Below are 57,114 nucleotides of genomic sequence, written 5' to 3' on the forward strand. Positions count from 1 at the left end.
CCCCGACCGGGGTCGCGCTCCTCGAGGGCGCCCTCCGGCCCGGGCTCGCTCTCGAGGCCGGGCTCCAGGGCGTCCCCTCGGGGGTCGGCGCGAGCAGGTCGGAGAACGACGGGAGGGAGTCCTCCGGCGCCGTCTGCGGCGTGCGCACACCACGGCGCGACCGGGTCGCCCCGGGCAACTGGGTGGCACGCCGACCGTGAGCTTCCGACGGCGTCAGGAGACTGCTCACGGCGCGAACAGTACCGCCGGGGCCAGGGCGTCAGAAGGGCCTTCACAGAATCAGCCCGACCGCCACTTGACCGTGCGGCCCGGGACGCGCCAGATTCTGTCGCGTGACTTCCACGACGACTGGCCTGTGGGTCGACCCTGCGGAAGACCCCCGAGCCACCGGCCCCGAGCCGGTAGGCGAGAAGGAGACCGTCTGGGAGTACCTGTGCCGTTACCGCATGACCCTCGTGATGAAGTGCGAGGGTCTCGACGCCGAGCAGCTCGCGCGCCGCTCCGTGCCGCCCTCGACGCTGTCGCTCCTGGGCATCGTCCGCCACCTGGCCAACGCCGAGCACCACTGGTTCCAGCGGGTGCTGCGCGGGAAGTCCTCCGCAGGTCCGTTCGAGCTGCCGGGCGTCACCGACCACGACTTCGACGGCGCCGTGCCCACGGACGCGTGCGTGACCGAGGCGTGGGCGGAGTGGCACCAGGCCGTGGAGGCCGCCGACGAGTGGTTCTGGGCGGAGGAGATGGACCGTGAGGTGCCCTTCGGCGACGGCACCGTCGAGGCCCGCGACGTCATGATCCACATGGTCGAGGAGTACGCGCGGCACATGGGTCACGTGGACCTGCTGCGCGAGTGCATCGACGGGCGCACCGGCCTCTGACCCCGGGAGCGGCGACCCGCCGCGCGCCACGTGCGCGCAGTGCGGGACAGACGCCGATACGCACGTCACAATCTCTCCGGGAACCCCTGCGGCACCTGCCGCGTTGACTCCCCTGCGCGACGCGTCCCCTCAGGGCGCGTCGCGCGACCGTGCACGCCGACCTTGGAAGGACCATGGACCCCAGCAGTAGTCCCAGCACCCGGATCACCGGACCCCGCTCCCCCGAGGGGAGGTGGAACCGATGACCTGGGTGCTCTCCCTGCTGCTCGGCCTCGTGGTGATCCTGCTCATCACCGCCGCGACGGGCTACTTCGTGGCCCAGGAGTTCGCCTACATGGCGGTGGACCGCTCGCGCCTGGCCGCCCGCGCCGAGGCCGGCGACCGCCCTGCCCGAGCCGCTCTCGCCGTCACCCGGCGCACCTCGTTCATGCTGTCGGGCGCCCAGCTCGGCATCACCATCACCGGCCTGCTCGTCGGGTACGTGGCCGAGCCCCTCGTGGGCCGCGCGCTGGGCGAGGCCCTCGGCGGGGTGGGGGTGCCCACCGGCGTGGGCGTCGCCGTCGGCACCGTGGCCGCCCTGCTCGTCTCGACGGTGATCCAGATGCTCTTCGGCGAGCTGTTCCCCAAGAACCTCGCCATCGCGCGCCCCGAGCCGGTGGCCCGGGCGCTCGCCCGCTCCACCCAGCTCTACCTGGCCGCGCTCGGCTGGCTCATCACCGTGTTCGACGCCGCGTCCAACGCCCTGCTGCGGCTGCTGCGCATCGAGCCGGTGCACGACGTCGAGCACTCGGCCACGGCGCGGGACCTCGAGCACATCGTGGCCGACTCGCGCGCGAGCGGCGACCTGCCGGACGACCTCTCCGACCTGCTGGACCGCCTCCTCGACTTCCCCCGCCGGGACGCCGAGCACGCCATGGTGCCCCGCACCCACGTGGACGTCGTGCGAGACGACGCCACGGTGGGCGACGTGCGCGCCCTCATGGCGGCCGGCCACTCGCGCTACCCCGTGGTGGACGAGCGGGGCGACGTGGTGGGCGTGGTCCACCTGCAGGACCTGCTGACCGGCCCCGTCGACGACGACGCCCCCGTGACGTCGCTGCAGCGCGAGCCGCTCGTGCTGCCCACCGCCATGGCGCTGCCCGACGCGCTGCGCGAGCTGTCCGCCACGCGCAACCAGATGGCGTGCGTCGTGGACGAGTACGGCGGGTTCGCCGGCGTGCTGACGGTCGAGGACCTGGCCGAGGAGGTCGTCGGCGAGATCACCGACGAGCACGACGTGGCAGAGCCGGACCCGGTGCTGGCCGACGACGTCGGCGTGTGGGTGATGGAGGGTGACGTGCACGTCGACGAGGTGGAGCGTGCCGTGGGGCACGACCTGCCCGAGGGCGACTACGAGACGATCGCTGGGCTGGTGATCGCCGCCCACGGCTCCCTGCCGGACGAGGGGGACGTGGTACAGGTGCAGCTCCCGGACGACCCGGCCGACCTGGCCCTGCCCGAGCCTCCGCCCTCGCGAGCGCTGCGCGTGGAGGTCATGTCGGTGGAGCGGCACGTGCCCGCCGTGGTGCGCGTCCGCCTGGTCGAGGGAGAGGCCCGATGAGCCCGTGGGTCGTGGCCGTGGCCACCGTCGCCATCATCGCGCTCAGCGCGTTCTTCGTGGCCGTGGAGTTCGCGCTCCTGGCCGCACGCCGGCACCGCCTGGAGGACGCGGCGGCCACGAGCCGCTCGGCCCGGGCGGCGCTGCGCAGCTCGACCGAGCTGACGGTGCTGCTCGCCGGCTCCCAGCTCGGCATCACGGCGTGCACGCTCGCGCTGGGCGCCATCACCAAGCCGGCCGTGCACCACTGGCTCACCCCCCTGTTCGCGGGGTGGGGCGCCCCCTACTGGGTGGCCGACGTGGTGGGCTTCGTGCTCGCCCTCGTCATCGTCACGTTCCTGCACCTGGTGGTGGGCGAGATGGCGCCCAAGTCGTGGGCCATCGCGCACCCGGAGAAGTCCGCCACGATGCTGGCCCTGCCGATGCGGGCCTTCATGGTGGTCACCCGGCCGGTGCTGGTGGCGCTCAACGAGGCGGCGAACTGGTGCCTGCGCCGCGTGGGTGTGGAGCCCACCGGCCAGGTGGCCTCGGGCCGCAGCCCTGACGACCTGCGTCACCTGGTGGAGCACTCCGCGAGCGTCGGCGCGCTGGACACCACGTACTCGGCCTCGCTGGCCGGGGCGCTGGACCTGCGCCGGCTGACGGTCTCGGACCTGCTCCGCGAGGGCGTGACCCCGGTGTCCGTGGGGCACGACGCCACGGCTGGCGACGTGCGTGCGGCGGCGGAGGCGTCCGGGCACCTGCGCATCCTGGTGCGGGCGCCGGGCTCGATGCTGCCGTCCGACGTCGTGCACGTGCGCGACACGCTGCTGCTGGAGGACGACGCGCCGATCGACGGGCTGCGCCGGCCCGCGCTGGTGCTGGACGCGACCACGCCCCTGCACCAGACCCTGGCCCGGATGCGTGAGACCAGCAGCCACCTCGCGCTGGTGCACCGGGAGGGGCCGACGGCGGCGGGCGCCGTCGGCGTCGTGACGCTGGCCGACGTGCTGGCGCGGATCTTCCCGCGCACGACGGCGGAGGCGGAGGCAGCGGCGGGCGCCGCCCCGGCCGGCGCAGGTCCCGCCGGCGCAGGTCCCGCCGGGGCTGGTCGCTCCGGCACGGGCACCGACGCCGTCACCGCCTGACGCGAGACGCCGACGGCCGGCCCCCGGGGAGACCGGGGGCCGGCCGTCGGCGTCCGTGCTCCGGGGGAGGCTCAGCCCGCCGCCCAGAAGATCGCCTGCGCCGCCTGGCTCAGCCCACCCTTGGGGTGCGTGCGGAACACCACCGAGGTGCCGAGCACCACGGCTCGCGCCCCCGAGGCCGCCTCGCCCGAGACCACCGACGCCTGGCCAGCCGCGCTGGCGGGGCCGTTGGCGCCGGAAGAGCTGGGGCGCCAGTGGCCGGCCAGGAGCGGGTCGGCTGCGTACGTCTGCTCGACCTTGGTGCCCTCTCCCAGGTTCGTGAACCACGTGGCGGGGTAGACGAACGCCGAGTCCTGCGCGTGGTTGGCGAGGAGCGACCCGGCCGGGGTGTCGACGTCGACGATGCCGTTGCCGGCGCTCGTGCCGGTCACGGCGGTGCCGGAGACCAGCCCGTAGGTGGAGGCGACGGTGAACGCCGAGGACCCACGGCCCACGATCGCACCGCCCGCGTCGACCCACCGCTGCACGGCGGCGCGCCCGGCCGAGCCGGCCGGCAGGTTGAGCGCCGCGCCGACCCACAGCACGTCGGCCCCCTCCAGCCCGGTGGACCCGGTGCCGGCGCCCGCCTGGATGCCGGCCGCCGTGACGGGAACCAGGTCGTCGAACCCGAGCTCGGTCAGCGAGAGCAGGTCGTCCTGGTTGCCCACGTAGGCGATGGTGAGGTCGCTCAGCGGCTCGGTGCCCGCGACCGCGCGCTCGTCGGCCTTGGACGCGGTGGTGAAGGCGATGTCGTGCTCGTCGGCCGCGGCCTGGGCCGCCGCCTTGCCCTCCGGGCCGACGACGGCACGACCGTCGTCGAGCAGCCACACCGGCGCACCGGCGTCGAGCAGCGCGTTGAGCGCCCGGTAGTCCCGCACGCCGGCCACGTCGAACGTCAGCCACAGCTGGCGGCCCTTGCCGTGCGCGCCCGGCGGCAGCCCGCCGTCCGACGGCGCTGCGTCCAGCGGCGTGGCGGTGAACGGCCAGCGGTCGGTCGTCGAGCCCACCTTGTCCACGGTGGCGCCCCACGTGTACGCCAGGCTCCACGCGGAGATGTCGTACATCGACGGCACCTTCTGCGAGATGTCCGTGCCGAGGTCCAGGAGGGCGTTGGCCAGGCCGCGCAGCGGCTGGTGCATGTCGACGACGTACGAGCCGCGCGGGTAGGCGGCGCCGGCGACGCGGGCGTCCTTGGTCAGGGTGGACATCTGCACGCCGTGGCGCTGCAGGTGCTCGACCAGCACCTCGGCGTCCGACACCGACCGCTGACCGGCTCCCACGGGGATCACGTAGGCGCGGGGCAGGTCGACCGGGTCCTGGTCGTCGGCCACGTCCCACAGCGGCTTCCACTCGTCCGGGCCGGGCACCGCCGCCACGTTCGCCGTGGTGAGCTGCTCCTTGGGACCGCCGGCCACGCCGCGCCGGAACATCTCGATCTGGTTGGCCAGCATCTCGTCGCTGTGCGCCGCCACGTACGCCACCATCGAGTCCATCGTCTGCTTGGCGACGGCGGTGTTGATGATCGCGTTCTCCGGCGTTGTCGTGGTCCCGGTGCGTCCCTTCGGCAGCTCCACCGTGCTGGTCACGGCGCCGTGGAAGGCCGCGTACTGGGCGGTGAACACCGGCGGGTAGTCGTCCCAGCCCGAGGGGGTGTCGCGGTAGGGGATCTTGATGTGCTCGGTCTCCGGGCCGGTCACCCGGTCCACCACGCGGCCCGTGGACACGTCGTAGTAGGTGTTGCCCGGGATCTGCGCCGCCACGACGTCCTCCTCGACGGCGCGCGCCACGGCGTAGCCGTGCGGGATGAACAGGTCGTACTCGTAGTTCTGCCCGTGCGGCGGGCCGCACGGCTCCACCTGGAGCACGCTCGTGTAGCCGTGGAAGTCGGCGGCGTACAGCGGCTGCAGCGTCTGCGCCGTGGCTACGAACGAGCGCGACTCGGGCGTGGTGCCCGTGATCATGTCGCGGTTGGCGTCGAGGTTCAGCGCCGTGGCCCGCGTGGCGTCCGTGCGCCCGTCCGGGTTGAGCGACAGCGAGAAGTAGAGGCGGTGTCCGGCGAGCAGCCCGGTGGTGGCCGGGTCGGTCGCGGTGGCGAGCTCCTCGATGAGCTGCACCGCCGCGTCGGTGCCCTCCCACTCGTTGCCGTGGATGTTGGCGCTGATCCAGATCGGCGTCTTGTAGCCCGCCCGGAGCGCACCGTCCCGGGCCGCCCTGGCGGGGTCGGTCTTGATGAGCTCCCGCCACCGGGTCTGCTGGGCGGTCTCGGCCGGCCGCTCCGGCGCGGTCACCGTGACCAGGTACAGGTCGCGTCCGCCCGTGGACTGCCCCACCACCTGGGTGGAGACCCGGTCGCTGGCCGCCATGAGCTCCTGCAGGCGCGGCGCGAGGTCCGCGTGGCTGATCGTGCCGTTGCGCTCCGTGGCGTCGGCCGCGTTCGGGGGGAACACCCGCAGCCGCGGCTGGTGCGGGTACGACGCCGGCATCTCGATCGCCGTCGCCTGGCCTCCTGGCGCGCCGGGCTTGCCCGGACCCTTGCCGTTGCCGTTCCCGTGGCCCTGGGCAGCGCGCAGCAGCTCGGCCGCCGAGCCGGGGCGGTCCTGCTCGGCCCCGCGGCCTTCTCCCGCCTGTGGTGCGACGTGCGACGGCGGTGCGGCCGGGGTCTGCGCGGCCGCGACGCCCGTGAGCGTCGAGGCGGCGAGGGTCACGCCGGCGAGGCCGGCGAGCGTACGTCTGAGCAGCATGGCTCCCTCTCGGTGGTTCGTCCCCTGAAGCGCCCAGCATGGCGGGTGAAGGCGGGGCCGGCCCGGTCGGAAACGAGAAGTTCACGTAGGGTCCCGCAGCCTGGGACGCCGGCCGCCTGCTCCGGCGTCAGCGCTCGGCGCCGACGGCCTCACGCTCGGCCGTCTCCTGGTCCACCCGGGCCGCCCGGAGCCGGGACAGGATCACGGCCCCGAACGCGATCGCCGCGGCCACCACGGCGATGCCGATGCGCAGGGCGTGGTTGGCGTCGGCGGGCACGCTCATGGCCACCACGGCCGGGGCGATGAGCACGGAGACCAGGTTCATCACCTTGATGAGCGGGTTGATCGCGGGCCCAGCGGTGTCCTTGAAAGGGTCTCCTACGGTGTCGCCGATGACGGTGGCGGCGTGGGCCTCGGAGCCCTTGCCGCCGTGGGCGCCGTCCTCCACGATCTTCTTCGCGTTGTCCCAGGCACCGCCGGAGTTGGCGAGGAAGATCGCCATGAGGACGCCGGCGGCGATGGCGCCGGCGAGGAACCCGGCCAGCGGGCCGACACCGAGACCGAACCCGACGGCGATGGGCGCGAAGGCGGCCAGCAGGCCGGGGGTGGCGAGCTCGCGCAGGGAGTCGCGGGTGCAGATGTCCACGACCCTGCCGTACTCGGGGCGCTCCTGGAAGGTCATGATCCCGGGGTGCTCGCGGAACTGGCGGCGCACCTCGAGCACGATGGCGCCGGCGGCGCGGGTGACGGCGTCGACGGCCAGCCCGGAGAAGAGGAACACGGTGGCGGCGCCGAGGATGACGCCCACGAGGGTCACCGGGGAGACGATCTCGAAGCTCAGCATGGCGCCGACCAGCCCGGTGCCCGCCTCGCTGACCTGGGACAGGGCGTGGGCGACGGCGTCGGCGTAGGAGCCGAACAGGGCCGTCGCCGCCAGCACGGCGGTGGCGATGGCGATGCCCTTGGTGATGGCCTTGGTGGTGTTGCCGACGGCGTCGAGGTCCGTGAGGGTCTGGGCGCCCGCCTCGTCGACGTCTCCCGACATCTCGGCGATGCCCTGGGCGTTGTCGCTGACGGGGCCGAACGTGTCCATCGCGACGATGACGCCCACCGTGGTGAGCAGCCCGCAGCCGGCGAGCGCCACGAGGAAGAGGGAGAGCCACACGGAGCCGCCTGCCAGGAGGAACACGGCGCAGATCGCGGCGGCGATGATCCCGGCGGTGTAGACGGCGGACTCGAACCCGACGCCGATCCCGGAGAGCACCACGGTGGCGGCACCGGTGCGGGAGGTGGCGGCGACGTGGAGCGTGGGCTTCGACGTCGTCCCGGTGAAGTAGCCCGTGATCCACAGGATCACGCCGGCGAGCAGGACGCCGACGGCGACGGCGAGCGAGGCGACGACCCGGGGGTCGGCGGAGATGCCGGTGAGGGTGCCGAGCTGGGCGGTGCCGCCGAGGCCCTCGAACGAGGAGGGCAGGTAGGCGAACGCGGCGACGGCCGCGAGGACGACGCCGACCACGGCGGACAGGTAGAACCCGCGGTTGATGGCGGCGAGCCCGCTCTCGGAGCCGCGCACCCGGGTGGCGAGCACGCCGAGGAGGGCGACGAGCGCGCCGACGGCGGTGACGATCAGGGGGAAGACGAGACCCTGCTCCCCCATGACGGCCCGGCCGAGGATGAGCGCGGCGACGAGGGTGACGGCGTAGGACTCGAAGAGGTCGGCCGCCATGCCGGCGCAGTCGCCCACGTTGTCGCCGACGTTGTCGGCGATGGTGGCGGCGTTGCGCGGGTCGTCCTCGGGGATGCCCTGTTCGACCTTGCCGACGAGGTCGGCGCCGACGTCGGCCGCCTTGGTGAAGATGCCGCCGCCCACGCGCATGAACATGGCGAGCAGGGCGGCACCGAAGCCGAAGCCTTCGAGGACGGCGGGGGCGTCGGCGCGGTAGACGAGCACCACGAGGGCGGCACCCAGCAGCCCGAGGCCCACCACGCACATGCCGACGACGCCGCCGGTGCGGAAGGCCAGCCGGGCACCGACGGCGCGGCCGTCGGGCCGGGTGGCCGCGGCGGCGACGCGCACGTTGGCGCGCACGGCCAGCCACATGCCGAGGTAGCCGATGGCGGCGGAGAACGCGGCGCCGAAGAGGAAGGCGATCGAGCGGCCGAGGCGCACGCCGCCGTCGCCGGGCAGCAGGAACAGCAGGGCGAAGACGACGACGGCGAACAGCGCCAGCGTCCGGAACTGCCGGTTGAGGTAGGCGGACGCCCCCTCCTGCACCGCGCGGGCGATCTCCCGCATCGAGGCGGTGCCCTCGTCGGCGGCGAGGACCTGCCGCCGCAGCACCAGCGCGCACGCCAGGGCGCCGAGAGCGACGAGGGCGATCGTCGTGACGATCACGATGCTGCCTGTTCCTAGCGTGAGCATCCGTCCTCCTTGACGAAGCCTCCACGTGCGCGGGCACGTGCTGCTGAAGGCCCCGCCGGCGCCGTTGACGGCGGGATGCGCGCGAGTCTACTCATATGTGATCCGCGTCACGAGACGGCGCAGGTCAGGGGTGGTTCCGCCCGACTCGCCGGCACCGCGAGCCCTTGCCGATGTGACCTGCGCCACTGTTAAGGTCTGCGCACTGCTGTGGACCGTGTCAACGACGACCAGACCGGAGCCGACCGTGAACTCGCTCGTCCTCGCCCTCGTCGGCATCGCGATGGTGCTGGCCGGGTACTTCCTCTACTCGAAGTACCTCGCCACCCGCATCTACCGCCTCGACCCCGCGTACGCCACGCCCGCGCACGCCCAGCGCGACGGCGTCGACTACGTGCCCACCAACAGGTTCGTGCTCTGGGGGCACCACTTCACCTCCGTGGCCGGCGCCGCCCCCATCGTGGGCCCGGCCGTCGCCGTCATCTGGGGCTGGCTGCCCGCGTTCCTCTGGGTCACCCTCGGCACCGTCTTCTTCGCCGGCATGCACGACATGGGCGCCCTGTGGGCCTCGGTCCGCAACAAGGGCCAGTCCATCGGCACCCTCTCGGGCCGCTACATCGGCGCCCGCGGGCGCAACCTGTTCCTCGTCGTCGTGTTCCTGCTGCTGCTGATGGTCGTGGCCGCGTTCGCCACCGTCATCAAGAACCTGCTGGTCTCCACGCCGTCGGCCGTCATCCCCGTGTGGGGCGCCATCGCCGTCGCCCTCGTGATCGGGCAGATGATCTACCGCTGGAAGGTCAGCCTCCTGCTGACCACCGTGCTCGGCGTCGTCGCCCTGTACTCCCTGATCCTGCTGGGCGACCGGTACCCCGTGGTGCTGCCCGAGTCCGTGCTCGGCATGTCGCCCTCCACCTTCTGGATCGTGGCGCTCTTCCTCTACGCCGGGATCGCGTCGCTGCTGCCCGTGTGGGTGCTGCTCCAGCCGCGCGACTACATCAACGGCGTCCAGCTCTTCATCGGGCTCGGCATCCTCTACGTGGCCGTGCTGCTCGCCACGCCCACCGTCGTGGCCCCGGCGGTCAACGCGAACGTGCCCGAGGGCACCCCCAGCCTGGTGCCGCTCCTGTTCGTCACCATCGCCTGCGGCGCCATCTCGGGCTTCCACGGCACCGTGGCCTCGGGCACCACGTCCAAGCAGCTCGACAACGAGACCGACACCCGGTTCGTCGGCTACTTCGGCGCCGTGGGCGAAGGGCTCCTGGCGCTCGGCGCGATCATCGCCGCCACCGCCGGGTACCAGACGCTCGCCGACTGGGAGGCCGTGTACACCGCGTTCAACGCCGGCGGGGTCGCGGCGTTCGTCGAGGGCGGCGGCGCCATCGTCAACGCCGGCCTGGGCATCCCGCCGTCGCTCAGCGCCACCATCCTCGCCACCATGGCCGTGCTGTTCGCCGCCACCACCATGGACACCGGGGTGCGCCTGCAGCGGTTCGTGGTGCAGGAGGCCGCCGAGCTGGCCGGCCTGCGGGTCGGCAAGGTGCTCGGCACCGTGATCGTGCTCGCCGTGGCCATGACGCTGACGTTCAGCGCGGGCGGCGACGGCGAGGGCGGCATGCTCATCTGGCCGCTGTTCGGCACCACCAACCAGCTCCTCGCCTCGCTCACCCTCGCGATCGTGGCCGTGATGCTGCTGCGCAAGCGACGCAACCCCGTGCTCGTGCTGGTGCCCCTGGTGTTCGTGCTCGCCATGTCCGTGCTGGCCCTCGTGGTGCAGCTCGGCACCTTCTACGACGCCGGGAACTGGCTGCTGCTGGTGCTCGACGCCGTCATCCTCGTGGCCTCCCTGTGGGTTGCGGTCGAGGCGGCCGCCGCCATGAACCGGGCACGGCGCGGCGTGGGTGCCGAGGACGAGGACCGGGACGAGCTCACCCCGGCGCGATGACCGCACCAGGGCGGGTCGCGGGCTGGTGGAAGGCGCTCGACGCCGGCCTCACGGACCTGTACCAGGGCCCTTACCGCCGCACGTTCGCCCGGGCGCAGCGCGACGAGGACGACCTGTTCCTCATGATCGTGCTCGCCGAGTCGTTGGGAGTGCCCAACCCGGCGTCGTACTACACCGTCGAGCTGCTGCCGGTGATGTACGAGCGCCTGCACGACTGGCACACCCGCGCGGGCATGGACCGCTCGCCGCTGGAGGGTATGTCGTGCTGCTGAGCCTGGCCGCGCGGGTACGTGTGCTGTTCGTGGGCGGCAAGGGCGGCGTCGGCAAGACGTCGACGGCCTCGGCCGTGGCGCTCGCCGCCGCCCGGGAAGGACGCCGCGTGCTCGTGGCGTCCACGGACCCCGCCCACAACCTCGGGCACCTGTGGGACCGGCCCGTCGGGGACGACGTCGTGCGCCTCGCGGGGCCGTTCCCCGTGGGGCAGGACGGCGGTGCGGCAGGCACCGGCGTCGGCCACCTGGACGGGATCGAGATCGACCCGGAGCGCACCGCCGAACGCCACCTCGACCAGGTGCGCGGCACGCTGCACCGGCTCATGCCCGAGCACCTGCGCGGCGAGGTGGACCGGCACCTGGACCTGGCCCGGCACGCCCCTGGCGCCCACGAGGCCGCGCTACTGGAGCGGGTGGCCGAGACCGTCGAGCTCGGCCTGGCGGAGTACGACCTGGTCGTGTTCGACACCGCGCCGTCCGGGCACACCGCACGGCTCATGGCGCTGCCGGAGGCGATGTCGGCGTGGACCGACGGCCTGCTGCGCGGGCGCGACCGCTCGGCCCGGTTCGGGGACGCCGCCCGACGGCTGGGCCACACCGACGACGACGGTGCCGGCGTGCTCGGCACGGGCTCACGCGCCCGGGACCGGCGCGAGCGCCGCGACCAGGAGATCCGGGCGGTGCTGGAGCGCCGTCGCCGCCGGTTCGCGGGCCTGCGTGAGGTGCTCACCGACCACGGGCGCACCGCGTTCGTCATCGTGCTGGCGGCCGAGCGGATGCCGGTGCTGGAGGCGCTGGAGCTGCACCGGCAGCTCGAGGCGACCGGGGTGGGGGTGCGTGCCCTGGTGGTGAACAAGCGGTCCCCGCACGACGGCGGCGACCTGCTGGCCGCGCGGCACGCGCAGGAGGAGCGGCACCTCGCCGTCGTGCGCGACGCCCTGCCGCGGGTCCCGCTCCTGGAGGTGCCGCTGCTGCCGGGCGACCTGGCGGGCGAGGCGGCTCTGACCCGCCTGGGCGAGCTGCTGCGCTGAGAGCAGCCGCCCTGGCGGCACGGCCCGGCGGGCCCGTGGGAGACTGCGAGCCATGCCTGCACCGGTCAACGCCGCCACCGTCCCCGCCGAGGCCCGCACCCACACCGAGGACCTGGGCGCCTTCGTCACCGCCTCGCCGTCGTCGTTCCACGCCGCCGCCGAGATCGCGCGGCGGGCCGAGGCCGCCGGTTTCGTGCGGCTGACGGAGACGGACGGATGGGACGTGACGCCGGGCGGCCGGTACGTGGTGGTGCGCGACGGCGCGGCGATCGCGTTCGTGGTGCCGCCCGCGGCCGGCCCGACGACGCCGTTCACCATCCTCGGCACGCACACCGACTCCCCCGGGTTCAAGCTCAAGCCGCGCCCCACCACCGGCGGCCACGGCTTCTGGCAGGCGGGGGTGGAGGTGTACGGCGGCCCGCTGCTGGCCTCCTGGCTCGACCGCGAGCTGGAGCTGGCCGGACGCGTGGTGACCGCCGACGGCACCGAGCACCTGGTGCGCACCGGGCCGCTGCTGCGCATCCCGCACCTGGCGATCCACCTGGACCGTTCCGTCAACGAGGGCCTGACGCTCGACAAGCAGCGGCACACCCAGCCCGTGTGGGGCCTCGGGGACGTGAGCCAGGCCGACGTGCTGGCCGTGCTCGCCGCCTCGGCCGACGACGGCGCGGGCGTGGACCCGGCCACGATCGGCGGCTACGACGTCGTCGTCGCCGACACCCAGGAGCCCCGCGCGTTCGGCGCCGGCGGGACCCTGTGGGCCTCCGGCCGCCTGGACAACCTGCTCTCCACGCACGCCGCGATCACGGCACTGCTCGACGCGGCGGCCACGCCCGCCGCCGTCGCGGACATCGCCGGTATCGCCGTCGTCGCCGCGTTCGACCACGAGGAGATCGGGTCGGAGTCCCGCTCCGGCGCGGCCGGCCCCTTCCTCGAGGACGTGCTCGGCCGCGTCTCCGACGCGCTCGGCGCCACCGCGCAGGACCGCGCGCGGGCGTTCGCCGCCTCGTTCCACGTCTCCTCCGACGTCGGGCACGCCGTCCACCCCAACCACCCCGAGCGCCACGACCCGGCCAACCACCCGGTGGCCGGCGGCGGCCCGATCCTCAAGATCAACGCCAACCAGCGCTACTCCACCGACGCGCACGGAGCCGCCCGCTGGCAGGCCGCCTGCGCCGCCGCCGGGGTGCCCACCCAGGAGTTCGTGTCCAACAACGCCATCCCGTGCGGCTCCACCATCGGCCCCATCACCGCCACGCGCCTGGGCATCCGCACCGTCGACGTGGGCGTGCCCATCTTGTCCATGCACTCCGCGCGCGAGCTCACCGCCGTCGTCGACCCCTGGTACCTGAGCCGGGCGATGGGCGCGGTGCTGCGAGGCTGAGCGCCGCCGCCCGGCTCCCCGCGAGCAGCGGGTGGGAAGATGACCCCCGTGCCTGACAACCCAGGGCCCGCACGGGCCCCCGCCACCGGGTCCCCGGACCCGCAGGGCGAGCAGGCTCCCCACCCGCTGCTCGACGTGCTGCTCGCCGGCGGCGCCCGGGCCGACCGGCTCACGTACACCCGCACGCTCCCTGCCCGCGAGGGACGCACCGCCGACTGGCCGGGGTGGGCCGACCCCGCGCTCGTCGGCGGCTACCGGGCCCTCGGCGTCGACCGCCCCTGGGAGCACCAGGCACAGGCCGCCGACGCCGCCTGGGAGGGCCGGCACGTCGCGCTGGCCACCTCCACCGGCTCGGGCAAGTCGCTCGCGTTCTGGCTGCCCGCGCTCACCGCCGTCGGGCGCACCCTCCCCGCCCAGCGGCGCGGCGCCGTGCTGTACCTCTCCCCCACCAAGGCGCTCGCCGCCGACCAGCTCCACTCCCTGGAGCGCGTGCTCGGCGCGATGCCCGACGGCGCGGGGCGGGACCTGCGGGTCGGCACCTGCGACGGCGACACCCCTACCGAGGAGCGTCGGTGGGTCCAGGACCACGCCGACGTCGTCCTCACCAACCCCGACTTCCTGCACTTCTCCCTGCTGCCGAACCACCGCCGGTGGGCGCGGTACCTGCGCGCGCTGCGCTACGTCGTCGTCGACGAGGGCCACGCCTACCGCGGGGTGTTCGGCGCGCACGTGTCGCTGGTGCTGCGCCGGCTGGCGAGGCTCGTGGACCACTACCGCCCGCTGGCCGAGCCTGCGCGCGGGGTCTCACGCCCGCGCTCCGGCACGCTGACGTTCGTGGTGGCGAGCGCGACGTCGGCCGAGCCCGCCGCGAGCGCCGCGCGCCTGGTGGGGGCGGCGCCCGACGACGTGACCGCCGTGGTGGACGACGCCTCCCCGTCGGGGCGGCGCACGGTGGTCCTGTGGCAGCCGCCGGAGGTGGAGTCGTTCACGTTCCTGCGCTCGGGGCCCGGCGACGCCCCGACGGCGGACGACCCGTGGGCGCTGCCCGACCCGCTCGACCCGGGGCACACCGAGGGCGAGCAGGAGACGGTGGTCACCGAGGACGGCGCGGCCGAGCACCCGCGGCGGTCGGCCACGGCGGAGGTGGCTGACCTGCTGGCCGACCTCGCGGCGCACGGGGCGCGGACGCTCGCGTTCACGCGCTCGCGCCGCGGGGCGGAGTCGGTGGCGCAGGCGGCGCGCGACCACCTGCGGCCGGTGTCCACCGACCTGTCGCGGCGGGTCGCCGCGTACCGGGGCGGCTACCTGCCCGAGGAGCGGCGGGAGCTGGAGCAGGCGATCCGCACCGGGGCGCTGCTGGGGCTGGCCACCACCAACGCGCTGGAGCTCGGGGTGGACATCTCGGGGCTCGACGCCGTGCTGATCGCCGGCTGGCCAGGCACCCGCATGTCGCTGTGGCAGCAGGCCGGGCGGGCAGGTCGCGCCGGTGCGGACGGGCTGGTCGCGTTCGTGGCCCGCGAGGACCCGCTCGACACCTACCTCGTGACCCACCCGGAGGCCGTGTTCGACGCCCCGCTCGAGGCCACCGTGTTCGACCCGGCGAACCCGTACGTGCTGGCCCCGCAGCTGTGCGCCGCCGCGCAGGAGGTGCCCCTGCGCAGCGACGACCTGCCGGCGTTCGGGGACGCCGACCACGTGCGCTCGGTGCTCGACGAGCTCGTGACCCGCGGGGCGCTGCGCCGCCGCCCCTCCGGCTGGTACTGGACCCACGCCCAGCCCGCGGCCGGCATGGCCGACCTGCGCGGTGCCGGCGGGCAGCCGATCCGGGTGGTCGAGGCGCCCACAGGGAGGCTGCTGGGCACCGTCGACGCCGCCTCGGCCGACGGCCAGGTGCACGACGGCGCCGTGTACGTCCACCAGGGCGTCACCTTCGTGGTCGACCACCTCGACCTCACCGACCGCGTCGCCCTGGTGGTCCGGCGCGACGTCGACCACGGCACCTGGTCGCGCGAGGTCATGACCATCGCGATCGACCCGGAGCACCAGCCTGCGGCACCGGGGGCGGCAGAGGGCGAGCCGGGCGGGGCGTCCGACGACGCCGGGGCGCCGGGCCGGGTCGAGCAGCGCTCGTGGGGACCGGTCACCTGGGGCCTGGGGCCCGTCGAGGTGTCCAGCCAGGTGGTCAGCTTCGAGCGACGCCGCATCCCCGACATGCAGGTGCTCGGCACCCAGGCCCTCGACCTGCCCGAACGGGCGCTCGTCACCACCGCCGTGTGGTGGTCCGTGCCCGAGGACGAGCTGCGGGCCGCCGGGCTCGACCCCGAGGTGGTGCCCGGTGCGCTGCACGCCGCCGAGCACGCCTCCATCGGGCTGCTGCCGCTGCTCGCCACCTGCGACCGCTGGGACCTGGGCGGCGTGTCCACCGACCTGCACCCCGACACGGGCGAGGCCACCGTGTTCGTGTACGACGCCTACCCCGGCGGTGCCGGGTTCGCCGAGCGCGGCTACCAGCTCGGCGCCACCTGGCTGCGCGCCACCCGTGACGCCATCGTGGCCTGCCCGTGCGACCACGGGTGCCCCGCCTGCGTGCAGTCCCCCAAGTGCGGCAGCTACAACTCGCCCCTCGACAAGGCCGCGGCCGTGACGTTGTTGGACCTGGTGCTCGGTCACGCCCCCGCCGCCCCGTAGAGTCCATCAGGTGAGCCTCGACACCGCCCTCGACGAACAGCGCAGGACCCGTGAGGCGACGCGCGTCGCCCCCGCCCACTCGCGCTCCTGGCTGCTGCTGAACGCGCTGAAGGACGACGTCTTCGACGCCGCCCAGCTCTCGCGCGCCGACCAGGTGATCCTCGACTGCGAGGACGCGGTCGACGACCGCCTCAAGGACACCGCGCGCGCCAAGGTGCTCGACTGGTTCGCCGGTGGCGGCCGCGCATGGGTGCGCGTCAACGAGCGCTCGTCCCAGGCGTGGGCGGACGACATGAAGGCGTTCCGCGACGCCCCCGGCCTGCAGGGCGTCATGCTCGCCAAGACGGAGAGCCCGGACCAGGTGGTCGACACCGTGCAGCGGCTCGGCGGGCACCTGCCCGTCATCGCCCTCGTGGAGTCGGCTCTGGGCATCGAGGACGCCGTGTCCATCGCCCGCGCGCCGGGCGTGTTCCGCCTCGCGTTCGGCTCGGGCGACTACCGCCGCGACACCGGCGCTGCGAACGAGCCGCTGGCCATGGCGTACCCGCGCTCGCGCCTCGTCCTCGCCTCCCGCATCGGCGGGCTCACCGGCCCGATCGACGGCCCCACCGTGGGCACCAGCCACCCGTTGCTGCGCGAGCAGTCGAGCGACGCCGTCGACCTGGGCATGACGGGCAAGCTCTGCCTCGACCTGGACCAGCCGGCCGTGGTCAACGAGTCGTTCAGCCCCTCGCCCGCCGACGTCGCGTGGGCCGTCGACTTCCTCGCCGACTTCGAGGCCTCGGGCGGTGTCATCCGCGACGGCTCCGACAAGCCGCGCCTGGGCCGTGCGCGGCTCATCCAGGAGCGCGCCGCCCTGTTCGGGGTCAACCCGAGCTGACCTTGCGGACCCCTCGGTGGCCCGTCGGAGCAGACGCTCCGACGGGCCACCGGCGCGTCAGGGCTCGTGTGCAGCGGCTCCGCGCGCGCCGGGCCCCGTTCAGACCAGAGCCGCTAGCAGCGCCTCACGCTCGTCGCGGGCCACCAGCGCCCGGGCCGCGAGCAGGTGGTCGGCTGCGGCGATGACGCGGGCGTCGTCGTCGGGCTGCACCGGGGCGTCCAGGTGCTCGCGCGCCCACGCCGCGACCGCCGTCCACGAGTAGAGCGCCGCGCCGTCACCGGAGACGGGCACCGGGAAGCCGCCAGGGCCCCGCTTGCCGGCCGCCAGCAGCCGCACGGACTCGTAGGTGCGGCCCAGCCGCCTGGCCACGGTGCTCAGCGCCACCAGGTCCGTCTCCGGTCCCAGCACGCGCACCACCTCCAGGCCCGCGGCACGCACCTGAGTCACCGCCGAAGCGACTGCGTCGGTCAGGGTGGCCGCCTGGCGCCCCACCGCGAGCATGCCGTGCCCGTTCTCCGTCAGCGGCGCGGCGTCCTCCAGGCCCTCCGAGCGCAGCCGCTCCTCGTCGGCCGGCTCCAGGGGGCGGTCCAGGACGAGCAGGAACTCACGGGTCGGCAGGTCGGTCGAGGCGGCGTCAGGCACCCCGGAAGCCTACGTGACCAGCGCTGACGCCACCCCGCTCACGGGGCCCACGCCTGCGGCCTCGGGCCCGCACGGGCCTCGGCCCGGGCCTCGCCGCCGGCCCAGCCCGGGACACCTGCGACGGGTCGTGTCACGGCCACGCTCACCACCCCGCCGGCCTCCTGCTCGCACCCGACGACGGTGGCCTGGTTGCGCACCACCGCCTCCGCCGCCGCCCCGCACGGGTCCAGCCCGCCGCGCAGCGCCGTCGCCGCCGCGAGCGCCCCCAGGTCCGCGGCCGCCTGCGCCGCGCCGCGTGCCCGTTGCGACGCGCCCAGGGCGGCCAGAGCCACGAAGAGCAGCACGACGACGGCGGCGACACCGAGCAGGAGCACGGTGCCCGAGCCGCGTTCGTGCGCCCGGACGGCGCGGCTCATTCCGGGCCCCCGATCATGGCTCCAGCCACGCGGTGGCCTCCCCGCCGGCGCGCAGCGGCACGTGGGCGAGCCAGCCCGCGGCCACGGGGCGTGACACGTGCACCGTCACCCAGGGCCCGTCGTGGAGGAGGCCCAGCTCGGCACCGGGGCCGGCCAGGCGGGTCACCACCTCGCGCACCTGCGCCTCGTCCTCCCCCACGGCGAGGGCGCGGGCTCCCGCCCGGGCCGCGTCCAGCGCACGCATCTGTGCGCTGGACGCGGCCGCGAGGGTGAGCACCGCGACGAGCAGCAGGACGACGACGGGCATGCCGACGGCAAGCTCCGCCGTGACGGCCCCGCGCTCGGTGTCCGTGGGCCTGCGGGAGCAGAGGGCTCCGCGTCTCGTCGCGCTGGTCATGGCGGCCTCACACCGACAGCGCGGAGGTGATGATCTGCTCCAGCGCGCCGCGCACCGTCTCGCTCTTGAGGATGACGATGAGCAGCCCCGCGAACCCGACGGCGCCGATGGTGGCGACGGCGTACTCGGCGGTGGCCAGGCCGGCCTCGGGGTCGGGCGCAGCGGTGCGGTCCGGGGCACAGGCAGCGTCGGTGGTGGTCAGGTCGTGGTGCGTCATGGGGGTTCCTCTCTTCGTCGGTCGCCTCGGCGGTCGCCGGGGCGTTCGCCCACCGCTGGTGGGACGTCAGGGGGCCGGGGTCAGCTGGCCAGCACGTCGATGCCCAGGCCCAGCAGCACGGGCACGAGCCCCACCAGCACGAACGCGGGCAGGAAGCAGGCGCCGAGGGGCAGCACGAGCTGCACGGCCAGCCGCCCGGCGGCGGTGCGGGCGGCGTCCCTGCGGGTCCGCAGCGCCTCGTCCCCGGCCGCTCGGAGGGCCTCGCCGGGGGCGGCGCCCTCGACCCAGGCAGGTCGCAGCGCCCGCCCGACGACGGCGAGCCGATCGGGGGCGTCACGCCAGGCGTCGTCCCAGGCGGCGCCCATCCGCAGGGCTGCCGCCGTGGCGGCGAGCGCTGCGCCCTCCTCGCCGCCGGTCGCCGTCGCCACGGCCTGCAGGGCGCGGGGCACGCCTGCGCCGGAGCGCAGCGCCGCGGCCAGCAGCTCGAGCACCACGGGCACGTCGACGCTGGGCGGGACGGGGCCGGCTCTGCCCGCAGCGGGTGCGGGTGACGCGAGCCCGGCACACCGGCGCCGCACGGCACGGGCCCGCACCATCCAGGGCAGCACGGCCAGGCCGGCGCAGGCGGTCGCGACGACGAAGGTCGCGTACGGGCTCACGGCGCTCCTCCTGTGCGGACTCTCGCGGTCTCTTCCCGGGGTGCGCTCATGACGCCTCCCCGGCCTGCCTGGCCGCGGTGACGAGCCGGCCGGTCCACCAGCGCCCGACGGCGAGGAGCACGAGGCCGAGCCCGACGGCTGCCGTGCCCGCGCCACCGTCAGCCGCGCGTGCGAGCGGGTCGGCACCGAGCGTCCCGCCGAGCAGCGCTCCGGCGGCGGGCAGCCACAGGAGCACGCGAGCCGTGGTGCGGGGGCCGGACAGGGCGGCCTCGCGCTCCGACCGTGCCTCCGCCTGGGCCACGAGGGTGTCCGAGACCGACTCGAGGACGCGTCCCAGCGGGGCACCGACCTCGACGGCGAGCCGGGTGGCTGCGGTGACGGACCGGGCGGCCTCGGGGCCCACGACGGCGGCGAGGGCGCGCTCGTCGGGCACACCCACCTCGTCGACGTCGACTCCCGCCGCGCGGGTCCAGGCCGCGCCGGGCGGCGCTCCGGCCCGGAGCAGCGCCGAGACCTGCGCGACCACCACGCGCACGCGAGCGCCGTCGTCACCGTGCGGGCCGCTGGCCAGCCGTGCCCGCGCGGTGCCGAGCATCGTGAACCAGGGGCGGTCTCGTGGGTCCCCTCCACCGCCGAGCGCGACGACGGCGGTGCGGCCTCCGGGGCGCAGCGCCAGCCAGACCCCGAGGCCGACGGCGGCCCCCACCAGCCCGGCGGCTCCCGTGCCGCTCATGCGGCCCACCGGCCCAGGAGCGCCTCCCAGGTGGCCATGTCGGCGACGTGGGCCGTGGGCGCTGTCCCGTCCCAGCGGGCCGCAGCCCGGACCACGAGCTCCCCGCCGGCCCCCTGCTCGTCCGAGCGGCCGACGACGCCCACCGCGGCGACGAACCGCCGGCCTCGCCGGCGCCGCACGTGCAGCACGACGTCCACGGCGGCCGATGCCTGGGCGGCGACGGCGTCACGCGGCATCCCGGCCAGGGCTGCCAGCGCCTCCAGGCGCGCGGGCACGTGCTCGACGGCGTTGGCGTGCAGGGTGGCCAGGCCGCCGTCGTGCCCGGTGTTCATGGCCAGGAGCACCTCGCGCACCTCGCCGCCGCGGCACTCGCCCACCACGAGCCGGTCCGGGCGCATGCGCAGCGCGGCGCGCACCAGGTCGGACAGGCTCACCGCGCCGGCACCCTCGACGTTGGCCCGCCGGGTCGCCAGGGGCACCACGTGCGGGTGGCCGGGCGCCAGCTCCCGCGCCTCCTCCACGGTGACCACCCGCTCGTCGGCCGGGACGAGCCCCAGGAGCGCGGCCAGGAGGGTCGTCTTGCCCGTCCCGGTGCCGCCCGAGACGAGCACGTTGGCCCGTCGTGCCACGAGGCCGCGCAGGAGCCGCTCCCAGCCGGGCGGCACCGCTCCTGCGGCCACGAGGGCGTCCAGGGTGAGCCCGGCCTGGCGCAGCACGCGCAACGAGATCACGGCCCCGGCGGCTGCGACGGGCTCCACCACGGCGTGCAGGCGGGTGCCGTCGGGCAGCCGCCCGTCCACCACGGGCGCAGCGTCGTCCAGCCGCTGGCCGGCGAGCCCGGCGAGCCGGACCGCGAGCGCCCGGACGTCGGCGGGAGCACCGAGGTCCAGGCCGGCCGGCTCGAGGCCGTCACCCCTGTCGATCCACACCTCCTGCGGGCCGTTGACGAGGACGTCGGTGACGCCGGGCAGCTCCAGGAGCGGCTGGAGGGGGCCGGCTCCGGCGAGCTCGGCGCGGGCGGCGCGGGCGAGGTCGCGCAGGGCGTCGCTGCCGAGCACGCGGCCGCTGGCCGCCAGCGCTGCGCGGACGGCGTCGTCGTCGGGCTCACCGGCGCCGGCACCCAGCCTGGTGCGGACGTCTCCGAGGAGCCCGGCGTCGATCTCGGAGGCTGCCGGTCGCAGGGGGCGCGTCATCGGGGGCCTCCCACGAGCGCGGCGAGCTGGGTGCCCACGCGCCTGAGGCGTGCACCTCGACCCACGGGCGGGCCGTCGCCGCGCTCGACGGCGCCGGCCAGGGCGCGGTCCTCGCGCACCTCCGCTGCCACGTCGAGCCCGGTCAGCGCGGAGAGGTCGTCCGCGTCCACCCGGCCGGGTGCCGGGCGGCGGACCACGAGCCGCACCCGCGGGTCGTGCTCGCCGCTGCGGGCGACGTCGTCCGCGCGGGCCTGGGCGACCGCCCCGGCCACGGCCACGGCGCCCGCGGCCCCGGGCAGGGTCAGGGGCGCCACGAGCAGCACGTCGTCGGCACCGGCGACCACGGCCCGCGCTGCGGCGGTCCAGGCTCCGGGCCTGGGCAGGTCCACGACCACGGGTTCGCCGGCGCGGACCAGGCCGGCGCACACGTCCAGCACGACGTCGTCGGCGGGGGCCTCCGGTCGCAGCCGGGACGCGGAGAGCACGGGGACCGATCCCCACCTCGGGAGGGCGGCGACCAGCCCGCGCCCGTCCACCTCGCCCCGGGCGGCGCGCAGCTCGGGCCACCGGGCACCGGGCTCGTCCTCGATGCCGAGGGTCACCTCGATCCCGGCCGCGGCGGTCTCCAGGTCGACGAGCACGCCCCGCCCCCAGGCGCGACGCAGGCCGTGGGCGACGGCGGCCGCCACCGTGCTGGTGCCGGCGCCGCCGCAGGCGCCGACCACGGCGGCCAGGGGTGGGGTGGGTGTCGTCCTCATGGCCCCGGAGCCTGGCGGGCCTCGCGAAGGCACCGCGGCGCGCGAGCGCGGTGCTGTGCACGGCCAGCACCGTCCACGGGGCTGGGGGCACGCTCTGCCGCTACGGGGCCACGACCGCGCCCGGCAGGCTCCCGGCACCCCCGGCCCGGTCCGTCAGGTCAGGGCCTGCGGCCGCCCTACAGGCGCACCGCGACCTCCCCGGCGGCCCGCAGCTCCTTCTCTCGGCGCAGGGCAGGCAGGAAGCACAGCGCTCCCAGCACGCTGAACCCGCCCCCGGCCACCATCGCCGCCGGCGTCGAGAGCACCCCGGCCGTCCACCCGAGCAGCGGGGCGGCCGCCGCGGCCGAGAGGAAGCCGACCATCGACGCCATGGAGAGCACGGTGGCGCGGTTGTGCGCCGCCGCCTCGCGGTGCAGCAGCGCGTTGTACACGGGGCCGCCCGAGCCGTGGAGCCCGTACGTCACCAGGTAGGCGGCCACGAGGGCCGCCGGCCCGGCCACCAGCCCCGTCCACACCGCTCCCAGCCCGTTGAGCACGCGGGCGGCCATGGCCGTGCGTGCCGCGCCGAACCGCGCGGAGGCGAGACCCGCCAGGCCGGCCCCCGCGGCGAAGACCGCCCACCCCACGGCAGCCACCGGGCCCATGAGCGCGCCCGCGCGGGCCTCGCTGCCCACCAGCTCCGCCATGCGCAGCGGCACGAGCGACTCGAACACCACCATGGCCGTCATCCAGAACACCTCGACCAGCAGCAGCGCGAGGAGCACCCGGTTGCCGCGCACCAGGCGCAGCCCGCCGGCGACCGTCGCGGGGGCCCGCCGTGCCGAGGCCACAGCGCGGGAGGCTCGCGCCCGCCACGGCGGGCGCACCTCGCCGTCGCCCTCGGTCAGCAGCAGCGCCACGGCTGCCAGGTGCGCGACGGCGAGGACGGCGTACACCACGTACGGCAGGGTGAGCGCGGACCACGCGTTCACCGGGTCCCACCAGACCAGCCCGCCGGAGACCAGCGCGCCGAGCGCGATCGACACGCCCAGCACGGTGCCCTGGTGCGCGAGGGTGCGGTCGACGTCGGCCCCGGGGAGCGTGGCGTGGACGGAGTCGACGAACCAGGCCTCCAGGGGCCCGGAGTCGAGCGCACGGAACACGCCCGTGGCCACCGCCGCGACGGCGAAGCCCGCGAGAGTCTGTGCCGTGGCGAAGGCGACGGCAGCGAGGACCTGCACGACGGCGGCGGTCACCAGCACCGGGCGCCGGCCCAGGGAGTCCGCGAACCCCGCGGTGGGCAGCTCCAGCACGAAGACCACCAGGCCCGTCACCGACAGGAGGGTGAGGGTCTGGGCGACGCTCAGGCCCCGCTCGACGGGCAGCAGGGTGGTGGCGGTGACCACGAGGCCCACGGGGAACCAGCGGGTGGCGGTCAGCAGCAGGAAGACGCGCCGCGCGGCCGCCGGCGTCGGCACGCTCACGACGCCGCTCCCGGGACGTCCGGGGCCTGCGGCCCTTCGTCGACGGGCTCGTCGTCCACCGCCCCGCCGTCCGCGTCCAGCGGGAAGACGTACCGGTACAGGTGCACGCGCCGCGCCCGCGGGTCTCCCTCGCCCGCGCGCCGGTACCGATCCACCACCTGGTCGATCTCGGCGCTCATCGCAGCCACCTGCTCGGGGGTCGCCTCGATCCACCCGTCGCTCGACCCGAAGGCGTCCTGCCAGGCGGCGGGCCAGGCGTCGGCGACGTCGAGCCAGTGCCCGTAGGACTGCGTGAAGTGCCGCAGGTAGTCACGCTCGAGCCAGCCGAGGGCGGTGCGGGTGTCCTCGTCGTCGGCGAAGGCGCTGCCCCGCCACCCGTGGCTCTCGGTGGTGGCCTGCCAGAGGCGTTCCTTGCCGCGGCCCTCGCCGGTGTCGGCGACGAGGCCGACGCTCTCCAGACGCCGCAGGTGGTAGCTCGTGGCTCCGGAGTTGGTGCGGAGCCGGGCCGCGAGGGCCGTGGCCGAGGCGGGGCCGTGCTGGCGCAGTGCGGACAGGAGCCGCGAGCGCAGCGGGTGGGCGAGCACCTTGGCGGACTCGGCGGTGAGGTCCACATGGCTGTACGGGCGCTGGTGGTGCTCCTGAGGGTCGGCCATGGGAGCACGATAAGTGTGCACACTTGTTGTGCACAAGACTTGTGCATGGTGCGTCGGCTCCGGACGGCAGGGCTCCCCGGACCCGGGGGACCGCCCCGCTAGGCTCGGCCCGTGACCGAGCCGCCCACCGAACGGGACCGCGTCGCGGCGTTCTTCGACCTCGACAAGACGATCATCGCCACGAGCGCCTCGGCCGCGTTCTCCCGCCCGTTCTTCCAGGGCGGCCTCGTCTCGCGCAGCGACGTGCTGCGCACCGCCTACGCGCACTTCCTGTTCGCGCTCGGCAGCGCCGACGCGGACCAGACGGAACGGATGCGCCGGCACCTGTCGGAGCTGGCGACCGGCTGGGACGTCAGCAAGGTGCAGCAGATCGTCGCCGAGACGGTGCACGAGCTCATCGACCCGTACGTCTACGCCGAGGCCGTGGACCTCATCGCCGAGCACCACGAGCTGGGGCACGACGTCGTCATCGTCTCGGCCTCGGGAGCCGAGCTGGTCGAGCCGATCGCCACCGTGCTGGGCGCCGACCACGTCGTGGCCACCCGGATGCGGGTGGCGGACGGGCGGTACACCGGCGAGATCGACTTCTACGCCTACGGCGAGAACAAGGCGGTCGCCGTCCGCGACCTCGCGGAAAGGCACGGGTACGACCTGGACCGCTGCTACGCCTACACCGACTCCATCACCGACGCACCCATGCTGGACGCCGTCGGGCACGCGTTCGCCGTCAACCCGGACCGGGCGATGCGGCGCACGGCGGCCGAGCGCGGGTGGAAGGTGCTGACCTTCGCGCGCCCGGTGGCGCTGCGGGTGGTGGCCCGGCCGCCGACACCGGTGCTGACGGCGGCGGGCGCGCTGGCCGCCGCGGCGGTGGCCGCGCTGGTGTGGCGTGCGGTGCGCCGTCGCCGCGGGGGGCACTGAGCCGCCCACCGGGCTTCACCCGGACGGCGGCCGATCACCTCGCGCCACGGGGCCGGAGCGCTGTTGCGCCCCGGCCCCGGCGGGGTTTCCATGGAGGTACCAACAAGACGGCAGAGCACGGGACCCACGCACAGGAAGTCCACGTCGAGGACACTCCGGCGGGCCTGGCCCCGTGGCGGAGCGGACAGCACGCGCCTGCTACCCGTGCTCACCCGGCGGTGCGGCACCCGGTCTCCCGGGTGCCGCACTCGTGCGTGGTGATGCAGCGCCGGCTCAGCACCGGCGGCTCACCAGCTCAGCGCCAGGCGCCGCGCTCGTACTGCGGCGGCCAGGCCACGCCCTCGCCGGGCGCCTGGCGCAGCTCGTGGGCGGCGCGCAGCGGCCAGTGCGGGTCGCGCAGCGCGACGCGGCCGAGCATGACGGCGTCGGCGGCGCCGTCGACCAGGAGCTGCTCGGCCTGCTCGGGGGCGGTGATGAGGCCGACGGCCGTGGTGGGCAGGCCCGAGACCTCGCGGACGCGGCGGGCGGCGGGCACCTGGTAGCCGGCGCCGACGCTGATGGGGGCGGGCAGCAGGCCGCCGGTGGAGACGTCGACCAGATCGACGCCGTGCCCGGCGAGCTCCTTGGCCACCGTGGCGACGTCGTCGACCTGCAGGCCGTCCTCGAGCCAGTCGGTGGCCGAGACGCGCACGAGCACCGGCTTCTCGTCGGGCCAGGCGGCGCGGACGGCGTCGGCGGTCTCCACGAGGAGGCGTGCGCGGTTCTCGGGCGTGCCGCCGTACTCGTCGGTGCGGTGGTTGGACAGCGGCGAGAGGAACTCGTGCAGCAGGTAGCCGTGCGCGGCGTGGATCTCGACGGCGTCGAAGCCGGCGGCGTGGGCGCGGCGGGCCGCGTCGGCGAACCGGGCGGGGACGTCGGCCACCTGCTGCGCCGTCATCGCGGCGGGGGCGGCGTAGCCGGGGAACGCGTCGTCCGAGGGGGCGAGGGTGGGCCAGCCGCCCTCCTCGGCGGGCACGGTGCCCTGCACGGGCGACCACGGTCGGTAGGTGGAGGCCTTGCGCCCGGCGTGCGCGAGCTGCACACCGATCGCGGCGCCCTGCCCGTGGACGAACTCGACCACGCGGGCCCAGGCGTCCCGCTGGGCGTCGTTCCACAGCCCGGCGTCCTGCGGGGTGATGCGCCCCTCGGGCACGACGGCGGTGGCCTCGGTGAGCAGCAGGCCGAACCCGCCCTGGGCGCGGGCGCCCAGGTGGACGAGCTGCCAGTCGTCGGGCATGCCGTCCGTGGACGAGTACTGGCACATGGGGGCCAGCCAGGCACGGTTCTTGACGGTCAGGTCGCGCAGCCGCAGCGGCTCGAAGAGGAGGCTCACGTCCGGTGCCAACGAGGCTGACGTGCGATCGTGTTCCCACCGGGGTGTGACCCATCTGTGTGAGCCCGCTCACGGGCGCCGCTACACTCGCGGCAGGCACCCCTACGACGCGGTGCCGGTCTGCCCGCGACGACGCGCTGGAGGTTACGACGTTGACCACTCCCACCGGATCCCCGCAGCCCGCAGGACTCGAGAACCTGCTGCACGAGAACCGCTCCTTCCCTCCCAGCCCCGAGTTCGCCGCCCAGGCCAACGCGCAGCCGTCGCTGTACGAGGAGGCCGCCGCCGACCGCCTCGGGTTCTGGGCCGAGCAGGCCCGCGAGCTCGTCACGTGGCAGACGCCGTTCACCCAGACGCTCGACTGGTCGGACGCCCCGGTGGCCCGCTGGTTCGCCGACGGCACCCTCAACGCCGCCTACAACGCCGTGGACCGTCACGTCGAGGCCGGGCACGGCGACCGCGTCGCGCTGCACTTCGAGGGCGAGCCGGGCGACACCCGCACCGTGACGTACGCGGACCTGCAGCGCGAGGTCTCGCGCGCCGCCAACGCCCTCGCCGCCCTGGGCGTGCAGAAGGGCGACCGGGTGGTCATCTACCTGCCGATGCTGGTCGAGTCCGTCGTGGCGATGCTCGCCTGCGCCCGCGTGGGAGCGGCGCACTCCGTCGTCTTCGGCGGGTTCTCCGCCGACGCCCTGCGCAGCCGCATCGCCGACGCCGAGGCCACCCTCGTCATCACGGCCGACGGCGGCTACCGGCGCGGGGCACCCAGCGCCCTCAAGCCCGCCGTGGACGAGGCCCTGGCCGGCGAGGGCACCGAGTCGGTCAAGCACGTGCTCGTGGTGCGCCGCACCGAGCAGGACACCGCCTGGACCGAGGGCCGCGACGTCTGGTGGCACGAGGCGCTCGAGGCTGCCGACACCTACCACGAGCCCGTGTGGGTCGACGCCGAGCACCCGCTGTTCATCCTGTACACCTCCGGCACCACCGGGAAGCCCAAGGGCATCCTGCACACCACCGGCGGCTACCTCACCCAGACCGCCTACACGCACCGCAACGTCTTCGACCTCAAGCCCGAGAGCGACGTCTACTGGTGCACCGCGGACATCGGCTGGATCACCGGGCACTCCTACGTCGTCTACGGACCGCTGGTCAACGGCGCCACCCAGGTCATCTACGAGGGCACCCCCGACACCCCGCACCGCGGCCGCTGGTGGGAGCTGGTGCAGAAGTACAAGGTGACGATCCTCTACACCGCCCCCACCGCCATCCGCACGTGCATGAAGTGGGGCGCGGACATCCCCGGCGAGTTCGACCTGTCCTCGCTGCGCGTGCTCGGCTCCGTGGGCGAGCCCATCAACCCCGAGGCGTGGATGTGGTACCGCCGCGTCATCGGCGGCGACCGCACCCCCATCGTCGACACCTGGTGGCAGACGGAGACGGGCGCCATCATGATCAGCCCCCTGCCCGGCGTCACCGCCGCCAAGCCCGGCTCCGCCCAGGTGCCGCTGCCCGGCATCGTCGCCGACGTCGTCGACGACGAGGCCAAGCCCGTGCCCGACGGCGGTGGTGGCTACCTCGTGCTCAGCGAGCCGTGGCCCTCCATGCTCCGTGGCATCTGGGGGGACCTGCAGCGGTACAAGGACACCTACTGGTCACGCTTCCCCGGCCTGTACTTCGCCGGCGACGGAGCCAAGAAGGACGACGACGGCGACATCTGGCTCCTCGGGCGCGTGGACGACGTCATGAACGTCTCCGGCCACCGCCTGTCCACCACCGAGATCGAGTCCGCCCTCGTCTCCCACGACATCGTGGCCGAGGCCGCCGTCGTGGGTGCCAACGACGAGACCACCGGTCAGGCCGTGGTCGCGTTCGTCATCCTGCGCGGGGAGCACGCCGACCGCGCCTCCACCCCCGAGGGCGCCGCCGAGGTGCAGGCCGAGCTGCGCAACCACGTGGGCAAGGAGATCGGCCCGATCGCCAAGCCCAAGAAGGTGCTCGTGGTGCCCGAGCTGCCCAAGACGCGCTCCGGCAAGATCATGCGCCGCCTGCTGCGCGACGTCGCCGAGAACCGCACCGTCGGCGACGCCACCACGCTGGCGGACTCCTCCGTCATGGAGCTCATCTCGGCCGGCCTGGCGACCACCAAGAGCTCGGACGACTGACGCCCGAGCCCTGAGACACCGGGGAGGGCCGGCGCCGTGCAGACGCACGGCACCGGCCCTCGTGGCGTCTCCCGCACCCGACCCCGTAGGTGCACGTGCGCCGTGGCGGGCAGGATAGGGACGTGCGTATCGCTGCCCCTCTCGCCATCGGACCGCTCGACGACACCGCACAGGACGGTGTGCGCGCGCTCGCGGCGGCCGCGCAGGCTGCCGACGGCGTCGCCCCCGTGTCCGAGCAGCCGCTGCTGCGGCTCGGCGCCGACGAACCCTGGCTGACCCACGCCGTCGCGCACAGCAAGCACGGCACGGTGATCGGGTACGTGCAGGTGGACCGCGGCGGGCAGGACGCGAGCGCCGAGCTCGTCGTCCACCCGGAGCACCGCCGTCAGGGCGTCGGCCGGCTCCTGCTGCGCACCGCCGAGCGCGACGCGCGCCTGCCGCAGTACTCCGGCACGCCCGGCCAGCGTGGCAAGGCCCTGCGCGTGTGGGCGCACGGCGACACCGCTGCGGCGCAGGGCTTCGCGGCCGCGGCCGGGTACGTCGTCGTGCGCGAGCTGCTGTTCCTCGCCCGCCCGCTCACGGCCGACGACGCCGGTGCACGGCCGGCGCTCCCCGACGGCTACCGGGTGCGCACCTTCGTGCCGGGCGACGACGACGAGGCGTGGGTGGCGCTCAACGCCCGCGCGTTCGCCTCCCACCCCGAGCAGGGCCGCCTCACCGCGGCGGACCTGCGCGACCGGCAGGGCGAGCCCTGGTTCGACGCCGCCGGGTTCTTCCTGCTGGAGGCCCCGGACGGGAGCCTCGCCGGCTCCCTGTGGACGAAGGTCGAGCCGGGGCAGCCGGCCGGCGGGCGCGACGGCGAGGTCTACGCCGTCGGCATCGACCCCGACCACCAGAGCCGCGGGCTCGGGCAGGCGCTGACCGCCGTCGGGCTCGCGCACCTGGCCACCGTCGCCGACCGTGCCGTGCTCTACGTCGACGGCGACAACACGGCCGCCGTCCGCACCTACGAGCGCGCCGGGTTCGAGCGTGCCGCCGTCGACGTCCAGTACGCCCAGGCATGAATCGCCGTTCGGTCATACACCGTTCACCCAACGGTGCCACGATGGGCCCATGAACTCACCCCATCACCTCGCTCGCTGCGCTCCCGAGCTGACGGGGACCCCGAGATGAGCACGCAGGACGCCCGCGCCCGCGACGACCGCGGCCGGTACGCCCGGGGCGTCGACCCCGAGCTCGCGGCCCACATCGCCGAGCACATCGCGGAGGAGCCCTCCCCGGACGGCACGCACGCCGAGCCCTCGGAGCACGCCCCCGACCCTCTGCCGGCCGACCGGTTTGCCGACCGCGAGCTGTCGTGGCTGGCGTTCAACGAGCGCGTGCTCGAGCTCGCCGAGGACCGCGACCTGCCGCTGCTGGAGCGTGTGCGGTTCCTGGCGATCTTCGCGTCCAACCTGGACGAGTTCTTCATGGTGCGGGTGGCCGGCCTCAAGCGCCGCATCGCCACCGGCATCGCCGTCACCGCGGCGTCCGGCCTGTCCCCGCTCGAGGTGCTCTCTGGCATCAGCAAGGGCGCGCACCGCCTCATGGCCCGCCACGCGCGGGTCTTCGCGGACGACGTGCAGCCGGCGCTGGCCGCCGAGGGCATCACCATCGTGCACTGGCAGGACCTGGAGCAGCGCGAGCAGGAACGCCTGCACAAGTTCTTCCGCCGCCAGATCTTCCCGGTGCTCACGCCGCTGGCCGTCGACCCGGCCCACCCGTTCCCCTACATCTCCGGGCTCTCGCTCAACCTCGCCGTCGTGGTGCGCAACCCGCTCACCGGCAAGGAGCACTTCGCCCGCGTCAAGGTGCCGCCGCTGCTGCCCCGCTTCATCGCGGTGGACGACCGCGGCCGCCCCTCCGACCCCACCACGGGCGGCGCCACGCAGAGCGGCACCCCCACGTCGTTCGTGCCGCTCGAGGAGGTCATCGGCCAGCACCTGGACCATCTCTTCCCGGGCATGGAGGTGGTGGAGTCCCACACCTTCCGCGTCACCCGCAACGAGGACGTCGAGGTCGAGGAGGACGACGCCGAGAACCTCCTGCAGGCGATGGAGAAGGAGCTGCTGCGCCGCAAGTTCGGCCCGCCGGTGCGGCTGGAGCTCGCCGCCGGCATCAGCTCCCGCATCCGGGAGCTGCTGGTGCGCGAGCTCGGTGTCTCCGACGACGAGGTGTACGAGCTGCCGGCACCGCTGGACCTCACCGGCCTCAACATCATCGCGGACATCGAGCGGCCCCAGCTGCACTACCCGCGGTTCGTGCCCACCACGCACCGCCAGCTCGCCGAGGTGGAGTCGGCCACGCCCACGGACGTGTTCGCCGCGATCCGCAACCGCGACGTGCTGCTGCACCACCCGTACGACTCGTTCTCGACGTCGGTGCAGACGTTCCTGGAGCAGGCCGCGGCCGACCCGCGCGTGCTCGCCATCAAGCAGACCCTGTACCGCACCTCGGGCGACTCCCCCATCGTGGACGCCCTGATCGACGCGGCCGAGGCCGGCAAGCAGGTGCTGGCCCTGGTGGAGATCAAGGCCCGGTTCGACGAGCAGGCCAACATCTCCTGGGCCCGCAAGCTCGAGCAGGCCGGCGTCCACGTCGTCTACGGCATCGTGGGCCTCAAGACGCACGCCAAGCTGTCCCTCGTGGTGCGCCAGGAGCGCGACGGCCTGCGCCGGTACTGCCACGTGGGCACCGGCAACTACCACCCCAAGACGGCGCGGCTGTACACCGACCACGGGCTGCTGACCTGCGACCCCGACGTCGGGCAGGACCTCACGCGCCTGTTCAACCAGCTCTCCGGGTACGCCCCGCAGTCCCGCTTCCACCGCCTGCTCGTGGCCCCCCGCTCCGTGCGGGCCGGGCTCATCGAGCGGATCGACCGGGAGGCCGCCGCCGCGCGGGCCGGGCACGAGGCGTGGGTCAAGATCAAGGTGAACTCCGCCGTCGACGAGGACACCATCGACGCCCTCTACCGCGCGTCGCAGGCCGGGGTGAAGGTGGACCTCGTGGTGCGCGGCATCTGCGCGCTGCGCCCCGGCGTGCCCGGTCTGAGCGAGACGGTGCGGGTGCGGTCCCTGCTGGGCCGATTCCTGGAGCACTCGCGCATCTACGCGTTCGCGAACTCGGCCGGCCCCGCCATCGGCGAGGGCCCGGACGAGGGTCCCGAGGTGTTCATCGGGTCGGCCGACCTGATGCACCGCAACCTGGACCGCCGTGTCGAGGCCCTGGTGCGCATCACCGACGCCGGGCACGTCGCCGACCTGCTCGAGCTGATGGACCGGTCCATGGCCGACACGACCGCCTCCTGGCACCTGCTCCCGGACGGGACGTGGGAGCGGCACGCCAAGGCGGAGGACGGCTCGCCGCTGGACGACCTGCAGGACGTGCTCGTGCGCCGCCACCGCCGCCGCCCGGAGTCGGCCCGTTGAGCGACGACCCTTCCGCCGTCCCCACCGCGGGCGGTCTGGTGTGGCGTGCACGCGAGGGCAGGCTGCAGGTGCGCATGGTGCACCGGCCCCGCTACGACGACTGGTCGTGGCCCAAGGGAAAGCTCGAACCCGGTGAGAACCCGCAGGTCGCGGGCGTGCGTGAGGTGGCCGAGGAGACGGGCAAGCCCGTGGTGCTGGGCGTGCCCCTGCCCGGCGTGCGCTACCGCATGCCCGACGGGCGCTGGAAGACGGTCAGCTACTGGGCGGCGCGGCGGGCCAAGCCCGACCCGTACCAGCCGGCGCTCTCGGCCCGCCCTCCGCTGCCCCCGGCGAACCCGGACGAGGTCGACAAGGTGCGGTGGGTCGACGCGGCCGACGCCGCCGAGAAGCTGACCCGCCCCACCGACCAGCGCCCGCTCCAGGCCCTGGTCGAGGAGTTCGAGCGCGGGCGGCTGGAGACCCACGCCGTCGTCATCGCCCGGCACGGGCGGGCCCTGCCGCGCACCGCGTGGCACGGCGCGGAGCCCGAGCGACCGCTGACGCCGACGGGCCACGCGCACGCGGCCGCGCTGGTGCCGCTGCTGTCCGCCTACGGCGTGACGAGCGTGGTCAGCTCCCGCTGGGAGCGGTGCGCGACGACGATGGACCCGTACGTGCGGGCCGCGCACCTGCGCCCGTGGTACAGCGAGAACCTCACCGAGGCCGACCACGAGCGCTCCCCCGCCCGGGTGGCCGCGACCGTGCGGGAGATGCTGGAGTCCCAGCGATCCACCGTGCTGTGCACCCACCGGCCGGTGCTGCCGACGATCCTCGACGTGCTGGGCCAGCACTCGAGCCGTTCGGTGGCCGACGCGCTGCCGGGCAAGGACCCGTACCTGGAGCCGGGCGAGATGCTGGTGGCGCACGTGGCGCTGACGGCGAAGGGGCCGCGCGTGGTGGCCGCGGAGCACGTGACCCCGCTCGTGTCCTGACCTGTGCCGGGAGCAGCGCGGCGGAGGCCTGGCGCTGCTCCCGGGTACCGGGGGTCAGGCCAGGACGGGGTGCAGCGCCCAGGTGGCGAGGGCGCCCACGAGCGCCGCCGCCGGGATGGTCAGCACCCAGGCCACGCCGATGTTCTTCGCCACGCCCCAGCGCACGGCCGAGAGCCGCCGGGTGGCGCCGACGCCCATGATCGCCGAGGTGATGGTGTGGGTGGTCGAGACGGGCGCGTGCAGCACGAACGCGTTGACGTACAGGACGGTCGCGGACACGCTCTCGGCGACGAACCCGCGCGCCGGGTCGAGCTCGATGATGCGGCGTCCGAGGGTGCGCATGATCCGCCAGCCACCGGAGTAGGTGCCGAGCGAGATGGCGCCGGCGGCGGCGAGCTTGACCCACAGCGGGATGCCGTCCTCGGGCTGCGCCCACCCGACGGCGAGCAGCGCCAGGAAGATGACGCCCATCGTCTTCTGCGCGTCCTGGAGGCCGTGGCCGAGCGCCATGGCGGCGGCGGAGGCGGTCTGCGCGAGGCGGAACCGGCGGTGGGTGCGGGCCGGGGCCGCGTTCCGGAAGACCCACAGGAGGGCGACCATCACGAGGTAGGCGAGCACGAACCCCACCACCGGGGAGATCACCATCGGCAGCACGACCTTGTCGACGATGGCGCTCCAGAAGATGGGCAGCCCGCCCGCCAGGCCGGCACCGACGAGCCCGCCGATGAGCGAGTGCGTGGAGGACGAGGGCAGCCCGAACCACCAGGTGACGAGGTTCCAGACGATGGCCCCTGCCAGTGCGCAGAGCACGACGGTGAGCTCGGTGCGGGTCGCGGCCTCGCCGAGGTTCACGATCGACGTCGCGATGGTCTCGGCCACCTCGGTGCCCAGCAGGGCGCCGACGAAGTTCATGACGGCGGCCATGAGCAGGGCGACGCGGGGCGTCAGAGCACGGGTGGAGACGGAGGTCGCGATGGCGTTCGCGGCGTCGTGGAACCCGTTGGTGTAGTCGAACCCGAGGGCCAGGGCCACCACGAGGACGACGAGCGCTGCCTCCACGCCTCAGGACTCCTTGAGCGCGACGGTCTCGACCATGTTGGCCACGCGCTCGAAGGCGTCGCAGGCGTCCTCCAGGACGTCGACGATCTCCTTGAGCTTGATGAGCTGGATCGCGTCGGTGGTCTCGTCGAACAGCTCGGCCACGAGCTTGCGGTGCAGCTTGTCGCCCTGGTTCTCGAGGCGGTTGATCTCGACCCAGTAGTCGGCGAGCTTCTCCATGGAGCGCAGGCGCGGCATGGCGTCGGCGGTGAGCTCGGCGCAGCGCTGGAGCACCTGGACGACCTCGGAGACACGGGCAGGGAGGGCGTCGACCTTGTAGAGGACGATGAGGTCGGCGGCCTCCTCCATCGAGTCCATGCAGTCGTCGAGCGCGGAGGCGAGCCCGTAGATGTCGTCCCGGTCGAACGGGGTGACGAAGGTCTGGTTGAGGCGCCTCATGATCGCGTGCGTGGCGTCGTCGGCCTCGTGCTCGACCTCGACGAAGCGCTCGGCGATGGACCTGCGCTCGGCCTTGTCGGCGCCGAGCAGCTCGGCGAGCAGGCCCGCCCCGGTGACGTTGTGCTGCGCGAGCGCCGCGAACAGGTCGTAGTAGGTGGTGTCGCGCGGTGTCAGGCGCAGGCGCACGTCGATCTCCAGTTCTGGGAGGACTGATCCTCGTCAGGCTAGATCCTTGTAGCGCCGGGCAACCACATCCTCTGGTGTGGGCTGCGCGACGCAGTGGCGCGCGAGGGCGCGCGGGGTCCGCCGGAGGGAAGGTGAACGACGCCGGGCTGGGAGCGCCTCTCGGCGCGTGGCCGCTCGTAGCGGCTGAAGATGGAGCCCGGGGCTACCGCAGCCCGGCGCCGTCGACCCATCGTAACCACGGGCCGCGGGGCCGCATTCCGCGGGCGTCCTGTGACCGTCGCGACTGTGACGGTACCGACAGCGGCGTCAGTCGAGCTTGTCGGTGCGCCAGAGGGCGGCGGAGCGCTCGAGCTCGTCGGCGGTGCGCTGGAGGTCGGCGGCACCTCGGGTCATGCGGTCGGCGCCGAGGGGGTCGGCGACCTCGCGGGCGTCGGCGTCGAACGCGGCCCCGGTGGCGAGGATCCGGCAGAACGAGGCGGCGCGCTCGAGGGCGACGGCGAGGTCTCCGGCGTAGACGCCGGAGAGGACGGCGTCGGCCAGCTCGCGGATGTCGGTGGGCTCGGGCGGGCGTGGCACGCCGGCGACGGCCTCGTGGACGGGGGCGGCGTCGACGCCGAGCCGGTAGCGGAGGGTGACGGTCTGGGGGTCGCGGCGCACCCACTCGCGCAGCACGTACAGGCGCCACAGCGCGCCGGGGAGGGTGACGGGGGCGGCGTCGGCCCACAGGCCGGCGACGACGTCGAGCCCTTCGGTCTCGACGAGGCGCACGAGGCGGGCCACGACCTCCGGGTCCTCGGCGGCACGGGCGCGGTGCACGACGGCGCGGGCGGTGGTGTGCGCGACCTCGTCGCGCAGGGCGGGGTCGACGGAGCCGGGGACCTGCTCGGCCTCGCGCGGGTCGAGCATGGCCGGGCGGCGCGGGCGGCGTGGCTGCTCCTCGGTCATCTCTCCAGTGTCCCCCGACCGATCACCGCGCGCCTGACACTTGCTTGCTGCAAGCACCAGTCATATAGTTGCGTGCAGCAACCAAGGAGTGACCGTGCAGACCCTCTCACCATCCTCCGCCTCCCCCGTCGACACCCTCTTCGCCTCCCTGGAGGAGCTGAGCCGTGCCCAGCGGGAGGCAGGAGTCCGGCTCGCCCGCGAGCTGGACTGGCCCCGAGCCGGGCTCGGCGTCATCCGCATGCTCGCCACGTGCGGGCAGGTGCAGCTCACCGACATCGCCACCAAGCTGCGCGTCGACGCCTCCGTGGCCAGCCGGCAGGTCAGCCAGCTCGTCGACGCCGGCTACGTGCGCCGCACCGTCGACGCCGACGACCGCCGGGTGCGCCTGCTGGAGCTGACCGAGTCGGGCCACGAGCTCTCCGAGCACGTCTCGGCACGCTTCGCCGAGCTGCTCTCCACCGTCTTCCACGACTGGTCCGAGCAGGACCTCGCGGAAGCCACCCACCACATCCGCAGAGTCGCGGCTGCCATCACGACCATCCACGACGAAGAAGGCACGCACTGATGTCCACGACCACGACAGACGCGCCGGGCACCCGCCCGGCGATGACGCACCGAGAGGTCCTCGAAGCCCTCTCGGGCATCATCCTCGGCATGTTCGTCGCCCTCCTGGCGGCGACCATCACCTCCACCTCGATGCCCCGCATCGTCAGCGACCTCGGCGGGTCGCAGCACTCCTACACCTGGGTGGTCACCGCGACGCTGCTCACCCAGACCGTCAGCACCCCGCTGTGGGGCAAGTTCGCCGACCTCGTCAACCGCAAGACGCTCATCCAGATCGCGCTGGTCATCACGGTGCTCTCGGCCGCCGCGGCAGGGTTCTCCCACAACATCGGCACCCTCATCGGCTTCCGCGCGGTACAGGGCATCGGCGCCGGTGGCCTCATGGCCCTGGCCACCGTGCTCGTCTCCGACATCGTCTCCCCGCGCGAGCGCGGCCGGTACATGGGCCTCATGGGCGGCGTCATGGCCGTGTCCCAGGTGGGCGGCCCGCTCCTGGGCGGCGTCATCACCGACAGCTTCCTCGGCTGGCGCTGGAACTTCTTCGTCGGCATCCCGTTCGCCGTCGCGGCCATCGTGGTGCTCCAGCGCACCCTGCACCTGCCGGCCCGGCCCCGCCGCACCGTGAAGATCGACTACTGGGGCGCCGGGCTGATCTCCGTCGGCGTCTCGCTCCTGCTCCTGTGGGTCACCTTCGCGGGCAACGACTTCGCCTGGGGCTCGTGGCAGACGTACGCGATGGTCGGCGGCGCCGTCGTCGCCCTGGTCGCCGCCGTGCTCGTCGAGCGCGCGGTGGACGAGCCGATCATCCCGCTGCACCTGTTCCGCAACCGCACGTTCGTGCTGGCCGTGATCGGCTCGATCGCCGTGGGCGTGGCCATGTTCGGCACCGCCGTGTTCCTCTCGCAGTACCTGCAGCTCTCGCGCGGCAAGACGCCCACCGAGTCCGGCCTGCTGACCATCCCCATGGTGGTGGGCACCATGCTCGCCGGTGTGGTGCTCGGCCGGATCATCTCCAAGACCGGCCGCTACAAGGCGATCATGGTGGGCGGCGGCGTCGTGCTCATCGCCTCGCTGCTCGGCATGTCCACCATCGACTCGCACACGAGCTTCTGGCTCATCGGCACCTACCTGTTCGGCCTCGGCCTGTCGGTCGGTGCGCTCATGCAGAACCTGGTGCTCGCCACGCAGAACACGCTCGACGTCCAGGAGATGGGCGCCGGCACCTCGGCGGTCGCGTTCTTCCGCTCGCTCGGCGGCGCCATCGGCGTCTCCGCGCTGGGGGCCGTGCTCGCCAACCGCGTCAAGACCGACATCACTGACGGCCTGAGCCGGCTCGGGGTCCCCGCTGACGCGCTCGGCGGCTCCGGCGCCAGCGCCGTCCCCGACCTGTCCCAGGTGCCCACACCCGTCCGCACGGTCATCGAGGACGCCTACGCCCACGGCATCGCGGAGATCTTCCTCATCGCCGTGCCGATGGCCGTCATCGCCCTGGTCGCCGTGGTCTTCCTCAAGGAGATCCCGCTGGGCCAGCGCTCCGGCGTCGAGCAGATGCTCGAGCAGGAGGCGCGCCAGCGCGCCGAGACGGCCGTCGCCGCCGGCGCCGACACGGTGGGCGGCCAGATCGAGGCCGTCCGCAGCGCCGAGGAGGAGAGCACCGAGGAGAGCGCGGACGACGCCGACGCCGCAGAGGCGGCCGAGGAGCCGGCCGCCCGCCGCTGAGCCTCCCTCTCCCCGACGACGCCGGGGCGCCCCGCACCGGAGCGCCCCGGCGTCGTCGCATCCCCACGCCGCCGCCTGCCCGCACACCGGCCCGCGCGAGCCCGCACGCCACGGGCGAACGCCCGAAACCGGCGTCGGCGCACCAGGAGGGGCCAGGACACGCCATGATGGGGCCATGGTTCCGCCCACCGACACGCCCCAGTCGCCGCCCGACCCCTCGAGCGACCCCTTCGGCGCCCTCGAACGCGAGCTCCGGCTGCTCGTGCGTCGAGCACAGTCGGCGGCGGCGCAGACCGCCAGGCGGGTGCACCCCGAGCTCGAGGCGAGCGCCTACCCGCTCCTGGCGCACATCGACTCCAACCCCGGCACGCGCGGGTCCGACCTCGCCGCCCACTTCGGCGTCGGCCGGGCCACCGTCTCCCGCCAGCTCTCCCGGCTGGAGCAGCTCGGCCTGATCCAGCGCGAGGTGGACCCGGACGACACCCGGGGCCAGCTCATCACGCTCACCCAGGAGGGGCAGAACCGGTTCGCCGAGGCCCGCGACGGGCGCGTCGAGGCGTTCCGGCACGCGCTGGCGGAGTGGGACGAGGCCGACGTCGCCCAGCTCGCGTCGCTGCTGCACCGCTACTCGGAGGACTTCGTGCGCTGGCGCGACTCGCACCAGTGACGCACCAGTGATCCGAGCGTGACCCGGACGTGACAGGGCCCCGGCGGGATCACCCGCCGGGGCCCTGTCGTGCCACGACTCAGTCGTCCAGCGGCTCGAACGTCAGGCTGACCGAGTTCATGCAGTAGCGGTCGCCGGTCGGCGTCTGGGGCGCGTCGTCGAACACGTGGCCCAGGTGCGACCCGCACCGCGCGCACCGCACCTCCGTGCGGACCATGCCGTGGCTGCGGTCCTCCAGCAGCTCCACGCGGTCACCGGCGAGCGGGCTGTAGAAGCTCGGCCACCCGCAGTGGGCGTCGAACTTGGTGTCCGAGCGGAACAGCTCGTTGCCGCACGCGCGGCACCGGTACACGCCCGTGCGGCGCTCCTCCAGGAGCTCACCGGTCCAGGGCCGCTCGGTGCCGGCGAGCCGCAGCACCGCGAACTCCGTGGGGTCGAGCTCGACCTTCCACTCCTCGTCGGACTTGGTCACCTCGTACTGCTTGGTCATGCTGCACCTCCGCCGTGCGCAACGGGACGGCCGCCGCCGGTGTTCCCGCCACCGCCGTTGCCGCGGCCCCGGCCGCGCGAGCCGCGGCGACGGCGTCGGGCGGCACCCGAGCCGGCCTCCGCGGTGGTGCTCGCGGAAGGCTGCGGCGCAGGCGCACCGGCCGGGCGGCCGGACTTCTTCGCCGTCGTCTGCGGGCGACCCTGCTGCTGGACGGGGCGCGGCGCCACCGGAGCGGCCACCTGACCCACCAGCGCGCTCACGGTGGCGTCGCCAGGGGCGACGGCGCGCGGCTGGGCGGTGATCCGCGCCTTGCGGGTCAGCGCCGCCACGTCACCCTTCTGCTCCGGCAGCATCAGGGTGACGACGTCGCCGCCGGTGCCGGCCCGGGCCGTGCGGCCTGAGCGGTGCAGGTACGCCTTGTGCTCGGCCGGCGGGTCCACGTGCACCACGAGCTCGACGTCGTCGACGTGGATGCCGCGGGCCGCGATGTCGGTCGCCACCAGCACGCGCACCTCCCCCGAGGAGAACGCGGCGAGGTTGCGCTCGCGGGCCCCCTGGCCGAGGTTGCCGTGCAGGTCCACGGCGGGCACACCGGCCGTGGTGAGCTGCTTGGCCAGCTTCTTGGCCTGGTGCTTGGTGCGGGTGAACAGCACGCGACGGCCGGTTCCCGAGGCGAGCTGGTGCACCACGTCGCGCTTGGCGGCGGCGTCGGCCACCGCGAGCACGTGGTGGGTCATCTTGGGCGGCGGCGCCGCGGCCTCGTCGACCGAGTGCGTCACCGGCTGGTGCATGTACCGCTTGACCAGCACGTCGACGCCGTTGTCCAGCGTCGCCGAGAACAGCAGGCGCTGGCTGCGCTGAGGCGTGCGGTCCAGGATGCGCTTGACACCCGGCAGGAACCCGAGGTCGGCCATGTGGTCGGCCTCGTCCAGCACGGTGACCTCGACGTCGTCGAGGCTGAGCAGCTTCTGGTTCAGCAGGTCCTCGAGGCGGCCGGGGCACGCGATGAGGACGTCGACGCCGGCGTCGAGCGCCGCGACCTGGCGCGACTGCGCGACCCCGCCGAACACCGTCGTCGTGCGCAGACCCATCGCCTGCGCGAGGGGCGCCGTCGTCGCGTCGATCTGGCTGGCCAGCTCACGCGTCGGAGCCAGGATCAGGGCGCGCGGGCGGCGCGCCTTCCGGCGGCCGCCGGCCAGGCGGACGACGACGGGCAGGGCGAACGCGACCGTCTTGCCGGAACCGGTGCGGCCGCGGCCGAGCACGTCCTTGCCGGCCAGCGAGTCGGGCAGCGAGGCCGCCTGGATGGGGAACGGGGTAGTGATGCCGCGCTCCGCGAGGGAGGCGACGACAGGGGTGGGCAGGCCGAGATCGGCGAAGGTGGTCATGATGCCTTTCGGGCGCGGCGCCGGGCGGCGCCGTCAGCTGGGGCCCGCGTCGGGGCCGGTCGGGTTCGCCGCACGATCTGGGGCGATCACCACGACGTCGGGGCGCGCGTGGTCGCGCAGCCCTCACGACCAGTGTCTCATGCCTCGGCCGGAGAGGTCGGGACGCGGTACAGCGGCGGTGTGGTTGCATGGCCGCCGTGGACCTCGTGAGCAGCGCGGGCGACGTGCTCGCCCGGATCTGGCAGGCAGCGACCACCCCCGTGCCCGCGCCGGAGCAGTCGGTGGTGCTGGCGACGGGCCTGGTCGCGTTCGCCGTGGTGCTCGTCTCCCCCGTGTGGAGGGTGGCCCGCCACGTCGTCACGATCGCGCACGAGGGGGCGCACGCGCTGGTGGCCACGCTGACCGGGCGCCGGCTGGACGCCATCCGCCTGCACTCCGACACCTCGGGGCTGACGGTCTCGGCGGGGCGCCCGCGCGGGTTCGGGATGATCGCCACCGCCTTCGCCGGGTACGTCGGGCCGGGACTGGTGGGGCTGGGCGCCGCGTGGCTGCTGCGCCACGGCTACGCCGTCGGGCTGCTGTGGCTGCTGGTGGTGCTGCTGGCGCTGCTGCTGCTCAAGATCCGCAACCTGTTCGGCCTGTGGTCGGTGCTGGTCGCGGGCGTGGCGCTCGTCGCCGTCTCCTGGTGGCTGGACGAGCCGACGCAGTCGGCGGTGGCGTACGCGGTGACATGGTTCCTGCTGCTCGGGTCGGTGCGGCCGGTGCTCGAGCTCCAGGCGCAGCGCGCCCGGCGGGCCGCGCGCCAGTCGGACGCCGACCAGCTCGCCCGGCTGACCGGGCTGCCCGGCATCCTCTGGGTGCTGCTCTTCCTGGTGGTCACCCTGGGCTCGCTGGTGCTCGGGGCGTCCTGGATCGTGGGCCCGGTGGCCTGACAGCCGCTCGCCCCGGGCGTCGCCCCGGGCGCAGGGACCGCGCAGGGCAGGGACCGGGCAGGAACGACGACGGCCGCGACACCTCCGAGGAGGGCCGCGGCCGCCGGTCGCGAGATCTTCAGGCCTGCGGGGTCAGCACGAACCCGGGGCCCTGGGCGGCCGGGTCGGTGTCGAGGGTGAGCGCGTCCAGGGCGGGCGCGGCGTCCTTCTCGACGAACACGTGCGTGGCACCGGCCTCGTCGACCACCTGGTCGTCGGGCAGCGGCGCGGGTACGAGCGCGAGCTCGAAGTTGCCGGGCTGGCCGGCGGACTGGGCGATGCGGAGACCACCCTCGGACGGGACGCCAGCCTGCTGGGCCAGGTCCTCGACAGCCGTGCGGGCGTTGTCGGTCACGGTGAGCACGCTGAGCTCCTCTCGTCGGTTCTTGCGGGCACTGTCCACCGAATCAAGATGGTCACGAGGTCGCAACGTTGAGACGCGATTGGGTGAATATCTCTCGGATGGCGAGACTCCGCGTGCGCTGAGTCACATCGGGTGATTAGGGTGCCCCGCCCGCACGCACCGGCTCTAGACACGGGTCGGTTCAGGTCCTGGCACCCCCTGCCGATGGGAGGGACGCCGACGCGCCGTGCGTCGGCGACCGACCCCCGGGACCGCCAGATGGAAACCACGCCCCTCGCGCCGACCGCGCGCCGGAGCCTGCCCGCAGCGCTGCTGGCCCTCGCCCTGGCCCTGGTGGGCCTCACCGCCGCGCCGCCCGCCGCCGCGAGCACACCTTCGGTCCGCTACGCCGCGCACGTGCAGGACGTCGGCTGGCAGGGCGAGGTGGCCGACGGCAGGACGGCCGGCACCAGCGGTCGCAGCCTCCGGGTCGAGGCGCTGAAGATCCGGCTCGTGGGCGCCCCCGCCGGCAGCGGCGTCGTGTACTCCACCCACGTGCAGGACGTCGGCTGGCAGGCCGAGGTCGCCAGCGGTGCCGTGGCCGGCACCACCGGGCGCTCCCTGCGCGTCGAGGCGGTGCGCATCCGGCTGACGGGCCCCGTCGCCGCCACCCACGAGCTGCGCTACCGCGCCCACGTGCAGAACGTCGGCTGGCAGGCCGAGGTCGCCAGCGGTGCCGTGGCCGGCACCAGCGGCCGCAGCCTGCGCGTCGAGGCCCTCGAGATCCGGCTCGTCCCCAAGCAGGCACCCACCGTCGCATACTCGGCCCACGTGCAGAACGTCGGCTGGCAGGGCGACGTCGTCGGCGGAGCCACCGCGGGCACCACCGGGCGCTCGCTGCGCGTCGAGGCGCTGCGCGCCCGGCTCGTCGGAGGCACCGAGAGCGGCTCCCTGACCTACACGGCGCACGTGCAGGACGTCGGCTGGCAGCCCCAGGTGCGCGACGGCGCCGTGGCCGGCACCAGCGGGCGGGGGCTACGCGTCGAGGCCGTCCGGTTCGACCTCACGGGGGACATCGGCAGGGCCTGGGACGTCTGCTACCGGGTCCACGCCCAGAACTTCGGCTGGATGTCGTGGGCCTGCAACGGGCAGTCGGCGGGCACCCAGGGGTTCGGTTACCGCGTCGAGGCGGTGCAGGTCACCATCGTGCCCGCCCGCTCGGTGATGCCCTCGGTCGGCGCCTACCGGGCCAAGGGCGCCGCCTACCAGACGCCGGGCGGCTACCTGCGCACGAGCGTGGCGGGATTCCCCACCTCCACGCACAACGGTGCCATCCCGTACAGCGTCCCCACCCTGCTGGTCGACCGGTCCTCGACGCGGCTCGAGCACATCGAGGCGCTCGTGGCGCACTCGCGGCTCTACGAGGGCATCCCCTACGAGCGCGACTCGCGCCGGTCCAACGTCAACCAGCCCTGGAACGGCACCGACTGCTCGGGCCTGGTGGTCCAGTCGCTGCTCGCCGCAGGGCTCGACGTCCGCGGCAACGACGCCGGCAGCAGGGGCAGGTGGTACCGGTCGTCGCAGCAGCTCTACGACCGGCCCGGGCTGCTGCACGTGCCGCTCGCCCAGAGGCAGCGGGGTGACCTGGTGTTCTACCAGCAGAACGGCCGGATCTACCACGTCGCCGTCTACCTGGGCGACGGCATGATGATGGAGGAGGACTCCACCTGGGGCGGCGGCGGGCGGATCACCAAGCTCCGCACCGGGGGTGGCCTGACCGCCGACGTCGTGCGGCCGTTCCCCTGACCTGCGCCGGGCGCCCTCAGCCCACCACGGGCACGTCGGTGAGCCGGAACGGCTTCGCGCCGAGCACGTCGTCGAGCTGCAGCGTCACCGTCTCGACGTCGCCCACGCTCGGGTACACCGCCACGAACCGGAGCGTCTGACCGCCGTCGACCCGCTGGAGCGTGTCCAGCTCGCCGAGCGTGTGCCACACCTCCTCCCCCTCGGGCCCCGTGCCCGCGAGGTAGTCGTACGGGTGCACCGCCGACGACCCGGCCATCAGGGTCAGCCCCAGCACGTGCCGCGGCACTGACGTGCCCTCGCCGCGGTAGGACCGGATGCCGCTCAGCGCCCCGGGGGCGATCGCCGAGTCCACCGCGTCGTCGAGCGCGGTGACGTCCAGGGTGACCAGCAGGGAGTCACCGACCCGCTCGACCGCCGGCGCTGTGCACCGCCACCGCCGCACGCCGTCGATCTCCACGCCCAGGGTCCCCGTGGCCACCGGGCCCTCGAACTCCGGCAGCTCGCCCGCCGACCCCACCTGGGAGCCCGAGGCGGCGCCGGACGTCAGCGTGAGCACCACCCGGCGGTTGGCGGCACGGTTCTCCTCCGTCGTGTTGGGCACCAGCGGCTGGGCCTCCCCGCGGCCCGACGGGCGCAGCTCGTAGCGGTCGGTGTCGATCAGACCGGCCAGCGCGTCCGCCACGGCCTGCGCCCGCCGTTCCGAGAGCACCTGGTTGGTCGCGGCGGCACCGACGTCGTCCGTGTGCCCCACGACCTCGACCACGCCGGGCGCACGGGTCGAGAGGCGCGCCGCAGCGGCCTCCACGACGGCGAGCGCCTCCGCGCCGAGGCTCGACGACCCGGAGTCGAACAGGACGTCGCCGCCCAGGTTGATCCGCACGTGCTCGGACGACTCCAGCACGTCCACCGCCCCTGACAGCTCGCGGGTGAACGACTCGAGCCCGTGCACCGGGGCCTCGGCGACGGCCTCCAGGTCGATCGGCCGCACCCTGCCGCCTGCGGCCGGCGCGCCGTCGTCGCCCGTGGCGAGCACGGGGGCAGGGACCTCGCCGTCGACCACCGGCACGGCCTCCAGGTACGCGCCCGGCAGCATGACACCCATCGTGCCGGTGCCCTCGGCCGGCGCCGCGAACGCCCGCTGCACGCGCACGCCGGGCGCGGGCAGCCGGTACAGCTCCTGCGGCGACCCGACGACCTCCCCCTCCTGCGACCGCGCCTGGACGTGCACGTGCTTGGTGCGCAGGTCGGCGAGGCGGACGTACTCACCGCGCAGCTCGCTGCCGAACCTGCCGCCCAGACGCACGTCCTCCTCGCCGTCGGGCACCAGGTCGTAGGTGAGCACCACGTGCTCACCGGCCCGCACCAGGGGATGGACGTCGACCGTCACCTCGGTGCCGCCCACGGTCAGCGGCACGCTCGCGACCACGTCCCCGGGCGCGGAGCGAACGGCCGCCTGCGCCGTCGTGCCGGAGCCGTCCTCGCCCGACGCCGGAGCGCCCGTGCACCCGCCGAGCAGCACCACCGCCAGGGCAGCCGCCAGCGGCCCGGCGGCACGGCGAGAGGTCCTGCGGGTCGCAGCAGCGCCGGTCAGAGGGTCGGAGAGCACGCGCATGGCCAGAGCATGCCGCAGGCGACGCGCCCGATCCAGAGGCGGCGGCGCCTCGCGCAGGTCCCGGCCGCCCGACCGCCCGGGACGCCTTCCCGCGTTCTCTGTGCCGGCGCGGCTCACCCGCCCGCGGGGATGACGTGGACGTGCTCTCGCAGCCGCTCCACGGTCCCGCTCTCCGGCGGCGCGTCCGTGATGATGCCCGCCACCGACTCGAGCGGGACGACGCGGTAGGGGGAGGCGGCGCCGATCTTCTCCGAGGATCCGAGCACGTAGGTCTCGGCGGCCTGCCCTGCCAGGACTCGCTTGATCGCCGCCTCGTCGGCGTCTCCCGTGGTGAGGCCGGCCTCTGGGTGGATGCCGGTCACCCCGAGGAAGAACACGTCCGCAGAGACCTGCTGCGCCGCCTCGACGGTGGCTGCCCCGCAGGCGACGGCGGAGTGCTTGAACAGCTTGCCGCCGAGGATCAGCACGTCGACGGTGGGGTGCTCGACCAGCGCTGCGGCCACCGTGGGGCTGTGGGTGACCACGGTGCAGCTCAGGCTGGCGGGCAGGCTGCGGGCCACGGCCAGGGCGGTGGTGCCTCCGTCGAGGATCACGGTGCTGCCGGGGCTGACGAGGCGGACCGCTGCCGAGGCCACGAGCTGCTTGCCGGCCACGGCCACCGTCTGGCGCCCGGAGTAGTCGGCGAGGGCGGGCGAGACGGGCAGCGCACCTCCGTAGACGCGCTGGCACAGCCCTTCGGCGGCGAGCTCGCGCAGGTCGCGCCGGATGCTGTCCTCAGACACGCCAAGGTCTGCGGCGACCGTCTTCGCGACGATCTTCCCGTCGCGACGGAGGGTCTCGAGGAGATGGTCACGCCGTTCAGCTGCCAGCATTTCTTCCCGTTCTTGCGTAGTCCTGCACGTTTCGGTCTAGTGTACGGCACATGACCAGACCCTTGATCGCCGGCCCCTACCAGTCCGGCACCGACGGCGAACCCGCAGCGATGGAAGCCAACCTGCGCCGGCTCGAGGAGGCCGCCTGGCCGATCTTCCGGGCCGGACACGTCCCCATGATCGGCGAGTGGGTGGCCCTGCCGGTGCTCCGCTCTGCCGGCGCGACGGTGCACGACGAGCTCGCCGCCGACGTCCTCTACCCCACCGCGCAGCGCCTGCTCCAGCACTGCGACGCCGTGCTGCGCCTCCCGGGCGAGTCGCGGGGCGCCGACCAGGACGTGGCGATCGCCCAGCGCCTCGGCCTGCCCGTCTACCACGACGTCGCCGAGATCCCCCCGGCCGTGGCGGCGGGCCGATGAGCGGCCGTCCGGGCATCGACGTCCCCGACCATCGCGGCCGCACAGGCCTCGACCAGGCCGGCCGGGACCTGCGGCGCAACCCGGACGTCGTCGTCCGCGACGTCGAGCTCACCTCCGCCGGCTGGCACGTGCTCCGACGCACGACCTTCGACTACCGCCGTCGGGACGGACGCTGGACCACCCAGCAGCGGGAGACCTACGACCGGGGCGACGGCGCGACCATCCTGCTCTACGACGACGACCGGTCCACGGTGCTTCTCACCCGGCAGTTCCGGTTCCCCGCCTACGTCAACGAGCACCCCGACGGGATGCTCGTCGAGACGGCGGCAGGGCTCCTCGACGGCGACGACCCCGAGACCGCGATCCGGCGCGAGGCCGGCGAGGAGCTCGGGGTCGCCGTCGGGCCCGTCACCCACGTCTTCGACGCCTACATGAGCCCCGGGTCGGTCACCGAGCGCGTCCGCTTCTACGCCGCCCCCTACACGCCGGAGGACCGCACCGGGCCGGGCGGCGGGCTGGAGGACGACGGCGAGGACATCGAGATCCTCGAGCTCGACCTCGACGAGGCGCTCGTCATGGTCGCCGACGGGCGGATCGTCGACGGCAAGACGATCATGCTGCTGCAGTGGAAGGCGCTCCAGGGGCATGCCGGCAGGTCGGCCGTGTCACGCTGACGCGCGGCTCACTCCCCACGGAACCACAGCGCTGCCAGACGGCGAGGACGTCACGCCGACGGCGCGGGGACCCGTGGCAGCACCCGCCGGAGGATGTCGGTCACCGTGACGACGCCGACGAGCCTCCCGTCCCGCACCACGACCGCGAGCTGCTCGCTCGCGGCCCGCATGCGGCCCAGCGCCTCGTACACCGCAGTCCCCGCCTCCAGCCTGATCGTGGGGCGCGACAGCTCCTCGGCGGGGCGGTCCAGCGGCTCGGCGAGCGTGTCCCGCACGTGGACGAGCCGGGGCGCCGCAGGGTCCGAGCCCTCGACGAGGATCCGCAGGTGGCGCGAGCGGATCGCGGCGGCCTGGACGTCGGCCACCGTCGCTCCGGCGGGCACCGCCGTGGGCGTGCTCCCCGGGGGCAGCAGGTCCTCCAGGGTGACGCTGTCCAGCTCCAGCACGGTGGAGATGTGCCTGCGGAACGACTCGTCGAGGGCCCCGACCGAGGCCGAGTGCTCCACGAGGTGCCGGATGGTGTCCGCGTCCCGTCCACCGACGGCGGCACGGTCCACCGGCGTGACGCCGCTGGCCGCCACGAGCCGGTTCGCGACCGAGTTGATCCACAGCAGCAGCGGCCGCAGCACCACCGCGAAGGCACGCGACGGCAGGCCGACCAGCCTCGCGGCGAGCTCCGGGTGAGCGATCGCCCACGACTTCGGGGCCATCTCGCCCACCACCAGGTGCAGGAACGTCACCAGCAGCAGCGACAGGGCGAACGCTGCGCCGTCCGCCAGCCAGGCGGACACCCCCCAGGACGTCAGCACCGGTCCGAGCCACGCGTCGACCGCGGGCTTGGTGACCGCGCCGAGGGCGAACGTGCAGGCCGTGATGCCGAGCTGCGCGACCGCGAGCATGAGCGTGAGCTCGTTGATGCCCCGCAGCGCCGCGCGGGCGGCCCTGCTCCGGACCGCCTCCGCCTCGAGCTTGGGCCGGCGCGCACCCAGCAGCGCGAACTCGATCACCACGAAGAACGCGCTGAGCGCGATGAGCAGCACGGTGACCACCGTGACGAGCAGCGGGTCGGTCATCGCTCCTCCTCGACCGGGAGACCGCCCCGCGTCCCCGGCGCGGACGCGCTCGTCGACAGGTCCTCACCCTCCACGACACGGGCGCTCAGGCTGCCCGGCACGTGCCGGTTCAGGGCCAGCACCTCCACGTCCAGGGCACGGTGGACAGGATGGTCGAGCACCAGGTCGCCCGGGTCGTCCGGCAACGGCACCCGGATGGTCTCGCCCACCTCCGGCAGCGCGCCCCGCTGCGCGATGAGCAGCCCGGCGAGGGTCTCGTAGTCGCCCGTCGGCAGCTCGTGGAGGATGGCCCGGCTCACCTCGTCCACGTGGACCTCTCCGTCGATGAGCCAGCTCCCGTCGCCCTGAGGAGCCACCGTGGCCGGGCGCTCGTCGTCGTGCTCGTCGGTGATCTCGCCGATGAGCTCCTCCGCGAGGTCCTCGACCGTGAGGATGCCGGTGAAGCCGCCGTACTCGTCGATCACGCACGCGAGCTGGTTCCGCGTCCGCGTCAGCTGCGCCAGCGCCTCCGGCAGGGCCATCAGCGCCGGCACCACCAGCGGCGGCCGCATGACGCTCGTCGCCGGAGCCTCCTGGTCAGCCGCCTCCAGGACGTCCACCAGGTGCACGACGCCGACCGGCTCGTCGTCCTCGTCGACCACCGGGTAGCGGGTGTGCCCCGACGCCATCAGCGCACGCAGCTCACCCACCGTGGTCTCGGGCGTCACCGTGTCCACGTGGGCGTGCGGGATCATGGCGTGCTCGACGTCCTGGCCCGGGAAGTCCAGCACCCGGTCGATCAGTAGCGACAGCTCGGCCGGCAGGTCTCCGCTCTCCCGCGACTCGGCCACGGCACGCTTGAGCTCCTCGGCCGTCACGCTCGGGTCCAGGTCGTGCACCGGCTCCACCCGCAGCAGCCTCAGCAGCGCGTTGGCCGCGTGGTCGAACACCGTGATCAACCAGCCGAACACCGTGAGGTAGACGAGCGTCGAGCCGGCGAGCCTCCTGGCCAGCGGCTCGGGGCTCGCGATGGCGAGGTTCTTCGGGTACAGCTCGCCGAAGATCATCTGGACGACGGTCGCCACCACGAGGGCCAGCACCGTGCCCACCGAGATGCTCACGGCCGGTGCGACCCCCGCACCGCCGAGCAGCACCCCCAAGGACTCACCGACCAGCGGCTCGGCCACGTAACCGACCAGCAGACCGGTGACCGTGATGCCGAGCTGCGCACCGGAGAGCATGAACGACGTCCGGCGCGTCACCTTGAGCGCCCGCTGCGCCGCCACGTCACCGGCCTCGGCACGCGCCCCGAGCCTGGCCCGGTCGACCGACATGTACGCGAACTCCTGCGCCACGAAGTATCCGTTGGCGGCGATGATCGCCAGAATCGCGAGGATCCCGACCAGGAGCGTGAGCACAGCCGCCGTCATGGCCGCCTCACCACCATCCGCCCGCCGGCCCACCACGGCCCGCGGACACGAACGTCAACGTGGCGACAACTATGACTCGGGCCGTCGGACGACGGCCCAGGGCTCGCGGACGAGTCCATGTGCGGCTTCACACCCCAACTGTCGGCATCTGACGATCCCGATCATACGAACCGGGACCGTCGGAGCGCGCCCTGTGACACAGGAGCCGGGCAGGTGTCGCGTCAGGCGCCGCCGAACCATCGCGCGAGATGCTCACCAAGGTCGCCCGCACCGCTCGACCAGGCGACGTGCCCGTCCGGCCGCAGCAGCACCGCGTCCACGCCGAGCCCGTCGCTCGTGTCGACGACGTGGTCCACCCGCCCCTCCCAGCCCTCAGCCGTGAGACGCCCGGTCTGGTCCAGGAGGAGCCCCCGTCCCTGGTGCATGAGCTCGTAGAGACGCCTGCCGCTCCCGAGCCGCACGTCGCTCACGCGGCGACCGCGCAGGTCGTCGCCGCCGAGGTCGTAGCGGACGCCCAGGGCGGTGACCTTCTCGACGAGGTGCCGAGCCACGCCCGGCAGGTCCATCAGCTCGGACAGCAGACGGCGCACCGCGAGAGGTCCCGGCTCCAGCCGCAGCAGCTCGGGCTGCGCCCGCGTGCTGTCGAGCACGTCGCCAGCCACCGGGCGGCGTTCCGCCTCATAGGTGTCGAGCAGCCCCTCGGGGGCCCACCCGGCGACCTCGGCGGCAAGCTTCCAGCCGAGGTTGAAGGCGTCCTGCAGACCCAGGTTGAGCCCCTGCCCACCGAGCGGCGGGTGGACGTGCGCGGCGTCCCCCGCGAGGAGCACACGGCCGGCGCGATAGCGCTCGACCAGCCGGGTCGCGTCACCGAAGCGCGAGAGCCAGCGCGGGGAGTGCGCACCGAAGTCCGTGCCGGCGACCGCCCGCACGCGCCCCGTGAACTCCTCGAACGTCGGCGGCGCCGCCCGGTCGCTCACCCCTTCCGCAGGCACCACGCCACGGAAGGTGCCCGTCCCCGAGGGCCCGACGCCGAACCCCAGGTTCGTCTTGCGCACCTCGGCCACCACGGCCGCGACCTCCTCGGCCGGCACGTCGACGTCGAACTCGGCGAGCAACCACTCGTTCGACGCCGGCTCCCCCGGAAAGCCCAGTCCGAGCAGCTTGCGCACCGTGCTGCGTCCCCCGTCGCACGCCACCACGTAGCGCGCCCGCAACCGCTCGCCACCCGCGAGCTCGACCGTGACCGCCTCGTCGTCCTGATCCAGCCCGACCACCGGCTGCCCCCGCCGGATCTCGACGCCGCGCTCCGCCGCGTGCTCCAGCAGCAGCCGCTCCACCTCGGTCTGCCGCAGCCCGAGCACGTACGGGTACGTCGTGTCCAGCTCCGGCGCAGGCTTCTGGATGCCGGCGAAGTGCCCGCCCACCGGGTACGTCTGCCCGGCATCCAGGAAGCGGTCCGCGATGCCGCGCAGGGCGAGCACCTCGATGCTGCGGGCGTGCAGACCGAGCGCGCGCACCACCCTCGTCGGCTCCGCGTCACGCTCCAGCACGACGGCGTCCACCCCGTGCAGCGCCAGCTCGGTGGCCAGCCACACACCGGTCGGACCGGCCCCCACCACGATCACGTCGTACATCTCGGCCCCTCGTTCGGATCGGCCGTCGAGTCTGCCTCTCCCCGGGGGCCTTGCGGCAAGAGGGTGGGTGCGCCATAGTCTGATGACGGCAGGGAGACACGGTCTCCTTGCCATCGTCGTCTCTCGGCCCAGGACGCGCAGCGCGCACCACGACCGCCGCTCACCGGACGCCGTCGCCCGGGTAGCCTTGCGGGGCGACGAGCACGTCGACAGGCGAAGAGGCTCCCCCTCCCCTGCACCCCAGGTCGTCCTGTCCCGTTCGTGCTCGTCCCGGGCCTCTAGCTCAATTGGCAGAGCTGCGGACTTTTAATCCGTAGGTTGTGGGTTCGAGCCCCACGGGGCCCACCATTCCGACTGGAGGGACCGGCCCGATCTACCGTCCTGGCAGGCAGTCGGCAGAGGGGTGGGTCGCGGACGGCGGCGCGCGGACGCGTCGCGAGCACGGACAGCCCACCGCGGCGGTGGCCGATGGCGGCGCTTCCCTCTGCGGCGACCTCGCCGCACGACGGAAATGTCTACAGCGCATGTCAGTCAAGCACCCGCCAGGTGCACCGAATGTCGGCCGGCCCGCCTCAGCAGAGCGCCCGGTACTCCTTGAGCCCTTCGGTGGTGGAGGCGACGTCGAGCTGCACGTCCTGCTGGGTGCCGGCGTCGATCGCGGTGCGCAGCTGTGTGAAGGGCACGCGCACCTTGTCGAGCGCGGCCGAGAACTCTTCGGGGACGCGCCCCTGGAGCTGGGCGAGGTCCTGGTCGACGTCGTAGGCGTTCGAGGCCGTCTCGTCGGTGAGCCCTCCGCTGACTCCGACGATCGCCTGGCCCACCCGTCGTTCGAGGGGTGCGTCCCCGGTCAGGTACATCGCGGCGCAGGCCTGTGCGGCGTCGAGCGGCCCGTGGCTGGGCACGGCGGTCACGGAGACCGACGGGGTGCCCGACGGCGTGGGGGCGGCTTCGTCGTCGGTGCCGGTGCAGGCGGCGAGGCCGAGGGCGAGCAGGGCGGCGACGGGCGCCGCTGCGGCGCGCAGTCGGCGGGTTCGGGCCGGGCGGTGATCACGCATGGCGTTCATGGTCGCACCGGTTAGTGTCCGTCCCGTGACCGCGTCCGCCCGCACCGCACCGCCCGTCGTCGTCGCGCACCGCGGCAGCTCCTCGGTGGCACCGCAGAACACGATGGCGGCGTTCGAGGCTGCCTGGCGCGCGGGTGCCGGGATGATCGAGCTGGACGTCCAGCTCTCCGCGGACGGTGAGGTCGTGGTCATCCACGACGACACGGTGGACGCGACGACGGACGGCACCGGCCCGGTCGCCGGGCACGATCTCGCCGCGCTGCGCGCCCTGGACGCGGGCGCGTGGTTCGCGCCTGCCTTCGCGGGGCAGCGTGTGCCCACGCTCGGTGAGGTGCTGACGTTCCTCCGCGAGCGCCCCGGCACCGACCTGCTGCTGGAGCTGAAGGACTCGTGGTCCCCTGACGACGCCCGGCGTGTCACCTCGGCGGTGGACGCCGCAGGGCTGGGCGACCGGGTGGTGGTGCAGTCGTTCGACGTCGGCACGGTGGCCGCGCTCCGTGACGTCGCACCGCATCTGCGGCGTGGCCTGCTCCTGGAGGAGCCTCACGAGCGGGTCCTGGAGGTGTGCGCGGAGCTCGGTGCGACGGCGTGCAACCCGTCGGTGGAGATGATGCTGGAGGACGACGCCCTGGTCACACGCCTGCACGCCGCGGGACTCCAGGTGATGGTGTGGACGGCGAACCTGGTGCCACAGTGGGAGGCGCTGGTGGCGGCCGACGGCGGCACGGGGGTGGACGCGATCATCACCGACCGGCCTGACCGGCTCGCGGGGTGGCTGGCCGGACGAGCGGCCGCCTGAGCCGCCCCGGTCCCGCTCTGCCTCAGCGGCTGCGCCGCTGCGGCTCTGCGCCGGCCGCGCTCTCTCCGTCGGGCGCGGTCCCGCCCCCTGGCTCGGTACCTTCCTCGTTCTCGTCAGGCGTGTCGGCGTCCCGCGGTGCACGAGCCGGGTCCTCGTCGTTCTCCGGCTCCTGACCCGCGGCAGCAGCGGCGTTGCGCTCCTCCAACGCCTCTTCCCCGGGCCCGCCGAAGGCGCGCGACCGTTCCTCGGCGGCGGCGCTGCCGGAGAACAGGGCCGAGCTCTCGGGCCCCCCGGCGTCGTCCACCGTGTCGATCAGCACCGTCTCCTCGGCCTCGGGCGTGAGCGCTGCGGGCCCCAGCAGCACCGTCTCGGCGGCGGGGCGGCGCGGCATGACGGCGGGCGGCCCCGAGGGCCGTGTGGAACGCACGGACCTGCGGTGCGGCGCGCTGCCTGCCGCCGTCTCGCGCCCGCCGTCGTCGTCCTCTCCTCGCGTGTCGTCGTGCTCGCCGTCGAGGCCCTCCGCACCCCCCGCGCCACCACCAGCGCCATCAGCACCGTCAGCACTGTCAGCACTGTCAGCACCGGCGTCCTGCTCCGGCGTCGCGCCGCCCTCGGCCTCCCCCAGCGGCGGGAGGGCAGGCTCACCGAGGAACCCACCGCCGTCGGCCCCCAGGCCCTCGAACCGGGTGCGCGGCAGCGCCCCGGGCGCGGACCGCTGCAACCACTCCACGAGGCCCTCGCGCACGAAGCACCGCAGGTCGAACAGCGTGGGGCCGTCCTTGGCGCTGACCAGCACGCGCACGCGCACGAACCCGCCCGTCGCCTCGGTGACCTGCAGGATGCCCACGCGCTCGTCCCACAGCTCGGTGCGCTCCAGCAGCCGGGCGAGCTCGGCACGCATGGCGCGCAGCGGCACCCTGAAGTCGAGGTCGAGCTCCACGGTGCCGAGCAGCTCGGCCGAGCGGCGGGTCCAGTTCTGGAACGGCGTGGTGGTGAAGTAGGTGCAGGGCAGCACCAGGCGCCGGTCGTCCCACACGTGGACGACGACGTAGGTGAGGGTGATCTCCTCGATGCGGCCCCACTCGCCCTCGAGCACGACGACGTCGTCCACGCGGATCGCGTCGGTGAACGCGATCTGCATCCCGGCGAACACGTTGGCGAGCGACGTCTGCGCGGCCAGGCCCGCGACGATCGAGATGAGCCCGGCCGAGGCGAAGATGCTGGCCCCCGCAGCCCGGGCGCCGGGGAAGGTGAGCAGCACGGCGGCGACACCGCACACCACCAGCACGGCGATGGTCAGGCGCCGCACCACCGTGATCTGCGTCCGCACGCGGCGCGCGTGCCGGTTGTCGACGACGTCGGTGCGCAGCCGCGCCAGCGACCTGTCCTCGATCACGAAGGCCAGCGCCCCCACCAGCCAGGTGAAGCAGACGATCCCCGCCACGAGGAGCACGTGGTGCAGCGCCGGGAGCCACGGCTCGTCCGGGTCTGCGGTGAGCCGGACGGCGACGGCGACGGCCGCCGTCATGAGCAGCGCCCGCGTGGGGCGCCGCATCCGCAGCGACAGCTCGCGGGCCAGGGGGCTGCGCCGCCCCACGCGACGCACCGCCACGGACAGCACCGTGGTGAGCACGAACGCGAGGACGACGGCGGCCGCCGCCCAGGCGAGGGTCAGGCCGAGGTTGGCGGTCGTCTCCAGGTCAGGGGTCTCGAGGAGCATCCAGGCCAGGTTAGGAACGACCTCGCGGTCCACGCAGCGCGCGCGGTGCGTGCAGCCACGGCTTGAGGCGTCCGGTGACCCACGGCAGCACCCAGAACGCCATGATCGGCGTCAGCACCAAGGTGGAGACCAGCACGCGGAGCACCACGTTCCAGTCGTGGGAGGCGGGTACCAGCCAGCCGAACAGGGCTGTGAAGGCCAGGTTGACGGGGAAGAACCCGAGCCAGATCGCCACCGCCTGCTTCCAGGGCGGCGGGGCGGGCAGCAGGGGCGGTCCGGCAGGCTGGTCCTGCCGGACCGGGGAGTCGAACCAGCCCTCGATGCCGGTGCGGCGCTCGACGCGCTGCTCCTCCACGAGCCCGCGGCCCTGAGCCAGCCACTGCGCACGCTCCTGCGACTGCTCCCACGCCTCGAGGCGGGCGGCGTCGGCGAACCGGTAGAGCATGTACCAGTCGGCGGAGCCCTCGGACGCACGGATCCAGCCGGAGCCGAGGAACCCGTCCCAGCGGTTGGCCAGCCGCACGCCCGCCTGGACCCAGGCGGTCACCTCGGGCACCCGGTCGGGGCTCACCACGCGGTGGATGGACACGGTGACCGGCTCGGCGCTCGGTACGGACGTCATGGGGGCAGTGTTCGGCGGGGATGTTGCGCTCACATCACGACGGCCTCGGGCGAGACGTACGGTCCCGCCATCCGGACGGGCGGCGTGCCGGACGCCTGTCCGACTCGTGGCGCCGCGTCCCTTCTTCACGCGCGACTCACGTGACAGTCCGCACACTCACCCCCGGATCGCCACCCGGAGGGAAGTTCTGCGCCGGGATCTGGTTGAGGATGGGACGAGCCCGCGGGCGTCCGGCCGATGCGCCGTCGATGTGCCCCCGCCGCTCCCCTCTCCCCCGAAGCACCGAGGAACTTCAGCGTGCCCCAGCAGTACCCCACCCGTGCCTCCCTGCGCCCCCAGACCGGTGCGGCGACCCGCCGCCACCGCCGTGCCCGGGCCGGCGCCGCCTGCGGCGTCGCCCTGGTCACCGCCGCAGCCATCACCACCACCACGCTCACCGCCCAGTCGGCCGCGACCCTCGGCGCGGGCGCCCCCGCCGAGCCGGCCACCGCTCCCGCCGATCCGACCCCGGCTCCCGCGCCCGAGCCCGTCGCGGACGCCCCGCAGGTGGTCGACGCCGTGACGACCGCGTCGCAGGAGCTCGCCCGCGCCGAGTCCATGACGGCCCAGGCCGCTGCGGCCCCGCCCCAGGAGCTCGCCCAGGTCCACGCGGCCACCGCCGTCGTGCGCGAGCTGGTGCGCCGCGGCACGGCCACCACGCCGCAGGAGGCCGAGCCGACCCCGGAGACCTCCCCCGAGGCGGTGGCCGCCGCCGACGCCGCGATCGAGGCCGTCGAGGCCGCCGCCCAGGAGGCTCCGGCCGACGGCGAGGGCTCCCCCGCCGCAGCGGGCGACCCCGCCGCAGTGCCGGCCGCGCCTCAGGCGGTCGAGGCCACGCCCGCCGGGGCGGCCGAGCCGACGTCGGAGCAGGATGCAGCGCCGACGGCGGAGCAGGCCGCCGAGCCGACCGTGGAGCGGGCTGCCGAGCCGCCGACGAAGCAGGCCGCCGAGGCGACCGCGGAGCGGGCTGCCGAGGCGCCGGACGAGACGGCACCAGCCACGACGGCGTCCGGGGCCGTGCTCACCGACCCCGACGTCGCGGCGGACGCCATCGCCCACGTGACCGAGCAGCTCACTCACGCCCTGGCCGCGGCGGAGGCCGCTGCGGCTGCTGCTGCGCAGGCCGCTGCCGCAGCAGCCGCCGCCGCGGCGGCGGCCCCACCCACGCCGGCCGAGGTGATCGAGGACCAGGCCGCGCAGGGCCGCGCCGACGCGGCCCGCCTCGCAGGGCTCGCCGGGTCGACGTCCGGCCAGAGCAACGGCCGCATCCCGGGCAGCGTGCTGTGCGACCTCTCCTGGGCGTCCGCGCACGCCCTGCGGTGCGACGCCGCAGCCCAGCTCGAGCGCCTGAACGTGGCGTTCCGGGCACAGTTCGGCGCAGACCTCGAGATCACCGACTCCTACCGCTCCTACGCCTCCCAGGTGGCCACCAAGGCCACCAAGGGATACCTCGCCGCCAAGCCCGGCTTCTCGAACCACGGCTGGGGCCTGGCGGTCGACCTCGGCTCCGAGGTCAACACCGCGGGCAGCACCCAGCACGCCTGGATGCGTGAGCACGCCCCGCAGTTCGGCTGGG

General features: G+C 74.4%; 51 protein-coding genes and 1 tRNA gene (1 of these 52 only partly in view). 25 read left to right on the forward strand and 27 right to left on the reverse strand.

Annotation, left to right across the window (positions count from 1 at the left end):
- From DNL40_RS16650 to DNL40_RS14835, 4 genes are all read left to right on the forward strand, one after another.
- Positions 1-200, forward strand: a 200-nt coding sequence (locus DNL40_RS16650) for a hypothetical protein (RefSeq protein WP_218926080.1), incomplete at its 5' end; no start/stop codon positions are given.
- Positions 201-332: 132 nt separating this feature from the next.
- The gene (locus DNL40_RS14825) at positions 333-875 is read left to right on the forward strand and encodes a DinB family protein (RefSeq protein WP_245885968.1); all 543 of its coding nucleotides are present in this window, start codon (positions 333-335) and stop codon (positions 873-875) included.
- 241 nt (positions 876-1,116) lie between these two features.
- Complete coding sequence (locus DNL40_RS14830; RefSeq protein WP_111252043.1) at positions 1,117-2,475, forward strand: hemolysin family protein; 1,359 nt, start codon at positions 1,117-1,119, stop codon at positions 2,473-2,475.
- Positions 2,472-3,599: a CNNM domain-containing protein gene (locus tag DNL40_RS14835; protein ID WP_179951096.1), complete on the forward strand. Its 1,128-nt coding sequence runs from the start codon at positions 2,472-2,474 to the stop codon at positions 3,597-3,599. The genes DNL40_RS14830 and DNL40_RS14835 overlap by 4 nt, the downstream gene beginning before the upstream one ends.
- Positions 3,600-3,670: 71 nt before the next feature.
- Here the strand turns inward: DNL40_RS14835 and DNL40_RS14840 are convergent, their stop codons facing one another.
- The gene (locus DNL40_RS14840; protein ID WP_111252044.1) at positions 3,671-6,379 is read right to left on the reverse strand and encodes a M14 family zinc carboxypeptidase; all 2,709 of its coding nucleotides are present in this window, start codon (positions 6,377-6,379) and stop codon (positions 3,671-3,673) included.
- Positions 6,380-6,506: 127 nt separating this feature from the next.
- Positions 6,507-8,804 carry a sodium-translocating pyrophosphatase gene (locus DNL40_RS14845; protein WP_111252045.1) on the reverse strand — a complete coding sequence of 766 codons (2,298 nt, stop codon included), beginning with the start codon at positions 8,802-8,804 and terminating at the stop codon, positions 6,507-6,509.
- A gap of 244 nt (positions 8,805-9,048) precedes the next feature.
- Here DNL40_RS14845 and DNL40_RS14850 point away from each other — a divergent pair, with 244 nt between their 5' ends.
- From DNL40_RS14850 to DNL40_RS14875, 6 genes are all read left to right on the forward strand, one after another.
- On the forward strand, positions 9,049-10,743 hold the full coding sequence (locus tag DNL40_RS14850) for a carbon starvation CstA family protein (RefSeq protein ID WP_111252046.1): 1,695 nt from the start codon (positions 9,049-9,051) through the stop codon (positions 10,741-10,743).
- On the forward strand, positions 10,740-11,015 hold the full coding sequence (locus tag DNL40_RS14855; protein ID WP_111252047.1) for a cory-CC-star protein: 276 nt from the start codon (positions 10,740-10,742) through the stop codon (positions 11,013-11,015). Before DNL40_RS14850 ends, DNL40_RS14855 begins: the two co-directional genes overlap by 4 nt.
- On the forward strand, positions 11,006-12,046 hold the full coding sequence (locus tag DNL40_RS14860; protein WP_111252048.1) for an ArsA family ATPase: 1,041 nt from the start codon (positions 11,006-11,008) through the stop codon (positions 12,044-12,046). Before DNL40_RS14855 ends, DNL40_RS14860 begins: the two co-directional genes overlap by 10 nt.
- A gap of 52 nt (positions 12,047-12,098) precedes the next feature.
- Entirely contained in the window at positions 12,099-13,430 is a 1,332-nt protein-coding gene (locus DNL40_RS14865; RefSeq protein WP_111252049.1) for a M18 family aminopeptidase, read from the forward strand.
- A 135-nt stretch (positions 13,431-13,565) separates the two neighbouring features.
- On the forward strand, positions 13,566-16,118 hold the full coding sequence (locus DNL40_RS14870) for a DEAD/DEAH box helicase (RefSeq protein WP_245885974.1): 2,553 nt from the start codon (positions 13,566-13,568) through the stop codon (positions 16,116-16,118).
- 10 nt (positions 16,119-16,128) lie between these two features.
- Complete coding sequence (locus DNL40_RS14875; RefSeq protein WP_111252051.1) at positions 16,129-16,998, forward strand: HpcH/HpaI aldolase/citrate lyase family protein; 870 nt, start codon at positions 16,129-16,131, stop codon at positions 16,996-16,998.
- A gap of 99 nt (positions 16,999-17,097) precedes the next feature.
- Here the strand turns inward: DNL40_RS14875 and DNL40_RS14880 are convergent, their stop codons facing one another.
- The 10 genes from DNL40_RS14880 to DNL40_RS14925 all read right to left on the reverse strand — a co-directional run bounded on the left by DNL40_RS14880 (position 17,098) and on the right by DNL40_RS14925 (position 24,129).
- Positions 17,098-17,640: a hypothetical protein gene (locus tag DNL40_RS14880; protein WP_111252052.1), complete on the reverse strand. Its 543-nt coding sequence runs from the start codon at positions 17,638-17,640 to the stop codon at positions 17,098-17,100.
- A 38-nt stretch (positions 17,641-17,678) separates the two neighbouring features.
- Positions 17,679-18,056, reverse strand: a complete 378-nt coding sequence (locus DNL40_RS14885; RefSeq protein ID WP_111252053.1) for an Rv3654c family TadE-like protein — start codon at positions 18,054-18,056, stop codon at positions 17,679-17,681.
- A 13-nt stretch (positions 18,057-18,069) separates the two neighbouring features.
- Positions 18,070-18,453 carry a TadE family type IV pilus minor pilin gene (locus DNL40_RS14890; protein WP_111252054.1) on the reverse strand — a complete coding sequence of 128 codons (384 nt, stop codon included), beginning with the start codon at positions 18,451-18,453 and terminating at the stop codon, positions 18,070-18,072.
- A gap of 7 nt (positions 18,454-18,460) precedes the next feature.
- A complete protein-coding gene (locus DNL40_RS14895) occupies positions 18,461-18,670 on the reverse strand; it encodes a DUF4244 domain-containing protein (RefSeq protein WP_111252055.1) in 210 nt (69 codons plus the stop codon).
- 80 nt (positions 18,671-18,750) lie between these two features.
- Entirely contained in the window at positions 18,751-19,329 is a 579-nt protein-coding gene (locus tag DNL40_RS14900; RefSeq protein ID WP_245885969.1) for a type II secretion system F family protein, read from the reverse strand.
- Positions 19,330-19,375: 46 nt separating this feature from the next.
- The gene (locus DNL40_RS14905) at positions 19,376-20,062 is read right to left on the reverse strand and encodes a type II secretion system F family protein (RefSeq protein WP_111252088.1); all 687 of its coding nucleotides are present in this window, start codon (positions 20,060-20,062) and stop codon (positions 19,376-19,378) included.
- A complete protein-coding gene (locus DNL40_RS14910) occupies positions 20,059-21,255 on the reverse strand; it encodes a TadA family conjugal transfer-associated ATPase (protein ID WP_111252056.1) in 1,197 nt (398 codons plus the stop codon). Before DNL40_RS14910 ends, DNL40_RS14905 begins: the two co-directional genes overlap by 4 nt.
- The gene (locus DNL40_RS14915) at positions 21,252-22,013 is read right to left on the reverse strand and encodes a CpaE-like family protein (protein WP_179951097.1); all 762 of its coding nucleotides are present in this window, start codon (positions 22,011-22,013) and stop codon (positions 21,252-21,254) included. The genes DNL40_RS14910 and DNL40_RS14915 overlap by 4 nt, the downstream gene beginning before the upstream one ends.
- 176 nt (positions 22,014-22,189) lie before the next feature.
- Positions 22,190-23,476 (reverse strand): MFS transporter, encoded by a 1,287-nt coding sequence (locus DNL40_RS14920; RefSeq protein ID WP_111252057.1) that lies wholly within the window; start codon positions 23,474-23,476, stop codon positions 22,190-22,192.
- On the reverse strand, positions 23,473-24,129 hold the full coding sequence (locus DNL40_RS14925; RefSeq protein ID WP_111252058.1) for a winged helix-turn-helix domain-containing protein: 657 nt from the start codon (positions 24,127-24,129) through the stop codon (positions 23,473-23,475). The genes DNL40_RS14920 and DNL40_RS14925 overlap by 4 nt, the downstream gene beginning before the upstream one ends.
- Before the next feature lie 111 nt (positions 24,130-24,240).
- Between DNL40_RS14925 and DNL40_RS14930 the strand changes: the two genes are divergently transcribed.
- Positions 24,241-25,050 (forward strand): HAD family hydrolase, encoded by an 810-nt coding sequence (locus DNL40_RS14930; RefSeq protein WP_111252059.1) that lies wholly within the window; start codon positions 24,241-24,243, stop codon positions 25,048-25,050.
- Positions 25,051-25,345: 295 nt separating this feature from the next.
- Here the strand turns inward: DNL40_RS14930 and DNL40_RS14935 are convergent, their stop codons facing one another.
- Complete coding sequence (locus tag DNL40_RS14935) at positions 25,346-26,422, reverse strand: NADH:flavin oxidoreductase/NADH oxidase (RefSeq protein WP_111252060.1); 1,077 nt, start codon at positions 26,420-26,422, stop codon at positions 25,346-25,348.
- A gap of 152 nt (positions 26,423-26,574) precedes the next feature.
- Between DNL40_RS14935 and acs the strand changes: the two genes are divergently transcribed.
- The 4 genes from acs to DNL40_RS14955 all read left to right on the forward strand — a co-directional run bounded on the left by acs (position 26,575) and on the right by DNL40_RS14955 (position 33,025).
- Positions 26,575-28,584: an acetate--CoA ligase gene (acs, locus tag DNL40_RS14940; protein ID WP_111252061.1), complete on the forward strand. Its 2,010-nt coding sequence runs from the start codon at positions 26,575-26,577 to the stop codon at positions 28,582-28,584.
- A gap of 122 nt (positions 28,585-28,706) precedes the next feature.
- Positions 28,707-29,648, forward strand: a complete 942-nt coding sequence (gene mshD, locus DNL40_RS14945) for a mycothiol synthase (RefSeq protein ID WP_245885971.1) — start codon at positions 28,707-28,709, stop codon at positions 29,646-29,648.
- 105 nt (positions 29,649-29,753) lie between these two features.
- A complete protein-coding gene (locus DNL40_RS14950; protein ID WP_111252062.1) occupies positions 29,754-32,054 on the forward strand; it encodes an RNA degradosome polyphosphate kinase in 2,301 nt (766 codons plus the stop codon).
- Positions 32,051-33,025: an NUDIX hydrolase gene (locus DNL40_RS14955; protein WP_111252063.1), complete on the forward strand. Its 975-nt coding sequence runs from the start codon at positions 32,051-32,053 to the stop codon at positions 33,023-33,025. The genes DNL40_RS14950 and DNL40_RS14955 overlap by 4 nt, the downstream gene beginning before the upstream one ends.
- A 54-nt stretch (positions 33,026-33,079) precedes the next feature.
- On the opposite strand, the gene DNL40_RS14960 is transcribed toward DNL40_RS14955, so the two are convergent.
- The 3 genes from DNL40_RS14960 to DNL40_RS14970 form a co-directional block, all read right to left on the reverse strand.
- Entirely contained in the window at positions 33,080-34,084 is a 1,005-nt protein-coding gene (locus DNL40_RS14960) for an inorganic phosphate transporter (protein WP_111252064.1), read from the reverse strand.
- A gap of 3 nt (positions 34,085-34,087) precedes the next feature.
- Positions 34,088-34,708, reverse strand: coding sequence for a DUF47 domain-containing protein (locus DNL40_RS14965; RefSeq protein WP_111252065.1), 621 nt, complete (start codon positions 34,706-34,708; stop codon positions 34,088-34,090).
- A gap of 306 nt (positions 34,709-35,014) precedes the next feature.
- Positions 35,015-35,614 (reverse strand): hypothetical protein, encoded by a 600-nt coding sequence (locus DNL40_RS14970; protein WP_111252090.1) that lies wholly within the window; start codon positions 35,612-35,614, stop codon positions 35,015-35,017.
- Between the two features lie 133 nt (positions 35,615-35,747).
- Between DNL40_RS14970 and DNL40_RS14975 the strand changes: the two genes are divergently transcribed.
- From DNL40_RS14975 to DNL40_RS14985, 3 genes are all read left to right on the forward strand, one after another.
- A complete protein-coding gene (locus DNL40_RS14975) occupies positions 35,748-36,218 on the forward strand; it encodes a MarR family winged helix-turn-helix transcriptional regulator (RefSeq protein ID WP_245885972.1) in 471 nt (156 codons plus the stop codon).
- Positions 36,218-37,936 carry an MDR family MFS transporter gene (locus tag DNL40_RS14980; protein ID WP_111252067.1) on the forward strand — a complete coding sequence of 573 codons (1,719 nt, stop codon included), beginning with the start codon at positions 36,218-36,220 and terminating at the stop codon, positions 37,934-37,936. Before DNL40_RS14975 ends, DNL40_RS14980 begins: the two co-directional genes overlap by 1 nt.
- A gap of 175 nt (positions 37,937-38,111) precedes the next feature.
- Positions 38,112-38,603, forward strand: coding sequence for a MarR family winged helix-turn-helix transcriptional regulator (locus tag DNL40_RS14985; RefSeq protein WP_111252068.1), 492 nt, complete (start codon positions 38,112-38,114; stop codon positions 38,601-38,603).
- Between the two features lie 79 nt (positions 38,604-38,682).
- Here the strand turns inward: DNL40_RS14985 and msrB are convergent, their stop codons facing one another.
- Positions 38,683-39,093, reverse strand: a complete 411-nt coding sequence (gene msrB / locus DNL40_RS14990; protein WP_111252069.1) for a peptide-methionine (R)-S-oxide reductase MsrB — start codon at positions 39,091-39,093, stop codon at positions 38,683-38,685.
- Entirely contained in the window at positions 39,090-40,481 is a 1,392-nt protein-coding gene (locus tag DNL40_RS14995; RefSeq protein ID WP_111252070.1) for a DEAD/DEAH box helicase, read from the reverse strand. The genes msrB and DNL40_RS14995 overlap by 4 nt, the downstream gene beginning before the upstream one ends.
- Positions 40,482-40,678: 197 nt before the next feature.
- On the opposite strand from DNL40_RS14995, the gene DNL40_RS15000 reads away from it, so the two are divergent.
- A complete protein-coding gene (locus tag DNL40_RS15000; protein ID WP_425450790.1) occupies positions 40,679-41,413 on the forward strand; it encodes a M50 family metallopeptidase in 735 nt (244 codons plus the stop codon).
- Between the two features lie 118 nt (positions 41,414-41,531).
- Here DNL40_RS15000 and DNL40_RS15005 read toward each other — a convergent pair whose 3' ends face one another.
- Positions 41,532-41,816, reverse strand: a complete 285-nt coding sequence (locus DNL40_RS15005; RefSeq protein ID WP_111252072.1) for a Fe-S cluster assembly protein HesB — start codon at positions 41,814-41,816, stop codon at positions 41,532-41,534.
- A gap of 258 nt (positions 41,817-42,074) precedes the next feature.
- Between DNL40_RS15005 and DNL40_RS15010 the strand changes: the two genes are divergently transcribed.
- Positions 42,075-43,601, forward strand: a complete 1,527-nt coding sequence (locus tag DNL40_RS15010; RefSeq protein WP_179951098.1) for an NlpC/P60 family protein — start codon at positions 42,075-42,077, stop codon at positions 43,599-43,601.
- A 16-nt stretch (positions 43,602-43,617) separates the two neighbouring features.
- On the opposite strand, the gene DNL40_RS15015 is transcribed toward DNL40_RS15010, so the two are convergent.
- Positions 43,618-45,213, reverse strand: coding sequence for an OmpA family protein (locus tag DNL40_RS15015; RefSeq protein WP_111252074.1), 1,596 nt, complete (start codon positions 45,211-45,213; stop codon positions 43,618-43,620).
- Positions 45,214-45,326: 113 nt separating this feature from the next.
- Positions 45,327-46,085 (reverse strand): DeoR/GlpR family DNA-binding transcription regulator, encoded by a 759-nt coding sequence (locus DNL40_RS15020; RefSeq protein ID WP_111252075.1) that lies wholly within the window; start codon positions 46,083-46,085, stop codon positions 45,327-45,329.
- A 50-nt stretch (positions 46,086-46,135) separates the two neighbouring features.
- On the opposite strand from DNL40_RS15020, the gene DNL40_RS15025 reads away from it, so the two are divergent.
- Together DNL40_RS15025 and DNL40_RS15030 are read left to right on the forward strand one after the other, a co-directional pair.
- Positions 46,136-46,504 (forward strand): DUF4406 domain-containing protein, encoded by a 369-nt coding sequence (locus DNL40_RS15025; protein WP_111252076.1) that lies wholly within the window; start codon positions 46,136-46,138, stop codon positions 46,502-46,504.
- On the forward strand, positions 46,501-47,178 hold the full coding sequence (locus tag DNL40_RS15030) for an NUDIX domain-containing protein (protein WP_111252077.1): 678 nt from the start codon (positions 46,501-46,503) through the stop codon (positions 47,176-47,178). Before DNL40_RS15025 ends, DNL40_RS15030 begins: the two co-directional genes overlap by 4 nt.
- Before the next feature lie 50 nt (positions 47,179-47,228).
- On the opposite strand, the gene DNL40_RS15035 is transcribed toward DNL40_RS15030, so the two are convergent.
- The 3 genes from DNL40_RS15035 to DNL40_RS15045 form a co-directional block, all read right to left on the reverse strand.
- Entirely contained in the window at positions 47,229-48,251 is a 1,023-nt protein-coding gene (locus DNL40_RS15035) for a CNNM domain-containing protein (protein ID WP_111252078.1), read from the reverse strand.
- Positions 48,248-49,660 carry a hemolysin family protein gene (locus DNL40_RS15040; RefSeq protein WP_111252079.1) on the reverse strand — a complete coding sequence of 471 codons (1,413 nt, stop codon included), beginning with the start codon at positions 49,658-49,660 and terminating at the stop codon, positions 48,248-48,250. The genes DNL40_RS15035 and DNL40_RS15040 overlap by 4 nt, the downstream gene beginning before the upstream one ends.
- 221 nt (positions 49,661-49,881) lie before the next feature.
- Positions 49,882-51,294 carry an FAD-dependent monooxygenase gene (locus tag DNL40_RS15045; RefSeq protein WP_111252080.1) on the reverse strand — a complete coding sequence of 471 codons (1,413 nt, stop codon included), beginning with the start codon at positions 51,292-51,294 and terminating at the stop codon, positions 49,882-49,884.
- 272 nt (positions 51,295-51,566) lie between these two features.
- Between DNL40_RS15045 and DNL40_RS15050 the strand changes: the two genes are divergently transcribed.
- A tRNA-Lys gene (locus tag DNL40_RS15050) sits at positions 51,567-51,642 on the forward strand.
- 224 nt (positions 51,643-51,866) lie between these two features.
- Here DNL40_RS15050 and DNL40_RS15055 read toward each other — a convergent pair.
- Positions 51,867-52,349 (reverse strand): hypothetical protein, encoded by a 483-nt coding sequence (locus tag DNL40_RS15055; RefSeq protein WP_111252081.1) that lies wholly within the window; start codon positions 52,347-52,349, stop codon positions 51,867-51,869.
- A 34-nt stretch (positions 52,350-52,383) separates the two neighbouring features.
- Here DNL40_RS15055 and DNL40_RS15060 point away from each other — a divergent pair, with 34 nt between their 5' ends.
- Positions 52,384-53,157, forward strand: a complete 774-nt coding sequence (locus DNL40_RS15060) for a glycerophosphodiester phosphodiesterase (protein WP_245885973.1) — start codon at positions 52,384-52,386, stop codon at positions 53,155-53,157.
- A gap of 22 nt (positions 53,158-53,179) precedes the next feature.
- On the opposite strand, the gene DNL40_RS15065 is transcribed toward DNL40_RS15060, so the two are convergent.
- Entirely contained in the window at positions 53,180-54,877 is a 1,698-nt protein-coding gene (locus tag DNL40_RS15065; protein WP_111252082.1) for a mechanosensitive ion channel domain-containing protein, read from the reverse strand.
- A 10-nt stretch (positions 54,878-54,887) separates the two neighbouring features.
- Positions 54,888-55,499, reverse strand: coding sequence for an antibiotic biosynthesis monooxygenase (locus DNL40_RS15070; protein ID WP_111252083.1), 612 nt, complete (start codon positions 55,497-55,499; stop codon positions 54,888-54,890).
- 297 nt (positions 55,500-55,796) lie between these two features.
- On the opposite strand from DNL40_RS15070, the gene DNL40_RS15075 reads away from it, so the two are divergent.
- On the forward strand, positions 55,797-57,114 hold the 5' portion of the coding sequence (locus tag DNL40_RS15075) for a M15 family metallopeptidase (RefSeq protein ID WP_111252084.1). It continues 71 nt past the right edge of the window; 1,318 of the gene's 1,389 nt are visible here — the first part of the coding sequence; the start codon lies at positions 55,797-55,799; the stop codon falls past the right edge of the window.

The organism is Xylanimonas oleitrophica (assembly GCF_003244315.1).
GTDB lineage: Bacteria > Actinomycetota > Actinomycetes > Actinomycetales > Cellulomonadaceae > Xylanimonas_A > Xylanimonas_A oleitrophica.

What these genes read in the sequence shown, in the direction of transcription:
- DNL40_RS14830 (WP_111252043.1), top strand. Translation starts at nt 1,117, where the DNA reads ATGACCTGGGTGCTCTCCCTGCTGCTCGGCCTCGTGGTGATCCTGCTC.
- DNL40_RS14835 (WP_179951096.1), top strand. Translation starts at nt 2,472, where the DNA reads ATGAGCCCGTGGGTCGTGGCCGTGGCCACCGTCGCCATCATCGCGCTC.
- DNL40_RS14840 (WP_111252044.1), bottom strand. Translation starts at nt 6,379, where the DNA reads ATGCTGCTCAGACGTACGCTCGCCGGCCTCGCCGGCGTGACCCTCGCC.
- DNL40_RS14845 (WP_111252045.1), bottom strand. Translation starts at nt 8,804, where the DNA reads ATGCTCACGCTAGGAACAGGCAGCATCGTGATCGTCACGACGATCGCC.
- DNL40_RS14855 (WP_111252047.1), top strand. Translation starts at nt 10,740, where the DNA reads ATGACCGCACCAGGGCGGGTCGCGGGCTGGTGGAAGGCGCTCGACGCC.
- DNL40_RS14865 (WP_111252049.1), top strand. Translation starts at nt 12,099, where the DNA reads ATGCCTGCACCGGTCAACGCCGCCACCGTCCCCGCCGAGGCCCGCACC.
- DNL40_RS14885 (WP_111252053.1), bottom strand. Translation starts at nt 18,056, where the DNA reads ATGAGCCGCGCCGTCCGGGCGCACGAACGCGGCTCGGGCACCGTGCTC.
- DNL40_RS14890 (WP_111252054.1), bottom strand. Translation starts at nt 18,453, where the DNA reads ATGACCAGCGCGACGAGACGCGGAGCCCTCTGCTCCCGCAGGCCCACG.
- DNL40_RS14895 (WP_111252055.1), bottom strand. Translation starts at nt 18,670, where the DNA reads ATGACGCACCACGACCTGACCACCACCGACGCTGCCTGTGCCCCGGAC.
- DNL40_RS14905 (WP_111252088.1), bottom strand. Translation starts at nt 20,062, where the DNA reads ATGAGCGGCACGGGAGCCGCCGGGCTGGTGGGGGCCGCCGTCGGCCTC.
- DNL40_RS14910 (WP_111252056.1), bottom strand. Translation starts at nt 21,255, where the DNA reads ATGACGCGCCCCCTGCGACCGGCAGCCTCCGAGATCGACGCCGGGCTC.
- DNL40_RS14915 (WP_179951097.1), bottom strand. Translation starts at nt 22,013, where the DNA reads ATGAGGACGACACCCACCCCACCCCTGGCCGCCGTGGTCGGCGCCTGC.
- DNL40_RS14925 (WP_111252058.1), bottom strand. Translation starts at nt 24,129, where the DNA reads ATGGCCGACCCTCAGGAGCACCACCAGCGCCCGTACAGCCATGTGGAC.
- DNL40_RS14950 (WP_111252062.1), top strand. Translation starts at nt 29,754, where the DNA reads ATGAGCACGCAGGACGCCCGCGCCCGCGACGACCGCGGCCGGTACGCC.
- DNL40_RS14970 (WP_111252090.1), bottom strand. Translation starts at nt 35,614, where the DNA reads ATGCTCGACCCGCGCGAGGCCGAGCAGGTCCCCGGCTCCGTCGACCCC.
- DNL40_RS14980 (WP_111252067.1), top strand. Translation starts at nt 36,218, where the DNA reads ATGTCCACGACCACGACAGACGCGCCGGGCACCCGCCCGGCGATGACG.
- DNL40_RS14985 (WP_111252068.1), top strand. Translation starts at nt 38,112, where the DNA reads ATGGTTCCGCCCACCGACACGCCCCAGTCGCCGCCCGACCCCTCGAGC.
- msrB (WP_111252069.1), bottom strand. Translation starts at nt 39,093, where the DNA reads ATGACCAAGCAGTACGAGGTGACCAAGTCCGACGAGGAGTGGAAGGTC.
- DNL40_RS14995 (WP_111252070.1), bottom strand. Translation starts at nt 40,481, where the DNA reads ATGACCACCTTCGCCGATCTCGGCCTGCCCACCCCTGTCGTCGCCTCC.
- DNL40_RS15010 (WP_179951098.1), top strand. Translation starts at nt 42,075, where the DNA reads ATGGAAACCACGCCCCTCGCGCCGACCGCGCGCCGGAGCCTGCCCGCA.
- DNL40_RS15015 (WP_111252074.1), bottom strand. Translation starts at nt 45,213, where the DNA reads ATGCGCGTGCTCTCCGACCCTCTGACCGGCGCTGCTGCGACCCGCAGG.
- DNL40_RS15020 (WP_111252075.1), bottom strand. Translation starts at nt 46,085, where the DNA reads ATGCTGGCAGCTGAACGGCGTGACCATCTCCTCGAGACCCTCCGTCGC.
- DNL40_RS15025 (WP_111252076.1), top strand. Translation starts at nt 46,136, where the DNA reads ATGACCAGACCCTTGATCGCCGGCCCCTACCAGTCCGGCACCGACGGC.
- DNL40_RS15030 (WP_111252077.1), top strand. Translation starts at nt 46,501, where the DNA reads ATGAGCGGCCGTCCGGGCATCGACGTCCCCGACCATCGCGGCCGCACA.
- DNL40_RS15035 (WP_111252078.1), bottom strand. Translation starts at nt 48,251, where the DNA reads ATGACCGACCCGCTGCTCGTCACGGTGGTCACCGTGCTGCTCATCGCG.
- DNL40_RS15040 (WP_111252079.1), bottom strand. Translation starts at nt 49,660, where the DNA reads ATGACGGCGGCTGTGCTCACGCTCCTGGTCGGGATCCTCGCGATTCTG.
- DNL40_RS15045 (WP_111252080.1), bottom strand. Translation starts at nt 51,294, where the DNA reads ATGTACGACGTGATCGTGGTGGGGGCCGGTCCGACCGGTGTGTGGCTG.
- DNL40_RS15055 (WP_111252081.1), bottom strand. Translation starts at nt 52,349, where the DNA reads ATGCGTGATCACCGCCCGGCCCGAACCCGCCGACTGCGCGCCGCAGCG.
- DNL40_RS15065 (WP_111252082.1), bottom strand. Translation starts at nt 54,877, where the DNA reads ATGCTCCTCGAGACCCCTGACCTGGAGACGACCGCCAACCTCGGCCTG.
- DNL40_RS15070 (WP_111252083.1), bottom strand. Translation starts at nt 55,499, where the DNA reads ATGACGTCCGTACCGAGCGCCGAGCCGGTCACCGTGTCCATCCACCGC.